Raw genomic sequence first — 54,317 nt, 5'->3', positions numbered from 1 at the left:
GGCCGGTGGCGAAGAGGATCTCGTCGGCCTCGATCCGCTCGCCGTCCGCCAGCACGGCGGTGACGGGGCCGCTCGCGCCGTCGCGTTCGACCGCCGCGACCGACACGCCCGTACGGACGGTGGCGCCCGCCTCGGTGAGCGCCTCGGTGACCAGCTCGCCCGCGAACGGCTCCAGCCTGGGGAGCGGGCCGTCGCCCCGGATCAGCACGGTGACCTCGGAGCCGAGCGCCCGCCACGCGGTCGCCATCTCCATCCCCACCACACCGCCGCCGACCACGACGAGCCGCGCGGGGACGGTCGGGGAGCTGGTGGCCTCCCGGCTGGTCCAGGCGCCGGCCCCGTCGATTCCCGGCAGCCCGGGCAGGACGGCCCGGCTGCCGGTGCACACGGCGACGGCGTGCCGCGCCGTCAGCACCCGCTCGGCGCCGTCGGAGTCCGTCACCGTCACCCGCCTGGGGCCGTCCAGCCGGCCGTGGCCGCGGTGCAGGACGGCGCCGGTCCCCTCCAGCCAGCCGACCTGGCCGTCGTCCTTCCAGTGCGCGGTGAAGTAGTCGCGGTGCGCGAGCACGGCCGCGGCGTCCAGCGGGCCCCGGGCCGACTCGCTCAGCCCCGGCACCCTGCGCGCCTCGGCGCGCGCGAGGGCCGGGCGCAGCAGCGCCTTACTGGGGATGCACGCCCAGTACGAGCACTCACCGCCGACGAGTTCGCTCTCCACCACCGCCACGCTCAGCCCGGCCGCCCTGGCCCGGTCGGCGACGTTCTCCCCGACCGGTCCCGCGCCCAGGACCACCACGTCGTACTCCACAGCTTCTGTCATGGGGACAGTCTCGCCGGGGGCGGCTCGCATGGCCACACGATCTTCGGGCAGGGGCCTGGACGGGTACAGGAATACGGCGACGGCCCGGACCGTTGTCGCAGGCGGCTTCACCGGAGAGCAGGAAGAGGTACCAGGACATGGCCACTGTGGAACTCACCAAGGAGAACTTCGACCGGACGGTGTCGGAGAACGACTTCATCCTGATCGATTTCTGGGCTTCCTGGTGCGGTCCGTGCCGCCAGTTCGCCCCGGTCTACGAGAAGGCGTCGGAGCGTCACGACGACCTCGTCTTCGCGAAGGTCGACACGGAGGCGCAGCAGGAGCTGGCCGCGGCCTTCGAGATACGGTCGATCCCGACCCTGATGATCGTCCGCGACAATGTCGCGGTGTTCGCCCAGCCGGGCGCGCTGCCGGAGACCGCTCTGGAGGACGTGATCGGCCAGGCGCGCGCCCTGGACATGGACGAGGTGCGCAAGTCGGTCGCGGAGGCCGAGGCGAAGGCCAAGGAGGCCGAGCAGGGCTGAGCCGGGACCGGGGCGGCGCCGCCGCCGGGACCGGGCACCCGCTCCGGAGAGGGCGGCGGGTGGGTCCCGGTGCTCGGCGGGCTCCTAGAAGGGGTGGCCCGCGGGCTCGCGCCGTACGGTCGTCCAGCGCAGTTCCGTGAACGCCTCCAGATTGGCCTCGCCGCCGAAGCGGGCGCCCGTGCCGGACGCGGCGATGCCGCCGAAGGGGGCGACCGCCTCGTCGTTGACGGTCTGGTCGTTGATGTGGGCGATGCCCGTGGGGATCCGGTCCGCCAGCTCCAGACCGAGCGCCGCGTCCCGGGTGACGATGCCCAGGGCGAGACCGTACGGGCCCGCCGACGCCAGCGCGGCGGCCTCCTCCAGGCTGCTGAACGGGCGTACGGGCGCGACCGGGCCGAAGACCTCCTCCGTGTAGGCGGGGGTGTGGTCGTCGACGTCGGCGAGGACCGTGGGGCGGTAGAAGAGGTCGCGGTGGGTACCGCCCGCGGCGACCTTGGCCCCGCGGGCCGCGCTCGCCTCCACCAGGGCGTCGATCTTGGCCAGTTGGGCCGTGTCGATGATCGGCCCGAGGTGGACCTGCTCACGGTACGGATCCCCCACGGCCAGCGATTCGGCTTTGGCGGCGAGCCGCTCGACGTACTCCTCGTACAGCGAGGCGTGGACGAGATGGCGTCCGGTGGTCATGCAGATCTGGCCCTGGTGGAAGAAGGACCCCCAGGTCGCCTGGGAGACGGCCGCCTCGATGTCGGCGTCGGCCAGGACGACGAGCGCGGAGTTGCCGCCGAGTTCGAGATGGGCGCGCTTCAGGGCACGGCCCGCCGCCGCACCGACCGCGCGCCCGGCGGCGGTCGAGCCGGTGAAGGAGATCACCGGCACCCGCGCGTCCGCGACCAGCGCCTGTCCGGTCTCCGCGCCACCGGGCAGGATGTGCAGCAGCCCTGCCGGGAGTCCGGCCTCCGCGAGGACGGCGGCGAGCGCGAGCCCGCCGCAGACGGCGGTGCGCGGGTCCGGCTTGAGCAGCACCGCGTTGCCGAGCGCCAGGGCCGGGGCGACCGACCGGATGGAGAGGATCAGCGGCGCGTTGAACGGCGCGATGACGCCGACGACCCCGGCCGGGACCCGCCGGGTGTAGGAGAGCCTGGGCTCCTCGCTCGGCAGCACCTGGCCGGTGGGGCGGGAGGCGAGCGCCGCGGCCTCGTAGCACTCCTGGGCGGCGACATGCAGTTCGAAGCCCGCCTTGCCGGGGATGGACCCGGACTCCCGTACGAGCCAGTCGCGCAGTTCGTCGGCGTGCGCGGCGAAGAGGTCGCCCGCGCGCCGCAGCACCCCGGCCCGTACCAGATGCGGGGTGGCCGACCAAGCCCGCTGCGCCGCCGCGGCGGCCTCCGACGCGGCGGCGACGTCCTCGGGAGCGGCGAGGGCGAGGGTGCCGAGGATGTCACCGGTGGCGGGCTCCACTACTGGGGACTCACCTCCCGACAGTCCGACGGGCTGCCAGGTCTTGGGATCGAGCAGGGACATGAAGGCTCTCCAGTCGCTCGGATGATCCGGTACGGTACAGCGATTCGACCACGGGTGCGACGGACCCGGGACAGCCGCCCGAGCGACCGGACCGGGCCGAACTCCGCCGCACGCACGGGGTGTTGAGCCACGCTCCGGCCGGGCCCGGGGTCAGCGTTCGAGGACGAGCGCCAGCCCCTGCCCCACCCCGATGCAGAGCGCGGCGAGCCCGGTGCCCGAACCGGCGGCGGCGAGCTGGTGGGCGACGGACCCGGCGAGCCGGGCACCGGAGGCGCCCAGCGGGTGGCCGATCGCGATGGCGCCGCCGCGCGGGTTGACGAGGGCCGGGTCCAGCTCGGGCCACTCGGCCAGGCAGCCCAGCGACTGCGCGGCGAACGCCTCGTTCAGCTCGAAGGTGGTGAGGTCGGCGAAGGTGCGCCCCGCCTTGTCCAGAGCGCGTCGCACGGCCTCGACCGGCCCCAGCCCGAAGAGCTGCGGCTCGACACCGGTGACCGCCGAGGCGCGGATCCGGGCGAGCGGCTCGCGGCCGGTCTCGCGCAGCCCCGCCTCGTCGACGAGGAGCAGGGCGGCGGCGCCGTCGTTGAGGGGCGAGGCGTTCCCGGCGGTCACGGTCCCGGTCCCGTCGGCACGGAACGACGGCTTCAGCTTGGCGAGCGCCTCCATGGACGTGGTGTCGCGGATGCATTCGTCCCGCGCGAGCTCCACCCCGTCGTACGGGACGACCTCGCCGTCGTAGAGTCCGGCCGCCCAGGCCGCGGCGGCCTTGCGGTGACTGGCGAGCGCGAAGGCGTCCTGCCGCTCCCGGCCGAGGGCGTGCTTGTCCGCGATCAGTTCGGCACCCTCACCGAGCGGAACACTCCATTCCGCCGGCATCCTCGGGTTGGTCATCCGCCAGCCCAGGGTGGTCGAGTGGAGCTGCTGGTGACCGGCCGGGAAGGCGCGCTCCGGCTTCTGGAGGACCCAGGGGGCCCGGGACATGGACTCGACGCCGCCCGCCACGACGACGGAGGCGTCGCCGAGGGCGACCGCGCGGGCGGCCTGGATGACCGCTTCGAGACCGGATCCGCAGAGCCGGTTCACCGTCACCCCCGGGACGGAGACGGGGAGTCCGGCGAGCAGCACCGCCATCCGCGCCACGTCGCGGTTGTCCTCGCCCGCGCCGTTCGCGTCACCGAGGACCACGTCGTCGATCCGCGCCGGGTCGAGGTCCGGGGTTCGGTCCACCAGCGACCTCACCACATGGGCGGCGAGGTCGTCGGGGCGTACGGAGGAGAGGGCGCCCCCGAACCTGCCGATCGGGGTGCGGACGGCGTCGACGATGTAGACGTCGCGAATGCTCATCGGATCTCCGGCTTCTCTCCCCCGGCACACATCCGCCACCTCCGACGGATGTTCGCCTGGTGAACTTTGGTTCATAACGGCTCGCCGTCAGAGTCTCTGCCCGGTGCCGACCGCTGTCAACGGGCCTCGGGGGCCGGTTCTTCAGGCCGGAGTCTGGCCCTGGGGTACGGCGACCACCCGCACCGTCATCCCGTAGTCGAGTTCCTCCCCGTCGATGAGCAGCGCCTCCACCGTGCGGGTCTCGGGGTCGATGTCCGCCTCCATGCCGTTGCCCGCGTACCGCGGATAACCCGAGGCCCCGGTGTCACCCGTCGCCTCGACCACGGCCGAGCGCAGGGCGTTCTCCGCCCAGGGCGGCCCTTCGTGCTCCTCGGTGAACCCCGCGACCAGCAGAAGCTCGAACCGCTGCGGAACAGTAGCCATACCGTCGACGCTAGCCACCCGGCCCGACCGCCGCACGTCGCGCGGGTACGGCCGCGGGTGCCCGTCAGCTCGACTCGCGGTGGACGACCCGCGCGCCCATCAGGCCGTGGCGCTCCGGTTCGGCCCCCGGGTCACGGACGGCCCGGTCGACGAGCTGGGCCAGCCGGGGCCCGGTCGCCATGTCGATACGGACGGTGGAGAGCCGGGGCCGCAGCAGCCGTCCGAGCAGGGCGTCGTCGGCGCCGATCACCGCGGTCTCCTCCGGCACCCGGATCCCCTCGTCCTGGAGCGCGCGCATCAGGAGCATCGCGTACTCGTCGTTGTACGCGAAGACCGCGTCGAGGCCGAGCCCGCGCCAGCGGGCGGCGAGACCGGCGGCGGACTCCTCCGTGCGGGCCAGGGGCAACGGCGTGACGCGGGCGGCGGCGTCCGCGCCCGGATCCCGCGCGGCGGCGTCCGCGCCCGCGAGGCGGAGGGCGGCGTACGGCTCCAGGCCCGGTTCCGCGGGCATCACCACCCCGATCGCGCGGCGCCCGCGCGCGACGAGATGGGAGACCGCGCGGCCACCGATCGTCCGCTGGTCCATGACGAGCGCGTGCGCGCCCGCGATCCGCTCCGCACCGAGGGTGATCACGCTCCTGGCCCCGGACCGCTTGAGGAGTTCCACCGCCTCCGGGGTGAGCGGCGTCTCGCCGAGCGAGACCACGGCGACCGGCCGCAGTTCGGCCCAGGCGCGGGCCGCGCCGACGGGGTCCGGGCCGAGGCTGCCGTACTGCACCACCGTGTAGCCCAGCCGGCGCAGGGAGCGCTGGAACTCGTCGAAGACCCGGCTGTGGAGCGGGCCCGCGGGGGCGTGCCCGGTGGGCAGCAGCACCATCCGGGTGTGTCCGGCGCGCAGGCTGCGGGCGGCGGCGTGCGGGACGTAACCGAGCGCTTCGGCGGCCTCCAGCACCCGGAGGCGGGTGGGCTCGCTGATCCGTACGTCGGTGACCCCGTTGAGCACGTACGAGACGGTGGCACGGGACACCCCCGCCAGCCGCGCCACGTCGAAGCTGGTCGGGAGGGAGCCGGCCGGAACGGCGGCTCGGGCGGCGGAGTGCTCGGTCGGCTGACTCATCGCACCGGGCATCCTGCCAGAACGGCCCCCGGCGGGGCACCCGGTGGACCGATCCGGCCTCTCCCCACGGACCCGCCCGACGGCCGCGACGGAGCAGGCCCTACCGTCGTACAAATGATCTCCTCTTCACCCGCGTCCTCCGCCTTCCCCGACTCCCCCGGCCGCGGCGGCCCCGCCGCCACGACCGAGGCCGACCCGCGCGCCGTCGGCCCCGTCCGCACCTCCTACGCGCCCGAGCGCGACGGCGACCCCGACCCGGGGGAGATCGTCTGGACCTGGGTGCCGTTCGAGGAGAACGACGGGCGTGGCAAGGACCGGCCGGTGCTGGTGGTGGCGCGCGAGGCGGCGGGCACCCTGCTCGCCGTACAGCTCTCCAGCAAGCGCCGCGACCAGGACCGCGAGTGGGTGCCGATCGGGGTCGGGCCGTGGGACCGCGAGGGGCGCGAGTCGTGGGTGGACGTGGACCGGGTGCTCCGGGTCCACGACGAGGGGATGCGGCGGGAGGCGTGTGCCCTGGACCGGGGGCGGTTCAACCTCGTCGTGAACCGGCTGAAGGAGCTGTACGGCTGGAAGTGAGGGGCGTACGGCCCGGAGGTGAGGGCCGTGGGACGACCCGAGAGGTGACGTCGCTGCGGACGGCGGCGGCACCGTCACCCCGGCCGTACGCCGCGGCCCCTACGGGGCGGTGGCCGCCAGCACCCGCCGGAACGCCCCCAGCGTCGGCCCTTCCGCCGTACGGTCCAGCACCGCGAAGACCGTCTCGTCGAAGGCGCCGGCGAACCGGCCCCCGCCCGTGAGCAGCGCCCGGAAGGCGCCCGCGACCACCGCCGGGTCATTCTGGAAGACCCCGCATCCCCAGGCCCCCAGCACCAGCCGCCGGTAGCCGCACTCCACGGCCGTCTCCAGGACCCGCTCCGCGCGGGAGGCGACGGCGGCCGGGATGCGGTGGGCGTCCTCGGGGGCGCGCCGCGCTATCACCCCGGCGTTCGGCGCGGGCGAGGTGAGGAAACCCACCCGGTACGGCGTGTCGAGCAGCCCACCCCGGTCGTCGCGGAAGACCGGCACCCCCGGTGAGTGGATCACCCGGTCGGTGTAGAACGGGTCCCGGTCGGCGCGGTGGTAGGCGTAGAACTCCGGCGCCGCCCGCAGCGTGGCGTAGAGCGCGGAGGCCCGGCAGAGCGCCTCCTCCTGCGCCTGCGCGCCGTTCAGATAGCCGCCGCCCGGGTTCCGCGCGGACGCGAAGTTCAGCACCGCCACCGGCTCCCCGGGCTCCGCGGCCGTCAGCCGGCGCGCGGCCTCCAGGCTGCTCTCGCCGGTGACCTCGACGACCGGTCCGCCGCGCTCCGTACGGCCGGAAACCGCCGCCCCGGAGGAGGGGCCCGTGGGGCCTACGGGGCCGGGGCCGTACATCCGGGTGCCCGCGAGGGCCGCGTCCAGCTCCGCGCGCAGGACCACCTCACGGCCGTCCGGAGCACGGTAGACCCCCGTTCGGACGATCTCCTCTGTTTCCTTCGCGATACCCCGCAGCCGTGCGCTCATGGGCAAATCCTGCGTGAACGATCTCGGACGGGGCAACCGCATTTCTGACGAAAAAGTGAGCGCGCGGGCACTCTTGTGCGAAGCGGCGAGAGTGGCTTTAGGTTGGACGAAGTGCTCGCCCCGGCCCCGGGGCCGAGTGAGGTCAAGCGGTCTTCGACAGGAGGATCCGCACATGCCACCCGACAGTTTCATCGACGAGGGACCACCGCTCGGCGAGAACGACGCCGAGGATCTGCTGCGCGGCATCTGCTTCAAGACGGGCCCGCCCCGCACCGTGGGCGTCGAACTGGAATGGCTCGTCCACGATCTGCGTCATCCCGAGACCCCCGTCCCGGCCCACCGCCTCCAGGAGGCGTTCGAAGGGCTGCGGGACCTGCACCTCCGATCGGCACTCACCTTCGAACCCGGCGGCCAGGTGGAGCTCAGCTCCGCGCCCGCCGCGTCCCTGACGGAGTGCGTCGCCTCCACCGCCGCCGACCTGGACGCCGTGCGTCCGGTACTGCGCTCGGCGGGACTCGTCCTCGCGGGTCTGGGGCAGGACCCCTGGAACTCACCGCAGCGGATGCTGCGGGAGCCCCGCTACGACGCCATGGAGACCTATCTCGACCGGATCGGCCCGGCCGGCCGCGCCATGATGCGGTCGACCGCGTCGATCCAGGTCTGTCTGGACGCGGGACACGAGGAGCCCGGGCCGCTCGGCCACGGCCGTCGCTGGCAGCTCGCCCACCTGCTGGGCGCGGTGCTCGTCGCCGCCTTCGCGAACTCCCCGATGCGGGAGGGCGTGGCGACCGGGTGGCGCTCCACCCGGCAGGCCATGTGGGCCCGGCTCGACCCGCTCCGTACCACCGCGCCGTCCGCCGCGCTCCCCCCGCGCGACGCCTGGGCCGCGTTCGCGCTGGACGCGCCGGTGATGTGCGTCCGGGCGGCGGAGGGGCCCTGGGCCGTGCCCGAGGGGCTGACCTTCCGCGAGTGGATCCGCTCCGGGCTGCCGCGTCCGCCGGTCCGCGCCGACCTCGACTACCACCTCACGACACTCTTCCCGCCGGTCAGACCGCGCGGCCATCTCGAACTGCGGATGATCGACGCGCAGCCCGGCGAGGACGGCTGGCAGGTGCCGCTCGCCGTCACCACCGCGCTGTTCGACGACCCCGAGGCGGCGGAGACCGTGTACCGCACCGTCAAACCGCTCGCCGAGACCGCGGGCCCGCTGCCCGCCCCGGCCAATCCGCTCTGGGTCAACGCCGCGCGGTACGGCCTGGCCGACCCCGAGCTGCACGCGGCGGCGATCGCCTGCTTCGCCGCCGCCCGGGAAGCGCTGCCGCGCGTCGGCGCGACACCCGCCGTACAGGAGGCGGTCGCCGCGTTCACCGACCGCTACGTCCTGCCGGGGCGGTGTCCGGCCGACGATCTGCGCGCCCCCGTGACACGGAAGGACCCCCGCACATGACCGACCTCGCCGGCCTGTCCACCGAGGAGCAGCTCAGACAGCGCGCCGTCGACTCCCTGACGGCGGCCCGGGCCCGCACCGCCCTGCTGACCTCCTGCGTCGACGACCACGACCTGACCGCACAGCACTCGCCGCTGATGTCCCCGCTGGTCTGGGACCTCGCGCACATCGGCAACCAGGAGGAGCAGTGGCTCCTGCGGACCGTCGGGGGCCGCGAGGCCCTGCGCCCCGAGATCGACTCCGTCTACGACGCGTTCGAACATCCCCGGGCCGCCCGGCCCACCCTGCCGCTGCTGCCGCCCACCGAGGCGCGGGCGTACGCCGCCGACGTACGGGGCCGGGTCCTGGACATCATCGAACGCACCCCGCTGCGCGGCGGACCGCTGCTCGACGCCGGGTTCGCGTTCGGGATGATCGCGCAGCACGAGCAGCAGCACGACGAGACGATGCTCATCACCCACCAGCTGCGGAAGGGGCCGGCCGCGCTGACCGCGCCCCCGCCCCCGGCCGGGGACACCACGGGGCTGCCCGCCGAGGTCCTGGTGCCCGGCGGCCCCTTCACCATGGGCACGTCCACCGAGCCGTGGGCGCTGGACAACGAGCGGCCCGCCCACCAGCGGCTCGTCCCGGCGTTCTGGATCGACACGGTGCCGGTGACCAACGGCGACTACCAGCGGTTCATCGAGGACGGCGGCTACACCGAGGAGCGCTGGTGGGCGCCGGAGGGCTGGGCGCAGATCCGGGAACACTCCATCGGCGCCCCGCTGTTCTGGCGGCGCGAGGGCGGGCAGTGGCTGCGCCGCCGGTTCTCGGTGGTGGAGCCGGTCCCGGCGGACGAGCCGGTCCTCCATGTGAGCTGGTACGAGGCCGACGCGTACGCCCGCTGGGCGGGCCGGCGGCTGCCGAGCGAGGAGGAGTGGGAGAAGGCCGCGCGCCACGACCCCGTCTCGGGACGGTCGCTGCGCCATCCCTGGGGTGACGGCGAGCCCACCGAGGCCCACGCCAACCTCGGCCAACGCCATCTCCGGCCGGCCCCGGCGGGCAGCTATCCGGCGGGTGCCTCGCCGCTGGGGGTACGGCAGTTGATCGGGGACGTGTGGGAGTGGACGTCGAGCGACTTCCTGCCGTACCCGGGCTTCGCCGCCTTCCCGTACCGCGAGTACTCGGAGGTGTTCTTCGGCGGCGCGCACAAGGTGCTGCGGGGCGGTTCGTTCGCGGTGGCCCCGGTGGCCTGCCGCGGCACGTTCCGCAACTGGGACCTGCCGGTGCGCCGGCAGATCTTCTCGGGGTTCCGTACGGCGCGCTCCGCCCCGGCCGAGTACGCGGCGCGCACCGGCCGCGCCACCGGGGGCTCCTGATGTGCCGGCACATCGCGGCCCTCGGACCGCCGATGACGCTCGGGTCGGTGCTCGTCGCGCCGCCGCACGCGCTGCTGCGGCAGTCGTGGGCGCCGCGCAGACAGCGCAACGGCACGGTCAACGCCGACGGTTTCGGCGTCGGCTGGTACGCGGAGGGCGACCCGGTGCCCGCGCGTTACCGTCGCGCCGCGCCCATCTGGGGCGACCCCGGCTTCGCCGATCTGGCCCGGGTGATCCGTACCGGCGCGCTGCTGGCCGCCGTACGGGACGCGACGCTGCCCGGCGCCGACGGGGAGGCCGCCGCGGCGCCGTTCGCCGCCGGGCCCTGGCTGTTCAGCCACAACGGCTCGGTGGGCGGCTGGCCGGGATCGGTCGCGGACCTGGCCGCGGCGCTGCCCGCGGAGGAGCTGCTGTCGCTGGTGGCGCGCAGTGACTCGGCGCTGGTGTGGGCGCTGGTGCTGCACCGGCTGCGGGCGGGCGACGACCCCGGCCGGGCGCTGGCCGAGACGGTCGCCGACGTGGCACGGGCGGCGCCCGCGTCCCGGCTCAACCTGCTGCTCACCGACGGGGTGCGGATCGCGGGGACGGCCTGGGGCGACACGCTCTGGTACCGCCCCGGGACGCAGGACGCGCCGGTGCTGGTGGCGTCGGAGCCGTACGACGACGATCCGCGCTGGCGCGAGGTCCCCGACCGCACGCTGCTCGTGGCGAGCCGCGGCGATGTTCTGCTGTCCCCTCTCAAGGAGCTACCCGCGTGAGCCCGTTCCTGCTGACCCGCACGCTGCCCGAGCACGCCACGGACGCCGCGCTGCGCGCCGATGTGCTCCACGGGCTGACCCGTACGCCCAAGACGCTGCCGCCCAAGTGGTTCTACGACGCCCGCGGCAGCGAACTGTTCGAGGAGATCACCACCCTGCCCGAGTACTATCCGACGCGCGCCGAGCGGGAGATCCTGCGCGCCCGCGCGCCGGAGATCGCGGCGGCGACGGGCGCGCGCACCCTGATCGAGCTGGGGTCGGGGTCGTCCGAGAAGACCCGTCTGCTGCTGGACTCGCTGCCGGAGCTGGCCAGTTACGTGCCGGTCGACGTCAGTGAGAGCGCGTTGCGCGGGGCCGCCGAGTCGCTGGTCGCCGACCGTCCCGGGCTCGAAGTGCACGCGATCGTCGCGGACTTCACCGGCGGACTGGTGCTGCCGGGCACCCCGGGGCCCCGGCTGGTCGTGTTCCTCGGCGGCACGATCGGCAATCTGCTGCCCGCCGAGCGCGCGGCGTTCCTCGCCTCGGTGCGCGGGCTGCTGGCCCCCGGCGACGCGCTGCTCCTCGGCACGGACCTGGTGAAGGACGAGTCGGTCCTGGTACGGGCGTACGACGACGCGGCCGGTGTGACGGCCGCGTTCAACAAGAACGTGCTGACCGTCATCAACCGCGAGCTGGGCGCCGACTTCGCCCCGGACGCCTTCGACCATGTGGCGCTCTGGGACGCGGAGAACGAATGGATCGAGATGCGGCTGCGGGCGCGCTCCGCGCTCACCGTGAAGATCCCGGAGCTGGATCTGGTGGTGCACTTCGCCCCCGGCGAGGAGGTGAGGACCGAGGTGTCGGCCAAGTTCCGTCAGGACCGGGTGCGGTCCGAACTGGCTGCGGCGCGAATGGAGTTGACGCACTGGTGGACCGATGAGGCGGGCCGGTTCGCGCTGACGCACGCGACGGCTGTCTGAGTGGGCCGAGGGGGCTGACGCGGACCGGCATCGACCCCCGGGTACGGCTCGGCGCCGGGCATCGCGGCGCCGGAACCGGCGTCGCCGCCGTGCCCGGGGGTGCCGCCGTGCCCGGAGGCGCCGTGCGCGATGGCGTGGCGCGCCGTACGGGCCAGCGCGCGGCGGTCGGTGCGGGGGCCGGCCGGGATCGGCGGCAGGAGGGTGAGTTCCGCCGTGAGACCGCCGGCCGCCACGACCCGCCAAAGGGACGCGGGCAGGGTGTCGTCCCCGACGAAGGCGGGCGCGCCCGAGGACGTCCCGTCCGGTGACCGGTAGGTGATCCGTACGGGCCGGACCTCGGCGCCCGCGTCCACGGCGGCCTGGAAGACGGCGGAGGTGAACCGGCCCTGTTCCCGGCCGCACCAGGTGCACGCCTCGGGGAAGGCGATCACCCGTGAGCCGGCCCGGAGGGCGGCGGAGAGGGTGCGTACGGCGTCGGGCAGCGCGCGCAGCCGCTCGCGTTCCACGAAGAGGGTGCCGCCCCGGGCGGCCAGCGCGCCCAGCACGGGCCAGCGCCGGATCTCGCTCTTGGCCAGCATCCGTCCGGGGAAGACGACGGCGAGGAGCGGGATGTCCAGCCAGGAGATGTGGTTGGCGACGACCAGCACACCGGCGCCGCGCGGGGCGAGCGCGTCGGCCGGGCCGGATCCCGGCGCGCCGCGCACCGTGACGCGCAGGCCGAAGGCGCGCAGTACGGCGCGGGACCAGCTCCGGGTGAGCCGGTCGCGTACCCCCGGGGGCAGCGGGGCGAGGAGCGGGGCGAGGATCGCGCCGCACAGGACGAGCGGGATCCCCCGCAGCAGCCGGACCGCCCCGGCCGCCGTGCTCACCGCCGGGCCGGCGTGGCGCGAGCAGTCGCGGGGGGTGCAGGGCGCGGTGGGCAGCCAGGCACTCATGCGACGGGGGCCGGCGCGAGAGAGAGGAAGTGCCGCAGGTAGCGCGGGTTGGTGCGGCGCATAGACAGCAGGACGTACAGGTCGGCGACGCCGAACTCCGGGTCGTGCGCGGGCGCTCCGCACACCCAGGCGCCGAGCCGCAGATAGCCGCGCAGCAGCGGCGGCAGTTCGGCGGGGGCGGCGGCCGCGGCGGCGGTCTCCGGGGTCCAGAGCCGGTGCGGGGTGACCCAGTACTCCTCGGGCGCGAGGTGCTTGTCCTTGACGCGGTTCCAGGTGGAGGCGGCGAGCGCGCCGCCGTCCGCGAGCGGCACCGAGCAGCAGCCCGCCAGCCAGTTGTGTCCGGTGGTGGCCATGTAGCGGGCGAGCCCGGCCCAGATCAGGGCGATGACGCCGCCGGTGCGGTGCAGGGGGTGGACGCAGGAGCGCCCCACCTCGACCAGGTCGTGGCGGATCGGGGCGAGCCGGGCGAGGTCGAACTCGCTGTCGGAGTAGATCCGCCCGGCGGCCCGTGCCCGCTCGGGCGGCAGCAGCCGGTACGTGCCGACGACCTCGCCGGTGGTCTCCTCCCGTACCAGCAGGTGGTCGCAGTACGCGTCGAACGCGTCGGTGTCGAGACCGGGCTCGGGCCCGTCGAGGCGGGCGCCCATCTCCCCGGCGAAGACGAGGTGCCGCAGCCGCTGGGCGGCCCGTACGTCCTCCTGGGTGCGGGCGAGCTGGACGAGGTAGCGCGGCTCCGGGCCGGCGGCGGGGCCCGGGGCGGCGAGCGGCGCGGGGGCCGGGGCGCGGAGCGGGGCGCCGGGGAGCACGGGGACGGTGGCGGGAGCGGGGGCGGACATGGCGGACTCCTGTGCCGTAGGGGAGGCAGGCCGCCGGGTCCGTCGCGGGCGCGTGGACCCGGCACCTCGTTTCTTCCGTGACCGGCTGGATTTGACATGACCACACGGCGGAGCGCGGATGTGAGGCGGTTGAATGCCGGGGTCCGCGCCGGGCGGGCGCCGGCCCGGACCCGGCACAGGCCCGACGCGGACCCGGCGCGGACCCGTCCGGGAGGTTTCTACAGGGCGCGTCCGGCGGGGCCGCCGTTCACCGGCTCGTCGCCGCGCGGGAGGACCGGCGTCCCCGCCCAGGTCAGCGCCTTCCACTCGGCCGCCGCCGGCCCGGTGGCGCCCTCCAGGACCACGACGCCGGTGTTGTCCAGGGCGTGGGCGGCGGCGAAGGCCACGTCCACGTTCTCCGCCCGGGCGGCGGTCCACATCCGGATCGCCGCGCCGTGGCTGACCATCGCCACCGTACCGGCGCCCGTGGCGGCCGCCTCGGCCACCACCGCGTCGAACCGGGCCAGCGCCTCGGCCCCGCTCTCGCCGCCGGGCATCCGCAGCTCCGTGTCACCCGCGGACCAGGCGAACGCGGTGGTCAGATACCGCCTGACCGACTCGTCGTCGCCCCGCAACTCCAGTTCCCCGGCCGACAGCTCCCTGATCCCGTCCCTGACCCGGGGCTCCAGACCGCGCGCGGCGGCCAGCGGCGCCGCCGTGAGCCGCGTCCGGATCAGGGTCGAGACGTACAGCGCGCCGATGTCCTCGTCCGCCAGCGCGGCGGGGAGCGCGGCGGCCTGCAGCTCCCCCGTCGCGGTGAGCCCGGGACCGGGCGCCGCGGTGTCCAGGAGCCCGGCGAGATTGGACGGTGTCTGGCCGTGGCGGATCAGCAGCAGGCGCATGAGGTGAGTCATCCTCCGAATGGACGTACGGATACCCGCACCACTCTCCCAGAGAGCCGCGGACGCGGTCGTGGCCTCGCGGGCGGCGGCGGGGTGGGGCACGCTGGAGTGACGCCGCGGGCCCCGCGACGCGTGAAGGCGTGAGTGAAACCTGCAGAGGGGAACGGCCCCATGTCGCACCACACCTACCGGGTCACCGAGATCGTCGGCACCTCGCACGAGGGCATCGACGACGCCATCCGCAACGGCGTCGGCCGCGCGGCCGAGACCCTGCGCGGACTGGACTGGTTCGAGGTGACGCAAGTACGCGGCCACATCGTCGACGGGGACATCGAGCACTACCAGGTCGGCCTGAAGGTCGGTTTCCGCCTCGACGACGGGGAGTGAACGCCCGGCGGACACGGCCGGGACGTACGGCCGGCGGACACGGCCGGGACGTACGGCCGACGGGCACGGGCCGGGGCGTACGGCCGACGCTCAGGTGGTGAACCCCGCGTGCACGTGGTCGTGGTGGGTCGCGTCGGTGAAGAACTGCCCCGCGGCGCCGCCGGAGAGCCGGACCGGGCCGCCCACGTTGTACGACCCGGCCGCCGCGGCGTCCCGCATGAACCTCTCCACGAGCCGGCGCGAGGTGGCCGGGTCCACGACCGCGTGGCCGTCGATCTGCCAGACGTCGAAGGCCCGGCCGCGCGGATGGTCGCTGGGCCGGTCGGTGCCGAAGACGTATCGCGGGTGGCCGGAGCGGATCACGCTCACATACATCCGGTACGTGCCCGCCAGCCGGAGCAGCGCCCGCAGCACGCTCTCGTGGACGTGCCCGCCGCGGACATCGGCCGCCGCCGCGGGTGGCAGCGTGATCCGGCGCTCCGCCAGCACCCCGCGCGCGGCGTCGGGGAGCGACGGCGCCGCCGCGCCGGGCCTGGCCGGGTGGAGCGCGGTGACCTCCCAGCGGGGCCGGGCCCGGCGCAGCCTCACGTCAACGGTCGTGCCGCTCGTGCCGGTCGCGTGTCCCGGGGTCCACTGCCGGCAGACCACCAGCACGCTGGCCGAGTCGGCGAGGATCCCGCCGTACTGCGCGTCGACCACCTGGAGCACGGCCTCGTCGGCGGCCGGCAGCAGCGGCCCCGCCTCGTCCACCAGCGACGGCGCCGCGCCCAGCGCGGCCACCCGCCGCTTCGCCGCCGCGGCGCCGCCCTGCCCGGCGGGCCAGGCGCCGATCGCCTCCACGACCTGGACGGCGCGCAGCTTGACGGCGGGGTCCACGTCGGCGCGGTCGGGCCGCCACGGGGTGGCCGTCGGCAGCGGTACGGGCGAGGACGCCGGACCGGCTCCGGTCCGCGCGGACCCTGAGCACCCGGCGGCCCCGGCCAGCAGCCCACCGGTACCGAGCAGCAGCGCCCGCCTGCCGAGTCCCATGCCCGCACCTCGTTCCCGGTCCCGTCCCGCTCTTCAGGGTGCGGGCGCGGGGGCTGGGCCGCACGCCGCCGCGGTCCGACCGGCGGAGGCGCCCCTCCCCAGGCAGGGCCGGGCCCGCGTCACGGGTCAGCGGGCGGCTTTGCGGGTCGCCCGCAGCCACTCCCTGTTCATGGCCGCGATGGACGGCAGCGGGATCCCCTTCGGGCAGGCGGTGGCGCACTCCCCCGCGAGGGTGCAGCCGCCGAAGCCCTCGTCGTCCATCGTGGCGACCATGTCGAGGACGCGGGTCTCACGTTCGGGCGCGCCCTGCGGCAGGACGTTGAGGTGGTTGACCTTGGCGGAGGTGAAGAGCATCGCGGAGCCGTTGGGGCAGGCCGCGACGCAGGCGCCGCAGCCGATGCACTCGGCGTGCTCGAAGGCGGAGTCGGCGTCGGGTTTGGGCACCGGGGTGGCGTGGGCCTCGGGGGCGGCGCCGGTGGGGGCGGTGATGTAGCCGCCCGCCCCGATGATCCGGTCGAAGGCGGAGCGGTCCACGACCAGGTCCTTGACGACGGGGAAGGCGCCCGCCCGCCAGGGCTCGACGTCGATGGTGTCGCCGTCGGCGAAGTGGCGCATGTGGAGCTGGCAGGTGGTGGTGCGTTCGGGTCCGTGGGCGTCGCCGTTGATGACGACACCGCAGGCGCCGCAGATGCCCTCGCGGCAGTCGTGGTCGAAGGCCACCGGCTCGTCGCCCCGGAGGATCAGCTCCTCGTTGAGCGTGTCGAGCATCTCCAGGAAGGACATGTCCTCGGAGATGCCGTCGATGCCGTAGGTGACCATGGCGCCGGGGGTGTCGGCGTCCGGCTGGCGCCAGACGCGCAGGGTGAGCCTCATGCGTAGCTCCGCTGGGTGGGGTGGACGTACTCGAAGACGAGGTCTTCCTTGTGCAGGACGGGCGCGCTGCCGGTGCCCCTGAACTCCCAGGCGGCGGCGTACGAGAACTCCTCGTCCCGGCGGGCCGCCTCGCCGCCCTCGGTCTGCGACTCCTCGCGGAAGTGGCCGCCGCAGGACTCGGTGCGGTGCAGGGCGTCGAGGCACATCAGCTCGGCGAGTTCCAGGTAGTCGACGACGCGGTTGGCCTTCTCCAGCGCCTGGTTGAGCTGTTCGCCGGTGCCGGGCACCTTGATCCGGCGCCAGAACTCCTCACGGATCTGCGGGATCCGGTCGAGCGCCTTGCGCAGCCCGCTCTCGGTGCGGGCCATCCCGCAGTGTTCCCACAGGAGTTCGCCGATCTCCTTGTGGAAGGAGTCGGGCGTACGGTCGCCGTCGACAGCGAGCAGCAGGCGCAGCCGGTCCTCGGTGTCGGCGACGGCCTCGGCGACCTCGGGGTGGGAGCCGTCGAGCGCCTCGTGGCGCGGGTGGCGGGCGAGGTAGTCGTTGATGGTGGACGGCAGGACGAAGTAGCCGTCCGCGAGCCCCTGCATCAGGGCGGAGGCGCCGAGCCGGTTGGCGCCGTGGTCGGAGAAGTTGGCCTCGCCGATCGCGAAGAGTCCCGGCACGGTGGTCTGGAGGTCGTAGTCGACCCAGAGCCCGCCCATCGTGTAGTGGATCGCCGGGTAGATCCGCATCGGGACCTCGTACGGGTTCTCGGCGGTGATCCGCTCGTACATCTCGAAGAGGTTGCCGTACTTCTCCTCGACGGCCTTGCGGCCGAGCCGGGCGACGGCGTCGGCGAAGTCGAGGTAGACGCCCTGGCCGCCGGGGCCGACGCCGCGCCCCTCGTCGCAGACGTTCTTCGCGGCGCGCGAGGCGATGTCGCGGGGGACGAGATTGCCGAAGGACGGGTAGATCCGCTCCAGGTAGTAGTCGCGTTCGTCCTCGGGGATCTCGGCGGGCGGGCGGGTGTCGCCGCGCGCCACGGGCACCCAGATCCGGCCGTCGTTGCGCAGCGACTCGCTCATCAGGGTCAGTTTCGACTGGTGGTCGCCGGAGCGCGGGATGCAGGTGGGGTGGATCTGGGTGAAGCAGGGGTTGGCGAAGTGGGCGCCGCGCCGGTGGGCCCGCCACACCGCGGTGGCGTTGCTGTTCTTGGCGTTGGTGGACAGGTAGAAGACATTGCCGTAGCCGCCGGAGGCGAGGACCACCGCGTCGGCGAAGTACGGGGTGATCGCGCCGGTGATCAGATCGCGGGCGACGATGCCGCGGGCCCGTCCGTCGATGACGAGCAGGTCGAGCATCTCGGTGCGGGCGTGCATCTCGACGGCTCCGGCGGCGATCTGCCGGGAGAGCGCCTGGTAGGCGCCGAGGAGGAGTTGCTGGCCCGTCTGGCCGCGGGCGTAGAACGTACGGGAGACCTGGACGCCGCCGAAGGAGCGGGTGTCGAGGAGCCCGCCGTACTCCCGGGCGAACGGCACGCCCTGGGCGACACACTGGTCGATGATCTCGACGGAGACCTCGGCGAGCCGGTGCACGTTGGACTCGCGGGCGCGGAAGTCGCCGCCCTTGACGGTGTCGTAGAAGAGCCGCTGGACGGAGTCGCCGTCGTTGCGGTAGTTCTTCGCGGCGTTGATGCCGCCCTGGGCGGCGATGGAGTGGGCGCGGCGCGGGGAGTCCTGGTAGCAGAACTGGACGACGTGGTAGCCCTGTTCGGCGAGGGTGGCGCCCGCGGCGCCGCCCGCGAGGCCGGTGCCGACGACGATCACGGTGTGTTTGCGGCGGTTGGCGGGGTTGACGAGTTTCGCCTCGAAGCGGCGCCGGTTCCACCGTTCGGCGACGGGTCCGTCCGGCGCCTTGGTGTCGGTGAGCGGTTCACCGGTGGTGTATTCGGCGTAGCGGGTGGGTTCGTTCATGTCAGCTCACCACTCCGGTCATGACGGCGACGGGTACGGCGACGAAGCCGGCGGTCAGCACCAGCGCGAGGGTGTTGGCGGCGGTCTTCAGGACGCGGTCGCGGGTGGCGCTGCCCACGCCGAGGGTCTGCGCGGCACTCCAGAAGCCGTGCCGGACATGGAGTCCGAGCGCGAGCACGGCGAGGATGTAGATCGTGTTGCCGTACCAGGTGGAGAAGGTGTCCAGGACGTTCTGGTAGGGGCGGCCCGGCTGGAATCCACCGGGGTGCACGGTGCCGGTCGTCAGGTCGAGGATGTGCCAGACGATGAACAGGGCGAGGATGATCCCGCCCCAGCGCATGGTGCGGGTCGCGTAGCTCGCGCGCGGCCGCCGGTGGACGTAGCGGTTCGGGCGCGCCGCGATGTCGCGGCGGCTGAGCTGGTAGGCGCACACCCCGTGCAGCACGACGGCGACGACGAGGACGATCCGTACGAGCCACAGGGCCCATTCGTAGTGCAGCAGCGGCTCGCCCATGGTGCGCAGCCAGTGGGCGTATCCGTTGAACTCGGACGCCCCGAAGAAGATCTTGAGGTTGCCGAGCATGTGCGCGACGAGATAGCCGAGCATGATCAGGCCGCTCACGGCCATGACCGTCTTCTTCCCCACCGTCGATCGCCAGAGAGTACGGGTCAGGGACGGCCGTTTGCCCGTCCCGTCCGCCCTCTCCGTCCTGTCCGTCCGCGTTGCCAGAGCCATGTTCATGACGCTAGGCCGCCGCGCCCGAGAGGTCCAAGACATGGTCCGGCTGATCTCCATAGCCTGTGGCTATCGTGGTCGTATCCTGGGGAGATGCAGTTCCAGCAGCTGGTGTATTTCGTGGCCGTCGCCGAGACCCGGCACTTCACCCGCGCCGCCGAGCGGGTGCATGTCTCGCAGCCGTCGCTCTCGCAGCAGATCAGGGCGCTGGAGAAGGAGCTCGGCGCGGAGCTGCTGAGCCGCGCCCGGGGCAATGTCGCCCTCACCGACGCGGGCGAGGCGCTGCTGCCGCTGGCCCGGCGGATCCTCGCCGACGCCGAGACCGCGCGGGTCGAGGTCCAGGAGCTGGCGCAGCTGCGGCGCGGCCGGGTCAGGCTGGGCGCGCCGCCGAGTCTGTGCACGGGGCTGCTTCCCGAGGTGCTGCGCGCCTTCCACGACCTTCACCCGGGCATCGAGCTGCTGATCGAGGAGAGCGGTTCGCACGATCTGGTACGGGAGCTGGCGCGCGGGGCGCTCGACCTGGCGCTGGTGGTGATGCCGCTCCCGGCCGCGTCCCCCGCGCTGACCACGGTCGAGCTGCTCCAGGAGGACCTGGTGGTGGTCTCCTCGCCGAGCCTCCCGGCCCCCGGCCGCCCGGTGCGGATCGCCGATCTGGAGGGCCGGCCGCTGGTGATGTTCCGGCACGGCTACGACCTGCGCGAGCTGACCGTGGCCGCCTGCCGGGCCGCCGGGTTCGAGCCGTCGTTCACCGTGGAGGGCGGCGAGATGGACGCCGTGCTCGGTTTCGTACGGGCCGGGCTCGGCCTGGCGGTGGTGCCGAGCATGGTGGCGGCGCGGGCGCGCGACCTGCGGGTCACGGCCCTGGCCAGGCCGGGGCTGCGCCGTACGATCGCGCTCGCCCACCGCAGCGATGTCGCCCCGCCGCGCGCCGCCCGCGAGCTCCAGAAAGTGCTGCTGGCCACCCAGGGCGCGACCGTCGCGACGGCGGGGCGGGCGACGACAGGGCGGGCGGCGTCGGGACCCTGAGGCCGCCGCCGCGGGCGCCCGCCCCACTGGAAGACCGCTCCGGTCAGACGGCGTCCGCCAGCGACAGCGTGTGCAGCTGCTCGGGCGGCCCCGGCCTGGCGTAGTACCAGCCCTGTGCCGTGTCGCAGCCCAGCCGGCGCAACTGCTCCGCCTGCGCCCCCGTCTCCACGCCTTCCACCGTCACGGCCAGCTCCAGGCTGTGCGCCAGGGAGACGATCCCCTCGACGATCTTCAGATCGACCGGATCGGCGGGATGCTGCTGCATTCCCTGGGTGAAGGAACGATCCAGCTTGAGCACGCTCACCGGCAGCCTGCGCAGATTCGCCAGGTTCGAGTAGCCGGTGCCGAAGTCGTCGAGCGCGATGTCCACGCCCATCTCGGCGAGCTGGCGCAGCGGCTTGAGCAGATCCTCGTCGGCGCCGATCAGCGCGGACTCCGTGACCTCCAGGCAGAGCGATCCCGGCGGGAACCCGATCCGTTCCAGCACCTCTACCGTGTCGGCGACGAGTCCGGGGTGGTGGAGCTGGGCCGGGGAGAGGTTCACATTGATCCGCAGCGGTCCGCCGAGCGCGCCCTCCGGCAGCTCCTGCTGCCAGAACCGGGCCTGCCGTACGGACTGTTCCAGCACCCAGCGGCCGAGGGGCACGATCAGCCCGGTGTGCTCGGCGAGCGGGATGAACCGGTCGGGGCCGAGCACGCCGTGCTGCGGGTGGGACCAGCGCACCAGCGCCTCCGCGCCGTGCACGGTGCCGTCGTCGAGATCGACCAGCGGCTGGTACTCGATGAAGAACTCGCCGCGCTCCAGGGCCGCCGGCAGCGCCGTGGTCAGCCCGTGCCGGGTGATGGCGCGGGCGTCGGCCTCCGGATCGGCCACCTCGTAGCGGTTGCCGCCCGCCGCCTTGGCCCGGTACATCGTGATGTCCGCGCTGCGCAGCACCTCGGCGGCGCTCCGCCCGGCGGACGGCCCCTCCACGATGCCGATGGAGCCGCGCACGGTGAACTCCCGGCCCTCCAGCCGGATCGGTGTGGTCAGCACGTTGAGGATCCGGGAGGCGAGGTCGGTCACCTTGCCCTCGGTGCCGGGCCCGGTGGTCAGCGCCACGAACTCGTCGCCGCCGATCCTGGCCACCATCTCGCCCTGCGCGGTGGCGCACGACTGGAGCCGGTCCGCGACCTCGACCAGCAGCCGGTCGCCGGAGGAGTGGCCGAGGCTGTCGTTGATCGCCTTGAAGCCGTCGAGATCGAGGTAGCAGAGGCCGAAGCGCGCGTCGTCGCCCGCGGCGAGCGTCTTCTCCAGCCGCTCGAAGAACAGTGTCCGGTTGGGCAGTCCGGTCAGCGCGTCGTGGGTGGCCTCGTACCGCAGCCGCAGATGGAGCAGCCGCCGCTCGGTGGTGTCCTCCATCAGCGCGAGCTGGTACTGCGGGGCGCCTTCGGCGTCCCGGAGCAGCGAGAGCGTCAGATTGGTCCACAGCACGGTGCCGTCGTTGCGGTAGAACGCCTTCTCGACCCGGAAGTGTTCGCGTTCACCGCGCACCAGTTCGCCGTACATCCGCCACACATGGGGCGAGTCCTCGGGGTGGACCCATTCGCTGATATTCCGGCTGCGGACATGGTGTTCGAGCCCGCCGAACATCTGGGTGAGGGTGTCGTTGACCTCCAGTACGTTGCCGTCGAGGTCGCCGATGCCGATGCCGATGGCCGCGCCCTCGAACACCGCGTGGAAGCGGGTCTGCGTGGCGTGGAGGGCGTCCTCCGCGTCGCTGCGCGCCGCGAGCGCGGAGCGCGCGATGGCCTCCTGCTCGGCGAGGGTGCGCTCGCGCAGCGCCTGGGCGTACGCGGCGGCCAGCGTGTGCTGGAGGCGGGCGCACCGGGCGCGGCTGTCCTCCGCGGGGAGTTTGTCCGTACCGCAGTAGAGGATCAGGTACGAGTCGATGACGCCGAGCGTGCGGTTCAGCGCCTCGGGGTCGGTGCAGTGCGCGGCGACCAGGCCGGCGCCGACCGTTCCGCCGGGCGTGGTGTCGAAGGAGCGCGCGTGCAGGGCGTCGCGCAGCAGGCGGGCCAGCGGCAGCAGGCACTCCTCGAACTCGGCGCGGGTGAGCGGTGTGGCCGTCGCAGGGAAGACCGCGCGGCTCCAGATCGTCGCGAACCGTCTGAGCCGGTCCTCCAGGCCGTCCGGGTCCGCCGGGCCCGCGGCCTCCTCCGGCACGCTCACGCCGTACGTCCCACTCCGGCGAAGCCCGAATAGGCGTACGGATCCTCCTGGTCGGCGGGGCCGGCGGGGCGCCAGTCGGGCATGGAGACCACGCCGGGCTCGACCAGTTCGAAGCCGTCGAAGAACCGGGCTATCTGCTCGCGGGAGCGCATCACCAGCGGATTACGGATGTCCGAGTAGACGGCGACGGAGGCGTCCGTGTCCTCCGGGGAGACCGGGACGCCGTCGTACGAGGCGTGGGTGATGGTGAGAAGGCTGCCGGGGGCGAGCGCGTCCCGCAGCTCGGCCACCGCCCGGTAGGGCTGGTCCTTGTCCTCGACGAAGTGGAGGACGAAGTTGAGCAGCACCGCCACGGGCCGCTCCAGGTCGAGCAGTGCCGCCGCCTCCTGGCTGCGCAGGATCTTGCCGGGCTCACGGAGGTCGGCGTTCACGACGGCGGCGTTGGCGTTGCCTTCGAGGACGGCCCTGCTGTGGGCCACGGCGACCGGGTCGTGATCGACATAGAGGACTTTGGCGTCCGGGTCGAGCGCGGCGGCGATCTCGTGCACATTACCGACGGCCGGAATACCCGATCCGATGTCGAGGAACTGGCTGATGCCCTGCGCCGAGGCGAATTCCACCGTGCGGCGCATGAACGCGCGGTTCGCTTTCATGATCTTGGGAAGTCCCGGCATGAACTCCATCGCCCGGCGAGCGGCCTCCCGGTCCACCTCGAAATTGTGCGAACCGCCCAGATAGTAGTCATACATACGGGAAACGCTCGGCACCGAAAGGTCGATGCCCTGCGGGGCCCAGGCGGGACGCTCCATCGATGTCTCCAACAAGTCGCCACGGAGTGCGGCCTGATAGCGGCCGGTTGTTCGAGCCGAGGCTACTGATCGACCGCCAAGAGAGCGAGCCCAAACGGAAATTAGCGATCCGTTCTTGGTCACATACAGTCGGCATGTGCATGTGGTCCGCCGCCACACCGAGGAGTGTGGCGGCGGACCATGGGGCCGGAGGCGCGGCGTGGGGACTACTCGGACGCTCCGACCAGCTCGTTGTCGGGAGAGACGGCGAACCAGGTGCCGCCGACGCCCTGACCATTGGTGTCACCGGGCTTCTTGTCGCCGGCGAAGGTGTAGATGGGCGAGCAGTTGAGGGTCTGCTGCTTGATTCCGTCGGGCCGGTCGAAGGTGACGAAGCCCTTCGTGGTGACGCCGTCGACGTCGTTCTTGGCGACGGGGGCGACCACCGGCCACTTGTCGAGGCAGGCGTCGACGCAGGCGGTCTTCATGGGCCACGCGGTGTCCTTGGTGAACCGGTAGACCGTCATGCCGTTCTTGTCCACCACGATGTCGCCGAGCTTCGGGTCCTTGCGGACCGAGAGGCCGGCGAGGTCGCCCGAGGGCTCCTCGGCGGAACCGGAACCGCCCTCGGCGGCCGCCGGGGACGCCTTCTTGCCGTCGGGGGCGGACGCGAACCAGGTGCCGCCCACGTTCTGGCCGTTGGCGTCGCCGGGGCTGGTGTCCTTGACGTACCGGTACATCGGCCAGCCGTCGACGGTGAGCTGCTTGGTCCCGTCGGTCCGGGTGATCTCGCCGAGCAGGGAGGCGTCGGTCCCGGCGGCGGCCTTGGCGTCGCCCGCGGCCACGACGGGCCAGGTCTTGGCGCAGTCGCCCTCGCAGTTGGACTTCGGCGGCTCCGGCGTGTCCTTGTCGAAGCGGTAGAGGGTGAAGCCCTCACTGTCGGTGAGGACCTTGCCCAGCTTCTTGCTGTCCCACACGGCGAGCTGCCCCGCGGGCTTGGCGGCGGCCGCCGTACCGGCGCCGGCCCCGGCAGCCCCCGGCGCACCGGCGCCGGGTGCCGCCTCGTATCCGCTCCCGCTGCCGGCGGCGCCGGCCGGGTTCGCGGCGCCGACGGACTGTCCGTTGGTGTTGGTTCCCTGTTCCTGACCGCACGCCGTCGTCAGGGCCAGTACGGCCGCCGCGGTGGCCGCGAGCGAGGCGTTCCGCCAGGTTTTCATGTCAGCTCCCGTTATCCATTGGCCAGTTGAGGCGCTCAAGTGCGCTGCTCATGGTCCTAAGTACGGAGCGGAGGCACCCTCTTGTTCAACGCGGCCGGAAAAAACTTTCGAGGCGTGTTGTCGTCGTCGCCAAATACCCCCTATCCGGGGGAATCCGACCAACTTCCGGCGTGCCGGGGCCCGATGAGGAACAAGCTCCTGCCCGTGCATGGATCGCTCGTCGGACGGCTGCTCGCGGCCGCCGCTCTCATCTCGCTGTCGGCCGCCGCCCCGGCGCCCGCCGCGGCGGACAGTTGCGCCTACGCCTCGGCCGGTCAGGGCGGCACGGGGTGGGCGGTGGCCGTCGCGGGCGGCGGCGACTGCCGGCCGAAGCCGCCCCCGCCACCGCCACCCGAGCCACCGCCGAAACCACCGCCGCCGCCCACTCCCCCACCACCTCCGCCTCCGCCTCCGCCTCCGCCACCACCCTCCCCGCCTCCTCGGCCGACGCCGCCGCCACCGCCCGTGGTGGTCACGCCGAAGCCGCCGCCACCGCCCGTCGTCCGGCCGACGCCCCGGCCGCCCCGGCCCGCACCGGCCCCGCCGCCCGCCGCGGCGCCCCGGCCCCGGCCGGTGGCCGTCGCACCGGCGCCGGTGGTGGTCGCACCGGAACCGCCCCCGCCCGCCCCGTCACCGTCACCGAGTCCAAGTCCGAAGCCGGCCCCGACCGCCGTGGCCCTGCCCGCCTACCACCCGGCGACTCGTCCCCAGCCGCCCGGCGGCAGCTCGCCCGTCGTCCGGATGCTCCTGATCACGGCCCCCGCCGTGCTCGCCGCGGCCGTGCTGCGCCCCCGCTCCCGCCCCCGTTCCCGCTGATCCACGGAGGTCCCATGTCGGACTGGCTCGTCCTGGGCATCGCGATGGCCGCCGCCTGCGCGGTCGTCCTCACCATCGTCATCTTCAACAACCGGGACGTCGACGAGGACGACGACCCCAGCGAGACCCCCGGCGTCATGGACTACATGACGATGATGATCGGCGTGGTCTACGCCATCGTCCTCGGGCTCGCGATCGCCGGGGTCTGGGAGGCCAGGGGCGCCGCCCAGGAGTCCGTGCGCCAGGAGGCCCAGGCGCTCCACGAGATCCGGCAGCGCGTACAGGTCTACCCCACGGCGGTACGGGAGCAGATCCGCGGCGACGTCGACGCGTACGTCTCGTACGTCGTGCGCACCGAGTGGCCGCACCTGGCCGAGCACGAGACGCTCAGCGCGAAGGGCACCCAGCTCTTCGACCGGCTGCGCACCGACGTCACCCGGTACGCGCCCCGGACCGACCTGGAGGGCCAGGCGTACCAGCCGCTGGTCGACCAGGTGGCCGCCGCCGACGACGCCCGGGGCGCCCGCGGGCAGAACGCGGGGGACACGATGCCGGGGGTGGTCTGGTTCGGCCTCATCATCGGCGCCGTGGTCACCGTAGGGATGATCTTCGTGCTGGGGATCCGCCGCTCGTTCCGCGAACTGCTGCTGGCAGGGGTCTTCAGCGTGCTGATCGCCTTCCTCCTCTTCCTCATCTGGGACTTCGACGCCCCGTACGGACGCGGTATCGGGGCGACCACGGCCCCCTTCCTCGATCTCTTCCCGGGCACCGGCGGCTGACCGGCGGCGGGCGGGGCACGGCCGTCGTCCGCCCGGGGGACGGCCGTGCCCCGTTCGCCCGTCAGCGATCGCGGCCGTGATAGGGCACGCCTAGCGTTTCCGGCATCGAGGCGCATGTACGGCTTGGGTGGAAAGAGGTTCCACTGCTGCTCCTCGGGGACCCGGAGGCTCATCATGCGCGCGATACGTGCCACCACCACCGCTCTGCTGGGAGTGGCCGCACTCGCCCCGACGGCGCCCACCGCGGCGGCGGCCGTGCACGGCGGGTCCACGCCGTTCGGCTTCACGGTCACCCCCTCCACCGTCGCCCCCGGCGGCAGGGTGACCCTCGGCGTGACCAACTGCGCGTCCTCCGCCACCGTGTCCTCCGCGGTCTTCGACACCGTGACCGTCCCCTCGGGCCGTACGGCCGCCGCCACCGTGGACTGGGACGCGAAGCGGGGCTCGGTGTACCAGGTCTCGTTCACCTGCAACGGCACGACCGGCCGTACCAACCTCACCATCGCGAGAGCGGCGAGCACCCCGACCAGCGCACCGACCCGCGCGCCGACCCGTACGCCAACCCGTACGCCGGCCCGTACGCCGACCCGCGCACCGACGGTGGCCACCACCAGCGTCGCGCCCGCCGGGGTACGCGGCGGTCTGGGCGGCAGTGTCGGCGGGGTCGGCTCGGGTGAACTCGCCACGGGCACGGCACTCGTGGTGGCCGCGACGGCCGGGAGCGCCTGGACCATACGCCGCCGGACGGAGGGCCGCGCCCACTGACGGTGTTCCCCGCCGTCGTCCCCTTCGAGCGCCGTCCGCCCCTCGAACGCCCGTCGCCCCGAGCCGCTCTCCGGCTCGGGGCGACGGGCATTCGGGCTCTTCCCGGCCCGACGGGGCGGCCCTGGCCGTGGCGGCCCGCCGGGAGGGCCCGGTCAGACGCCCGCGGCGAGCGCCCGGCGACGGCGGGCGAGGAACACCGACCCGCCGACGGCGCCCACGGCGACCAGCCCACCGCCCAGCGCCATCTCCGTGGAACTGGGACCGACGGAACCCCCGAGCCCGCCGAGCGCCCCGCGCCCCTCCACCACCCGGAACTGGTGGGTGACGGTGCGCGGGTCGTCACTGCACCGGACGGCCAGGTTGTAGTGGCCGGGCGTGGTGAAGTCATGGATCCGGGCGCGGGCCGAGGAGTGCCCCGAGGAGTTGACGGACAGTTCGACCCGGGAAAAGGCGTTGGACGTGACCGTGCCTCCATGGCCGCAGCCCTCCACACGGATGTGGAGCGTGCCGCCCCGGTGCACCTCGAACGGGTCGACGGAGACTTCGCGGGGGCCATTGGTGGCGCCGGCCAGCGGGGCGGAGAGCGCCACGGCCGCGCAGGCGGTCGCGGTCACCGCGAGAGCGCGTGAAGCACGCATCGTTGAACCTCCAGCGGAAGACGCCCCAAAGCGGCGCTCCGGGAAATTCGACGAGAACGCCTTCCATGACGAACCCTCACCGGGCAACCGGAAACGCGCATTTCGACCGCGCGTGCACAGGTACCGCGACACGCCGTCAGAAGGGCCGCTCCGCAGGGCCGAGCCGCAGGTCACGGACCGTCAGAAATTTTGTCGGCCGCATTACTCGGTTGGGGCGGTGCGCTGACCCGCCCGGGGTATTCCCGGCTCGGGCCTCACCCGTTCGCCCGCCCCTGATCGCCGGTCGGCCGCTCCGCCCTTACCGTGCCTCCAGGTCGCCCACGAAGGGAGAATTATGGGCCAGGACCATCACGCCCCGGAGTCGAGGAAGCGCTCGCCGTGGGGCGTACTGGCTCTCGTCATGCTCACGGGGATCGCCCTGATGCGCAACGGGGTGGACGCACCGCTGGGGCCGCCGCAGCCGGCGTCCGCGGCGGCGCCGGTCAGCAGGCCCGACCCGGCCGCGCTCGCCATTTCCGCCGTGCCGGACATCAAGCCCCTGCCGTACGCCCCGATGTCCCGGATCCGCATCGAGGCGATCAAGGTGGACGCCCCGGTGATGGACGTGGGGCTCGACCCGGACGGCTGGATCGCCGCCCCGCCGCCGCAGGACCCCAATCTGGCCGGCTGGTACCAGAACGGGGTGTCACCGGGGCAGCGCGGCACCGCCGTGGTGGTCGGCCATGTCGACAACCAGGCGGGTCCCACCGTCTTCTACGGGCTCGGCGCGCTGGCGAAGGGCCGGCATGTGGAGGTCGACCGGTACGACGGCACGACCGCGGTGTTCGAGGTGTACGGGGTCGAGGTCTTCGCCAAGAACGACTTCCCGGGTTCGCGGGTCTACGGAGACACCGGCCACCCCGAGCTGCGGGTGATCACCTGCGGCGGCGGCTACTCCAGGGCCGGGGGGTACGACGGCAACGTCGTCGTCTTCGCCCGGATGGTCGGCACGCGCTGACGGTACGGGGGGCCGGCCCCGGGCCAGCCCCGCCCCGGGACCGGCCCCCGTACCCCTCCCGGCCCCCGTACCCCTCCCGTCCACCGCTCCGCTCTGCTCCCGACTCAGCGGTGCGGCACCGCGATGCGGTAGCCCCCGTCCAGCAGCCTGGGCAGATAGCGGCGCAGCGCCGCCACGCTCTGCGAGCGGTCGCCGCCCGCGTCGTGCGAGAGGATGACGACCCCCGGGCCCGCGCCGTCCAGCACCCTGCGGACGATCGTGCCGGTGCCCGGCGTGGTCCAGTCGAGGGTGTCGACGGTCCAGGCCAGCGGTTCCATGCCCATTTCCGCGCCGAGTTCGAAGGAGTGCCGGTTCCAGGCGCCGTACGGGGCGCGGTACCAGAGCGGCGTGGCCCCGACGGTCTCCTCGACCACCTCGCTGGTGCGCTCCAGCTCCCCGCGGATCCCGGAGCGGGTGAGCTTGGTCATCTGCGGATGCGACCAGGAGTGGTTGCCGATGACATGGCCGTCGTCGGCGATCTCCCGCAGCAGATCGCGGTGGACGTCGGCCATCTCGCCGCAGACGAAGAACATCGCGCGGACGTCGTGGTCGCGCAGGGTGCGCAGGATGCCCGGGGTGTACGCGGGATCGGGCCCGTCGTCGAAGGTGAGCACCATGGTGCGGCCCAGATCGGGCAGTTCCAGGAAGGGCCTGTGGCGGACCGGGGGCAGGGGTCTGCCGACCCCGGTCCGCCCGCCCTCGGTCAGGGGCTGGAGCCGGTACGTGGAGGGCCGCAGACCGACCGCGGCCGGTGGCCCCGCGGCACCCGGCCCGGCGGCGCCCAGTCCCGAGGCGCCCGGTGCCGGCAGGTCCGGGCCGGCCGGAGGCGGCGGCCCGGCGGGGCGGCCGGGTGTGCCGGCCTCTCCGGTGCTGAGCATCCGGGCCGTGACGGCGACGCCGAGACAGGCGGCGATCCGGAGCATCCCACGGCGCCCCAGAATCATCTGATCCTTTTTCATGACCAATGGTTCATACGGCGGATCGGCCACGCCGTTCACCAACACTGGATATCCCGGGGAAAGCACCCGATGGGATGAGGGAGGGAGCGGAACTCACCCCCCGCGCACCAGCGGGAACGGCAGTGTCTCACGGATGGTCAGCCCGGTGAGAAACATGACGATCCGGTCCACACCCAGCCCCAGACCGCCGGTGGGCGGCATCGCGTACTCCAGCGCCGCCAGGAAGTCCTCGTCGAGCTCCATCGCCTCGGGGTCGCCGCCCGCGGCGCGCAGGGACTGCGCGGTGAGCCGCCGCCGCTGCTCCTGCGGGTCGGTCAGCTCGGAGTAGGCGGTGCCCAGTTCGGTGCCGTACGCGACGAGGTCCCACCGCTCGGCGAGACGCGGGTCGGCCCGGTGGCCCCGGGCGAGCGGCGAGACGTCGGCCGGGAAGTCCTTGTAGAAGACGGGCTCCCCGGTCCTCTCCTCCACCAGCCGCTCGTACATCTCCAGCACGACCTCGGCCCGCGTGTCGTCCGGGGTGTGCGGCACGCCCGAGCGGTCGCACAGCCTCCGCAGCGCCGCCTCGCCGGTGCCGGCGCCGATCTCCTCGCCGAGCGCTTCGGACAGGGCCCCGTAGACCGTCCTGACCGGCCAGCGCCCCGACAGGTCCACCTCGGCGGTCCGGCCGTCGGGGCCCTTCCTGCGGGCGACCGGCGCGCCGTAGGCGGCGGTCGCCGCGCCCTGGATCAGCTCACGGGCCAGATCGAGCATCACGTCGTAGTCGGCGTACGCCTGGTACGCCTCCACCATGGTGAACTCGGGATTGTGCTTGGCGGAGACGCCCTCGTTGCGGAAGGTGCGGCCCAGCTCGAAGACCTTCTCCAGGCCGCCGACGCAGAGTCGCTTGAGATAGAGCTCGGGCGCGATCCGCAGGGTGAGGTCGAGGTCGTAGGCGTTGCTGTGGGTGGTGAACGGCCGGGCGTTGGCGCCGCCGTGCACCCGCTGGAGCACCGGCGTCTCGACCTCCAGATACCCGCGGTCCAGCAGCCCTTGGCGCAGCGCCCGGACGACGGTGGAGCGGACGCGTACGACCGTACGGGCACCGGGCGTGACCATCAGGTCCAGCGCGCGCAGCCGGACCCGGGCCTCGGGGTCGGTGAGGCCGTGCCGTTTGTCGGGCAGCGGGCGCAGGCAGACGCCGGTGAGCCGCCAGTCGGTGACGAAGACGGAGAGCTCACCGAGGTCACTGGCGCCGATCTCGCCGGTGGCGGTGAGCTGGTCCCCCAGGTCGATGTCGGCGGTGAAGCGGCGCAGGGACGCCGCGCCGGCCGTGTCGCGGGCCAGGACGAGCTGGAGGTCGCCGGACCAGTCGCGCAGGACGGCGAAGACGACGCCGCCGAAGTCGCGCAGCGCCATCACCCGGCCGGCGACGGTGACCCGTTCGCCGGTACGGGAGCCGGCCGGCGGCGCGGGGTGCGCGGCCCTGATCCCCGCCAGGGTGGCGGTGGGGGGCACCACGCCGACGGGGTAGGGATCCGTGCCCGCCGCGCGCAGCCGTTCCGCCTTGCGGTGGCGGATCCGTATCTGCTCGGGCGGCCGGCGCTCCCGCGCGGCGGTCACGGTCCCTGGCCCCGGCAGCCGCAGCGCGTCGATGGCGGGCAGCCCCGCGGTGGTGGCCGGTCCCGCGACGCGGGTACGGGCGCGCCACCGGCCCCGGGTGGCCCGCAGACCGGGGACGGTGACGAAGCCCTCGGCGATGCCGGAGGCGAGGGCGATCCGGGCGAGGGAACCGGCGTCGCCGTAGCAGAGGAAGCGGGGGAACCACCGTGGCCGGTACTTGACGTTGGAGCGGTACAGGGCTTCGAGCTGCCACCAGCGGGAGAAGAAGAGCAGCAGCCTGCGCCAGAACCGCAGCACGGGGCCCGCGCCGATCCGGGCGCCCTCCTCGAAGGCGGCGCGGAAGACGGCGAAGTTGAGGGAGATCCGGCGGACGCCGAGCGAGCGGGCCTGGTCGCACAGCTCGGCGACCATGAACTCCATGACGCCGTTCGGGGCGGCGCGGTCGCGTCGCATCAGGTCGAGGGAGACGCCGTCGGGGCCCCAGGGGACGAAGGAAAGCAGGGCGATCAGGGTCCCCTCGGCGTCCCGTGCCTCGACGAGCAGGCACTCCCCGTCCCCGGGGTCGCCGAGCCGGTCCAGCGCCATGGAGAAGCCGCGTTCGGTCTCGGTGTCGCGCCAGGCGTCGGCGCGGTCGATGATCTGGTCCATCTCCGGCCCCGTGAGCGCCGAGTGCCGGCGGATCCGGACGGTGGCGCCGGTCCTGCGGACCCGGCCGACGGCCTGCCGGATGACCCGCATCTCGGGCCCGGCGAGGTCGAACCGGCCGGTCAGGAGGATCGCCTCGTCGCCGAGCTGGATGGCACCGAGCCCGGCCCGGGCGTAGGCGGTGGCGCCGTCCTCGGAGGCCCCCATGACCGCCGGGGCCCAGGCGTAGCGCCGGGCGAGGTCGAGCCAGGCCTCGATGGCGGGGGCCCAGGCCGCGCGGTCGCCCACCGGGTCGCCGCTGGCGAGGGCGACACCGGTCTCGACGCGGTAGGTGACGGCGGCCCGGCCGTTCGGCGAGAAGACGACGGCCTTGTCGCGGCGGGTGGCGAAGTAGCCCAGCGAGTCCTGGGCTCCGTACGCCCCGAGCAGGGCGCGGATCCGGGGTTCCTCGTCGCCGTGCAGGGCGGACTCGATGCGCTGCGAGCGGAAGAGGGTCGCGGCCGCGGTGAGCAGGGCGACCGCGCCGAACAGGCCGAGGACGAAGGAGACCGGGTGGGGTGGACGGCCGTCGAAGACGCCGTCGGAGACCAGCCCGCCGAGCACCCGGTTGGCGGCCCACAGCAGGTGCTGGCTGCCCGCGAGGGTGCCGGGGAAGGCCGTGACCAGTCCCCAGCCGGCCAGTACCCCGGCGGCCAGCCCGACGACCAGCACGAGCAGTGCCCTGAGGACGGAGCCGTGGCGGGTCTCCGCGTAGAAGTGGCGGCGCGCCAGGAGCAGCACGCAGATCGCGACGGCGCAGAGCAGGAGGTTGGGCAGCCACTCCCATTCGGCGGCGGTCACCAGCAGCAGGTCGCCGAGGACGAGCAGCCCCAGATAGACGATCACCAGCCACCAGGCGACCTTCTTCCTGGCGCCGACGGCCGCGGCCAGGAGCAGCAGGAAGACCGCGTAGGCGAGGTTGTCGCTGAGAGGGACGACCACGGTGTCGAGGAAGCGGGTGACGGGGGCGAGCAGCCGGCGCAGCGGGACGATGAGCGCGATGGCCGCGCAGTACACGCCGAGGCCGACGAAGAACGCCGCGAGGGCGCCCGGCACCCGGCGCAGAAGGCGGCCGGGGGCGGCTCCGGTCCGCCGCGCCCGCTCCGTCCCGCGTCGCGGCCCGCGGTCCGGCCCCCGCTCCGGTGGCCGCACCCGTCTCCGCCTGCCGACCCTCATGATCAGCACTCTAGGCAGACCGGCGTCGGGGTGCCCGTCGGGAGCGGATACCCTGCGTGCCGTGACTCAGCAGCCAACCAAATTCGAACGCGGCACCGACGGTCCGAAGGTGATCGTCGTCGGTGTGGACGGTTCCCAGTCCTCGTTCCGCGCCGCCGCGTACGCCGGCGGTCTCGCCCGGCGGCAGAACGCGCTGCTGGCGATCGTCTACGTACAGCCCGTGCTGACGGCGGGCGCCGCCCTCGGCGCCCCGGTCGCCGGGACGACCGGGGAGATCGCCGAGGAGCTGGTGGCGGAGATCCGCGAGTCGGTGGAGCGGGTCAAGGACAGCTGGGACGTCCGCTGGGAGTTCCACACCTTCCACGGGGACCCGTACAACGGCCTGGTCACCGCGGCCGACGAGCTGACGGCGGACGCGGTGGTGGTCGGCGCGTCGGAGTCGGCGGGGCACCGGTTCGTCGGTTCGGTGGCGGTACGGCTGGTCAAGGCGGGGCGCTGGCCGGTGACGGTCGTTCCGTAACGGCCCGCCCGCGGACATCCTGGCCGTCCGTACGCCGTCATCCGTACGCCGTACGCCGCCGTACGCCGCCGCCGTCCGGTCGGCGTCCGTCAGCCGTCGCCCTCGGTGAGCCCGTCGGCGGCGGCGCCGCGGCTCAGCACCGCCTCGGTGATGGACGACCTGGCCTCCCGGTAGTCGTCGCGGTCGGGGTCGTCGCGCAGGGCGCGCGGCAGGCTGACGACACGCCCGGAGGTGAGGTCCATGAGCTGCGGGACGAACTCGGCCTTCTCGACCCGCCAGCGCTGTCCCGGCGCGGCGGGCGGCGCGAAGGTGAATCTGCCGATCGAGCCCTGGTTGCCGCGTCCGTCCTGGTCGCCGTCGTCGTTGGCCATGGTGCCGGCGATCTGGTCGCCCATCCCGTAGATGATCCAGGTCCCGTTGACCTTCTCGTACGCCTGCGGGACATGCGCGTGGGTGCCGAGGATCAGGTCGATGTCGGGGCGGCCCCCGGTGCGGGACGCGGTGAGCTTCCGGCCCAGACCGAGCTGGTCGTCGTCGGGCTCGGTCTGCCACTCGGTGCCCCAGTGCACGCTGACCACGACGATGTCGGCGCCCGCCGCGCGGGCGGCGCGCGCGTCGGCGACGATCCGGCGCTCGTCGATGAGGTTGACGGCCCAGGGCTGCCCTTCGGGGAACGGCTGGTCGTTGGTGCCGAAGGTGTACGCGAGTTGGGCGACCCGGGCGCCGCCGCTCGCGGTCAGCAGGGCCGGCCGGCGGGCCTCGGCTGCGGAGCGGGCCGAGCCCGTGTGCTTCAGCCCGGCCCTGTCGAAGGCGTCGAGGGTGCGGCGTACGCCGTCGGCGCCGTCGTCCAGGGTGTGGTTCGAGGCGGTGGAGCAGGAGTCGTAGCCGGTCGCGCGCAGGCCCGCGGCGATCTGGGGCGGGGAGACGAAGGCCGGGTAACCGGAGAACGGTCCGTCCTCCTCGCCGTACACCGTCTCCATGTGGCAGATCGCCAGACCGGCCCCGGAGACGACCGGTTTCACCCCGGCGAGCATGGGCCGGAAGTCGTATCCGTCGCCGTCGTCCGAGGCCTCTTGGCCCCAGGCGATCACGGAGTCGTGCGGCAGGACGTCGCCCGAGGCGACGAGCGTGAAGCCGCGCTGCGCGCCGGAGCCCGCGGCCCCTGAGGCGGACGCGGCGCCGTGCCCCGGCGGCCCGTGGGGGACGGCCGGCCGGCCGGGGGCGCTGCAGGCCGCCATGGTGCCGAGGAGCAGCGCGGCGGCGGCCACGGCTCCCTGTCGCATGCGCTGGGTCATCGGGAAGGCTCCGGTTTCGGTGTCACGGTCCGCATCGCGGTCGCTGGAGCGATACGGACAGAAGGGGGAATACCGTCCCGATGAATCCATATAGTCACATAAACGTATGTCAATGAACCAAGCCGACAGCACGCCTGAAAGGGCCCGAACGCCACCGGGCGACCGTTCACCGCACCACTCGCCGCAGTGAGCGACCGCTCGTCGCAGATCTCGGTGCGCTCCCTGTCCCTCGGCGCCGCCATGCGTTCGGATACGGCAGGCGGCAGCGAATCACCGCAGGACAGCGACCCCGACGGGAAGGGCGTTCACGATGACCACCGCCACGGCCACGGAGACGACCGACGAACGGGCGCTGGCGGAGCTTCAGCGCGACCACGGCCCCGCCCTGCTCAACTTCCTGCTGGGACTGACCTACGGCGACCGGCAGCGCGCCGAGGATCTGCTCCAGGAGACCCTGGTACGGGCGTGGCTCCACCCCGAGGCGTTCGAGGGGCCCTTCGAGTCGATGCGGCCGTGGCTCTTCACCGTCGCCCGCAGGCTCGCGATCGACGCGCGCAGATCACGCCTCGCGCGCCCCCCGGAGGTCAGCGACGGGGTCCTGGCCGCCACCGCCGACCCCGAGGACCGCACCGAGAGCACGGTCGCGGCGCTGGACGTGCGCCAGGCGGTGCAGACGCTGAGCCGTGAGCACCGCGCGGTGCTCGCCCAGATCTACTTCCGCGGACTGAGCGTGAACGAGGCGGCGCGTGCGCTCGGCATCCCGCCCGGCACGGTCAAGTCCCGTTCGTACTACGCCCTGCGGGCACTCTCCCGCGAGCTGCCCGGCTACCGCAGGTCCTCCTCGTCCAGCAGCGCGAGCAGCGACGGCACGTCGGCCACCTCCAGGTAGGCGGCGCCACACGCGTCACACCGCGCGAGGTGGCCCGCGACCCGGCGGTCCTCCGCCGGGCCGAGCGCCTCCAGCACATAGGCGCCCAGAAGCGACCGCACATGCGGACCGGAATCGTCCGCTCCATCGCCGGGCGCGTCACTCTCGGCCCCACCCGTCACAATCCGCCTCCGTCCGCCGCCGGATCCTGCCCTTCTGGCCACGCGGGGCGGTCTCCGCCGGTTCAATGCTCCCTTAAGCACGCTTCGGGGGAAGAAAGGAAGGCGGAAAAGCAATGCGTCCGGAATGTACCGAAGGGGCAGGCAGCGGTGGCCTTCTGGTGCCCATGGCTTGGATGTACGCCGAGTACATCGCCGACGAGCTGCTGCGCACCGGTGATCTGATGCCACCCACGACGCTGGAGTACCGGGCGGGCCGGGACGCGCTCGCCCTGACCATCTTTCTCTCGGACAGTTCGGTGGGCGGCCCGCGTGTCGTGGCCAGGATGGAGGAATGGCGCTCACTGACGGCGTACGGGACCTCCTGGCGGGAGTGGGTGTGCGGGCGCCTCGACCTGCTGGAGGCGGCCGACTTCGAGTCGGCCTCCGAGGTCCGCGACCCGGATCTGGCGCTGGCCGGTGAGGCCTGGCGCTGGCTGGAGGAGACGGAACTGCTGGCGCCGGACCTCGACGCGGTGGGCCCGCCGCGCGGGACCGGGACGGCGTGGCGCGGGGGCGGGTCCGCGGCGGAACCGGCGGCCGGGTGCGGGGAGTTCGCCGACGGATACCCCGGCGGGTTCGCCGACGGGGCCGCCCACGGGTTCGCGGGGGAGGAGGAGGGTCCGCAGGTGTGGACGCCCGCCTGGCAGCTCGGGCTGCCGCTCGGCCATCTCGCGATCCATCTCTTCTGATCCGGCCGTCTCCTCCGATCCGGCGGGCCGGTGCCGGGCGCGCCCGGCGGGACCGGCGCCCGGTCAGGTGCCGTGCACCCCCGCGCGGTACTTGGGCACCCGTACCGTGATCTTCGTGCCCGCTCCGACGCCGGTCTCGATGACCAGGCCGTACTCGTCGCCGTAGACCTGGCGCAGCCGTTCGTCCACATTGAGCAGCCCGATGCCGGTGGAGGCGTCGCCCTCGCCGCGCAGGATCCGGCGCAGCCGGTCCGGCTCCATCCCGACACCGTCGTCCTCGATCACCACCTCCGCCTCGGCGCCCGCGTCGAGCGCGCTGATGGTGATACGGCTCGTGGTGACGGCTCCTTCGAGACCGTGCTTGACGGCGTTCTCGACGAGGGGCTGGAGACAGAGGAACGGCAGCGCCACCGGCAGCACTTCGGGGGCGATCTGCAGCGTGACCGAGAGCCGTTCGCCGAACCGGGCCCGGACGAGCGCCAGATACTGGTCGATCGAGTGGAGTTCGTCGGCGAGGGTGGTGAACTCGCCGCGCCTGCGGAACGAGTAGCGGGTGAAGTCCGCGAACTCCAGGAGGAGTTCACGGGCCCGCTCCGGGTCGGTGCGGACGAAGGAGGCGATGGCGGCCAGCGAGTTGAAGATGAAGTGCGGGGAGATCTGCGCCCGCAGCGCCTTGATCTCCGCCTCGATCAGCCGGGTGCGGGAGCGGTCCAGCTCGGCGAGTTCGAGCTGCACGGAGACCCAGCGGGCCACCTCCCCGGCCGCCCGGGCGAGCACCGCGGACTCGCGCGGCGCGTAGGCGATCAGGGTGCCGAGCACACGGTTGTCCACGGTCAGCGGGGCGGCCACGCCCCAGCGCAGCGGGCAGTCGAGATCGTCGCAGCCGTCCGCGAAGGCCGTGCCGCGCCCGCTGGCGAGCAGCCCCTCGACCCGTTCCATCGCCCGCCCCGCGTGGTGTCCGCCGAGCCCGTCCCAGGCGAGGACGCCCTCCCGGTCGGTGAGGCAGAGCGCGTCGGTGCCGAGCAGGGAGCGCAGCCGGTGGGCGGCCTTGCCCGCACTCTCCTCGGTGAGTCCGGCCCGGAGCGGGGGCGCGGCGAGCGAGGCGGTGTGCAGGGTCTCGAAGGTGGCGTGCTCGACGGGGGTGCCGACGTCGCTGATCCGCTCGGGGCGCGCGGTACGGCGCCCGAGGACGAAGCCGCCCGCGAGGAGCAGCGGGCCGAGCACGATCAGCACGGCGAGCGCGGCTCCGCTCATGGCGCGCCCCCTTCGACTCCGTTCGCGAGGCGCCGTCGGCAGGTTCCGTTCACCGGGTGCCTCCCGTACTGTCCCGGCCGCCCGGCATCAGGGCCTCCGGGAGGTGGAAGCGGGTCATGGCGGCGTTGGTGCCGGGCGGTATCCGGCTCCGGGTGGCCAGCGAGACCAGGATCATCGCGAGGAAGCCGACCGGTACGGACCACACGGCGGGCCAGGCCAGCAGCGCGTGCGGCCAGCCGGACCGTACCGTACCGCTCACCGTGATCACCGTCGCCGCGAACGAGAGACCGCCGCCGAGCAGCAGCCCGGCGATCGCGCCGGGCGGGGTGAGCCGCCGCCACCAGATCCCGAGCACGAGCAGCGGGCAGAACGACGACGCGGAGACCGCGAAGGCCATCCCGACGGAGTCCGCCACGGGGATCCCGCTGACCAGCAGCGAGCCGCCGAGGGGGACGGCCATGGCGAGCGGGGTCGCCAGCCGGAAGTCCCGGACCCCGCGCGAGGGCAGGACGTCCTGGGTGAGCACCCCCGCGACGGCCGTCGTCAGTCCGGAGGCGGTCGAGAGGAACGCGGCGAACGCCCCGCCCGCGACCAGCGCGCCCAGCAGATCGCCGCCGAGCCCGCCGATCGCGCGCTCCGGCAGCAGCAGGACGGCGGCGTCGGCGTCCGCGCCGCCCGGCAGTCCCGGCACGTACAGCCGGCCCAGCGCGCCGTACACGGGCGGCAGCAGGTAGAACGCGCCGATCAGCGCGAGAACCACCACCGTGGTGCGGCGGGCGGCCCGCCCGTTGGGGCTGGTGTAGAAGCGGACGACGACATGGGGCAGCCCCATCGTGCCGAGGAAGGTCGCCACGATCAGTCCGTAGGTGGCGTAGAGCGGGTGGTCGGCGCGTCCGGCGAGGTCGCCCGTCAGATCGAGGTCCACGGGCGGCCGGCCGTCGCCCTGCCAGGCCAGCAGCAGGAAGATCGCGGGGACGAGGAGCGCGGTGAGCTTGAGCCAGTACTGGAACGCCTGCACGAAGGTGATGCTGCGCATCCCGCCCGCCGCGACGGCCACCACCACGACGAGGGAGACGAGCACCCCGCCGAACCAGCCGGGCGCACCGGTGAGGATCTTCAACGTCAGCCCAGCGCCCTGGAGTTGGGGCACGAGATAGAGCCAGCCCGCGCCGACCACGAAGACGCTCACCAGCCGCCGCACCGCCCGTGACTCCAGCCGCCCCTCCGCGAAGTCCGGCAGGGTGTACGCGCCCGAGCGGCGCAGCGGGGCGGCGACGAAGACGAGCAGCACGAGGTAGCCGGCGGTGTACCCGACCGGGTACCAGAGCATGTCGGGGCCGTGCAGCAGCACCAGCCCGGCGACCCCGAGGAAGGAGGCGGCGGAGAGGTATTCGCCGCTGATCGCCGCGGCGTTGAGGGCGGGACCGACCGAGCGGGAGGCGACGTAGAAGTCGGAGGTGGTACGGGAGATCCGCAGCCCGAAGCCGCCGACGAGGACGGTGGCGAGGACGACGACGGCGATCGCCACGGCGGGATGGCTCTGGCTCACGGGGCGGGCCGGCCCTTCACCAGCCGGGCGAAGTCGCGTTCGTTGCGCTCGGCGCGCCGCACGTACCACCAGGCGAGGAGGGTGATCAGCGGATACGCGGCGAAGCCCAGCACGACCCAGACGGCGGTGGCGTCGCGCAGCGTGGCGAAGGCGAGGGGCAGGGTGCCCGCCACGAGGGCCAGCACCGCGAACGCGGTGAGCCCGGCCCGTAGTTGACTGCGCATCAGGGAGCGGACGTACGCGTCGCCGAGCGCGGTCTGCTCGGCTATCTCCGCCTGGGCGCGGTAGCGCGGCAGGGGCCGTACGCGCCGGGGCTCACCGGTGACGGTCTCACGGCGCGGCGCCGCGGGCTCCCCCGCCATGGTGTCTCCTCCCCGCCGTACGCTCCGTACCGCCGTGCCTTCGTAGCGCCGTACGCCCCGTACCGCCGTACGCTCCGTGCCTTCGTACCCTCCGTGCCGGGCCTCCGGTCCTGCGGCGGCTCGCGCCCGGAGTGTACGCAGCCCGGCGATCCGAGGGGAAGGCCCTGGTCAGCGACCGGTCTGCCGCATCAGCAGATCCCTCAGCGCGCGGGCGTGGCGGCGGCTGACGGCCAGCTCGGCGTCGCCGACGCGGACGCTCATCGCGCCCGCGTCCAGCCGCATCTCGTCGATCCTGGCCAGCGCGACGAGATGGCGGCGGTGGATCCGTACGAACCCCCGCGCCCGCCAGCGCTCCTCCAGCGTGGTCAGCGGGATCCGTACGAGGTGGCTGCCGGTGCCGGTGTGCAGCCGGGCGTAGTCGCCCTGCGCCTCGGCGTAGGCGATGTCGTCGACGGCGACGAAGCGGATCACCCCGCCCAGTTCGACCGCGATCTGGTCGGCCGCGGGGGCGGCGGTCGGCGTACGCTCCCCCACCAGCCCGTCGACCCGTCGCACGGCCTCCGCCAGCCGCTCCCTGCGGACGGGCTTGAGGACGTAGTCGACGGCCTTCAGGTCGAACGCCTGGACCGCGAAGCCCTCGTGGGCGGTGACGAAGACGATCAGCGGGGGCTCGGCGAACCCCGCGAGGAGCCGGGCGACGTCGAGTCCGCTCAGCCCGGCCATGTGGATGTCGAGGAAGACGACATCGACGGCGGCGGGGTCGTCGGGCCCGGCTTCGAGGGCCGCGCCGATCCTGCGCAGCGCCTCGGTCGCGCTGGTGGCGCCCTCGGCCCGCCGGATCCGCGGATCGGCCCTGAGCAGGTAGAGAAGCTCCTCCAGGGCCGGTTCTTCGTCGTCCACAGCCAGTACACGCAGCATGACGCCGGAGTGTAGGGGTTAGGTCAGGCTTTCCTTGAATGATTCGGCGCTCCGCTGCGTAACAGACAGCATGCGGACCTTGGACCTCCATCGCGATGTCGGCGCCTATGCATTGGGCGTGCTCGACGCCGCGGACGCCTTTCGCTTCGAGGATCACCTCATGGAGTGCCCGCAGTGCACCCTGTCGCTGGGTGACTTCGGCGGGGTGAAGACACAGCTCGACCTCTACGCCCGGCAGACCCCGGCCGGGATGGCGCCGGTCGTCGTCGCGGGACCGGAGATGCTGGCGCGGCTGCTCGGGCGTACGGCGGAGGGCCGGCGCCGCAGCCGCAGGCGGCGGCTCGCGCTGGTGGCCGTGGCGGCGGCGCTGGTGATGGGGGGTCCGCTCACCGTCCTCGGGGCGACCCGGTCGACGAACGCGGGGCCCGCGGCGACGACGCAGTGGACGGCGTCGGACCACACGACGGGGATGGCAGCGGTGGTGACGACGGCGGCCACCGACTGGGGTACGAACATCGGTCTCGAACTGGTGCGGCCCGCCGCCTCCGGGGTCTGCGCGCTCGTCGCCGTGGGCCTGGACGGTTCCAGCGAGACGGTGACGAGCTGGGGGTCCCGCGCGGAGGACGGCGGGCGGCTGATCACCCGCGGCGGCGCGTCGATGCGTCCCGACGAGATCCACCACTTCGAGATCCGGTCCGGGGACGGCCGCGTCCTGGCGCGGATCGGCGGCGGCTGATGCGGATGGGCGGAGGCTGACGGGGATCGGCGGCGGCTGACGGCGCCGGGCTATTTGAGCAGCCGGGACATCCTCCGGTCGGCGAGCGGCCGGCCGCCCGTCTGGCAGGTGGGGCAGTACTGGAGCGAGGAGTCGCTGAAGGAGACCTCCCTGATGGTGTCCCCGCAGACGGGGCACGCCTCGCCGGTACGGCCGTGCACCCGCAGGCCGGTCTTCTTCTCCGCCTTGAGCCCGCCGGCGGCGACCCCGCGCGAGCGCTCGACGGCGTCGCCGAGGGTGGCGCGCAGCGCCTCGTACAGCCCGGTGATCTCGTCCTCGGAGAGGTTCTTCACCGGTTTGAACGGGGACATCCGCGCGGCGTGCAGGATCTCGTCGCTGTAGGCGTTGCCGATGCCGGCGATGAGCCGCTGGTCGCGCAGGGCGCCCTTGATCTGGCGGCGTTCCCCGGCGAGCAGCCGGGCGAACGCGGCACGGTCGAAGGCGGCGTCGAGCGGGTCGGGGCCGAGCCGGGCGATGCCGGGGACGTCGGCGGGGTCCCGGACGAGGTGGACGGCGAGCCGCTTCGCGGTGCCCGCCTCGGTCAGGTCGAAGCCGTCCCCCTCGGCGAGCACGGTGCGCCAGGCGAGCGGCCCCTTGCCGGGGCGGGGCGGGGCGCCGGAGAACGAGTCCTTCCAGCGCAGCCAGCCCGCGCGGGCCAGGTGGACGGCGAGATGCAGCTCGCCGGCGTCACGCGCCCCACTCGTGCCGCCCGCGCCTGCGCCCGTGTCCACGCCCGCGCCCGCGCCTCCGGTGACGATGTCGAGATACTTTCCGTGGCGGGCGACGGCGGTGACCGTGGTGCCTTCGAGCGCCGAGAGCGGCGGATCATAGGTCTTGAGGACGTTGACCGTCAGCGGCAGGACACGGACGATCTCCTTGCCGACCAGGCGGCTGTCGAGAAACGCACGCAGCGCTTCGACCTCGGGCAGTTCCGGCATGTTTCCAGCGTGCCGCAGGGCCGCGGGGAACGCCCGACGGGCCGCTCCCCGTTGTACGGGTGATCCGCGGCACACCGGTGGGCCGCGAGGCGTCCGGGGCCGTCCCGGCTCCGAATCACCGGGGAAGGGGCCGTCCGCGGCGGAGGGTCCCCGCCCGCAGGAAGGAAGGCCCCACGTGCCCGTACGAGACCGGCGAGCCGCCGTCCGGCCCGCCCTCGTCCTCGACCGGACCGCCGCGCGCCCCCGCGCCGTCGTCCTGGTGCTGCACGGCGGACGCTCGGAGAGCGAGCGCCCGCCCGCCCGGCTCAATCTGCCGGGGGCACGGATGCGGCCGTTCACCCGCGCGGTGCTCCGCGCCACCGAGGGGCACGACGTGGTGGTGGGCCGGGTCCGCTACCGCCACCGGGGGTGGAACGGAACGCGCGCCGACGCGGCCCGGGACGCCCGGCGGGCGCTGGACGAGCTGGAGCAGCTGGTCGGGCCGGTGCCCGTGGTGCTCGTGGGGCACTCGATGGGCGGGCGCGCCGCGCTGGCCGCCGCCGGGCACGAGCAGGTCGTCGGCGTGGTGGGGCTCGCCCCGTGGTGCCCGCCGGGCGAGCCGGTGGGGCATCTGACGGGCCGCCGGATCGTGCTGCTGCACGGCGACCGCGACCGGACGACGGACCCCCGGGAGAGCGTGGCGCTGGCCGCCCGCGCCAGGGACGCGGGCGCCGAGGCGTGTGCCGTGCTCCTCTCCGGCGGCGATCACCCGATGCTGCGGCGGGCGGGCACGTGGCACGCGCTGGGCACCGGTTCGGTCAGCGGGCTGCTCGGCCTCGGCCGGTTCCCCGCCGAGGTGGCGGATGCCTTCCTGCGGGCGGCCGCCGGGGAGGAGACGGACCCGGTCCAGCGCGTGTAGGCCGCTCAGAGGCGGTAGACCCGCCGCGCGGTGCCCCCGAAGACGGCGTCGCGCTCGCCCGCGCCGAGCCCGTCGGTGACCGTGCGCGCCGCGTCGAGGACCTCTTCGTACGACGCGGCCAGCCGGCTGACCGGCCAGTCGGAGCCGAACATCAGCCGCTCGGGCCCGAAGGCGTCGAGCGCGATGCCGGCGTACGGACGCAGGTCCTCGGGCGTCCAGGAGTCCCACTCCGCCTCCGTGACCATCCCGGAGAGCTTGCAGACGGTGTTGGGCAGGGCGGCCAGCGCCCGGAAGTGCTCCTCCCAGGGGGCGGTGCGGCCCTCGGCGACGGGCGGCTTCCCGAGATGGTCCAGGACGAAGGTGAGGCCCGGGAGGAGCCGGGCGGCCTCCGTCGCGGCGGGCAGCTGGTGCGGGCGCACCAGCAGGTCGTACGCGAGCCCCGCGGCCTCGACGGCCGCCAGTCCGCGCAGCACCTCGGGGCGGAGCAGCCACGCCGGGTCGGCCTCGCCCTCCACCGGGTGGCGGACGGCGGCGAGTTTCCCGCCGCCGGGTCCGGCCCGCAGCGCGGCGAGGGCGTCGGCGGCGCCGGGCGCGGTGAGGTCGGTCCAGCCGACGACGCCCGCGACGAGTTGGCTGCCCTCGGCGAGGGCCAGGAACTCGGGGGTCTCTGCGGCGACGGCGACGGTCTGGACGAGGACGGTGGCGCCCACCCCGGCGGCGGCCGCCTCGGCTGCCAGCTCGTCCAGGGTGAAGTTCCGGCGGATGGGGTCCATCCGGCTGCCGGTCATCCACTCCTGGGGGCGTACGGACAGGTCCCAGACGTGGTGGTGGGCGTCGACGACGGTGGCGGGCGGCATCGGGGTCACAGCTCCCAGACCACGGGCAGTCCGGCGTCGGCGCCGCCCTCGGAGTAGTCGTGCACGACGTCGAGCAGTTCGGCCATCCGGGCCTGCCAGGCGATGTTGACCGGGAGCCGGTCCAGGGCGGCGAGCAGGGCCGCGTAGTCCGCGCACTCCAGCAGGTGGAAGAGGTCGGTGCCGCTGCGCCAGATCGTCCAGGAGGTGGCGCCCGCGGCGCGGATGGCGGCGGTGAGTTCGGCGGGCACCTCGCGGTGGGCCTCCTCGTACGCCTCGATCCGGTCGGCGCGGACCTTGGTGTGCAGGGCGACTCTCATGCGGGGGCTCCGTTCTCGGTCAGCAGTCCCTCGGCGCGCAGTTCGGCCCAGAGGTCGTCGGGGAGGGTCAGGCCGGCGAGTCCGGCCGCGTCCCGTACCTCCGCGGCCGACCGGGTGCCGACGAGGACACTGGCGACGGCGGGATGGCGCAGGGGGTAGTGGAGGGCGGCGGCGCGCAGCGGGACGCCGTACCGCCGGGTGACGGTGTCCATGCGCAGCGCCCGTTCGACCAGGGCCGGCGGGGCGGCGGCGTAGTCGTAGGTCGCGCCGGGCCGCGGGTCTGCGAGCAGCCCGGAGTTGAAGACCCCGCCGACCACGACGCTCCGGCCGCGTGCCGCGGCCTCGGGGAGCAGTTCGGTGAGCGCCGACTGGTCGAGCAGGGTGAAGCGGCCCGCACAGAGCACCACATCGGTGTCGGTGTCGCGCAGGAAACGGGTGAGCATCGCGGTCTGGTTCATGCCGGCGCCGATGGCGCCGACGGTGCCCTCGGCGCGCAGCCGCTCCAGCGCGGGGTAGGCCTGGGTGAAGGCTTCCTCGGCGTGGTCGTCGGGGTCGTGGAGGTAGACGATGTCGATCCGGTCCAGCCCGAGCCGGGTCAGGCTGTCCTCGATCGAGCGGCGTACGCCGTCGGCGCTGAAGTCCCACACCCTGCGGTGCGTGGCCGGTACGGCGAAGCCGTGGTCGAGGTCGTCGGGCTCGGTGGCGGCGTCGCCGGGGACGGGTTCGAGGATCCGGCCGACCTTGGTGGAGAGCGTGTACGCGCTCCGCGGCCGCTCGCGCAGCGCCTCGCCGAGCCGCCGTTCGGAGAGGCCGAGGCCGTAGTGGGGAGCGGTGTCGAAGTACCGGATGCCCGCGTCCCAGGCGGCGTCGACGGCTTCCCGCGCCTGCCCGGCGCCGACCGGGGTGTAGAGATTGCCGATCCCGGCGGCCCCGAAGGACAGTCCGGTCACCCGGACCGTACCGCTGGTCCCGAGCGTGGTGTGCCGCATACCGCTGCCGCCTCCCGTGTGCCGACCGACGTGCGTGTGGCGGCGTCCGTGTGCCGGCATCCGTCCGTCGACGTCGGTCCGTCGTCGATCACCCCCGAATATTCATCGGATGACTGAGGACGTCAACACCTCTGAGACAGCCTAGGGAGATTTTTCCGGCCCGACCTATCCGATCTATCCGGCGGGGCAGATCCATCCGGCAAGGCAAGTCCATCCGGCGCGACAGGTCCATCCGGCATGACAGGCCCAGCTCAGCGCGCGGGCCGGTCCGGGACGACGAATTCGCACCATACGCACTTGCCGCTGCCGCGTGACTCCACACCCCAGTCGTCCGTCAGTTCGTCCACGAGCAGCAGCCCGCGCCCCGAGACCCCGGACTCCCCGGGGTCGCGGCGGTGCGGCAGCGCGCTGGACCCGTCCTCGACCTCCACCCGCAGCCGACGGCCCGCCCCCGCCCCGGGCCGCCCGGGCACCGGCCGGCCGCTGTCCGGCGGCTCCGCCCCCGGCCGCCCCGGTCCCCGCCCCTCCGCGCGCGGCACCACCCGGACGACCACGGCGGCGCCGCCGCCGGTGTGCAGCAGGGCGTTGGTGATCAGCTCGTCGGCGGCCAGTTCGATCGCGTCGGAGCGCTCCCCCGCCCCCCACGCGGTGACCGCGGCCCGGATCATGTGGCGCGCGGTGGCCAGCCCCTCGGCGTCGCCCTGCGCGACCTGCTGGTAGAGCCTGCCGCCGGAGCGCGGGGCGCGGGTGCCGCCGCGGCGCAGCAGCAGGACCGCCACGTCGTCCTCGCCGCCGCGCGCGTCCACGACCTCGCAGAGCCGGTCGGCGAGGTGCTGGAGATCGCGCGGCCCGTCCCGTACCAGCGTGGCCAGCGCCCGCATCCCGTCGTCGAGATCGGTGCCCGGCTGCTCCACGAGGCCGTCGGTGTAGAGCAGCAGGGTCTGTCCTGGGTCCAGTTCGACGGTCTCGACCGGGTAGTCGAGCCCGCCGAAGGCGGCGGAGAGCCCGAGCGGCATCCCACCGGGCAGCGGCAGTCTGCGGCAGGTTCCGTCGGTGTCCCTGAGCAGCGGATCGACATGGCCGGCCCGGACCAGCTGGATGACCCCGGTGGTCAGGTCGGCCTCGGCGTAGGTGCAGGTCGCGAAGCGTTCGGTGTCCAGTTCGTAGAGGAAGATCGAGGCACGGGCCATCACCGTGGCCGGCTCGTGCCCCTCGGCCGCGTACGCCCGCAGCACGATCCTGAGCTGCCCCATCACGGCGGCGGCGTGGGTGTCATGGCCCTGGACGTCCCCGATGACGGTCCCGACCCGGCCGCCGGGCAGCGGGATCACGTCGTACCAGTCGCCGCCGATGTCCCGGCCGAGCCGCGCGGAGCGGTAGCGCACGGCGATCTCCGCCCCCGGCACGGCGGGGATCCGGCGCGGCAGCATCGCCTGCTGGAGCCCCTCCGCGAGGTCGTGCTCCTGCTCGAAGAGCACCGCGCGCTGAAGGCTCTGGGCGATGCTGCTGCCGAGCGCGACGAGGAGGTTGCGGTCCTCGGCGCTGAAGCCGCTTTTGTCGCGGTAGAGCAGCCCGAGCGCCCCGATGGGCCGCGCCTGGGCGATCAGCGGCAGATAGGCGGCCGCGTTGATCCCGAGGCCGTTGATGTACGGCCAGAGCATGGGATAGCTGTCCGCGAACTCCTGGGCCGATTCGATGAAGCGGGGCACCAGGGTGCGCACCACCTCGCTCATCGGGTACGCCTCGTCGGTACGGGTGACCCGGGTGCCCGGTACGTACGAGCCCTCGGGGCCCTCGGCGACGAGATGGATACGGCCCGCGTCCACCAGCCCCATGACCAGGCTGCCGGCGCCGAGGTGCGCGAGACCGTGGGACTGCTTGAGGACGTCGATGACGTCCTGCACGGTCCTGGCGTGGGCGAGCGCGGCGGTGGTGCCCTCGACCACGTCGGCGCCCACCCGGCGCAGGACGCCCAGTTCGTGGCGCGCGGCCGAGTCGGCCAGCTCCTGCGCCGCGTCGCGGACGAGACCGATCACCCGGCGGGGCCGGCCTGCGGCGTCGCGGCGGATGACGCCCTGGGTGTGGGTCCAGCGCAGGCTTCCGTCCCGGCGACGGACCCGGAAGTATGCACCGAACGCCTCGCTGCCGTCCCGCAGCGCCCTGCTCACCAGTTCGTCCAGCCGGATGGACTCGGCGTGTGGAACCCGGGGCTCCAGCCGCTCGGGGCGGCCGTCGTACTCACCGGCGCAGAGGTCGAAGACGTCGAGGGCCGGGGCGTCGAGGTGGAGCCGCCCGGCGTCGAGGTCCCAGTCGAAGGTGCCCATCCGGTTGAGGGACAGGCTGGTGTCGGCGTGGGCGGGCCAGTCGTCGGGGAGCGACAGGGGACCCGCTGCCCGTTCAACCATGTGGACACCCTGTCATCATTTGTCGGATTCTTCGAGTGATCCCGGGAACCCGGGACGGTACGGCGGACCCCGTCGGCCCGATCGACCGGATCGGCCCGGTCAGCCCTGGAAGGCCTCAATGCCGGCCTGCCCGATCGGCTCCGCCGGGGCCCGGTCAGCCCTGGAAGGTGCCGGTGCCGGCCGGCCCGTCGGGCAGGACCGGGCCGTCGGACGGGGCCGGGCCGTCGGACGGGGCCGGCTCGTCCGGCAGGACCGGTCCGTCCGGCTCCGGCGGGAACAGGTCGTCCACGGGCGGGGCGAGGTCGTCGCCGGGCAGCCCGCCCGGCCCGCCGCCGGGGGCGTCCTCCGGCAGGGGCATCACCTCGTCGGCGGGGAGCGGCGACTGCTCCGGTACGGCCGGCCGCCCCTCGCGAGCCGGGGCGCCCGACGGCGCGACGGGGCCCGGGGGCGCGGACCGCGCGCCCCCAGGGGCGGCGTCCGGAACGACCACCCCCGGGGCCTTCACCGCCTCCGGATCGGTGATGTCCGCGTCCGGGGCGTACGGCGGCGGCGTCCCGGGGGCCTTGTCCTCGCCGCCGTCGGTGCCGATCCGCCGCTCGGCCCAGGCGTGGTCGAGCAGGTCCACGATGACCAGGGCGTCGAGCGGACGCGGGGCGCGGGTGATGACGACGACCCGGTCGGCGGTGTAGCCCCGCCAGGGCTCTCCCCGGTAGCTCACGGAGCCCTGGGCGGCGACCGGCGCGCCCAGTGGGCTGCCCCCGGCGCAGCGCACCCTGGGCATGCCGTACTCGTCGACCATGACGGCGGTGCCCGCCTGGAGCACGGACTGGAAGTCGGTGGCCGCTCCGTCGCGGTAGCCGTGGGCCGTGACCCGGACGTCGGCCCGCACCACGACGGGGGTCAGCCCGCGCAGGAAGTCGGGGACGGAGCGCCGGCCGAGCGCGGCGCCCTGGGCGAAGGCGCGGGCCTTCGCCGGGTCCCCGGCGAGCAGGGCGACCTGCCGCTCCACGTCGCAACTGGCCGACGGGGAACCGCCGTAGAGGCCGGGGGTGGAGCCGGGCAGGGCGCGCGGCGTCCGGGCGCCGGTGGCCGCCCCCCGCGCGTCCCCGTCACGGGGGCCCCGCGGGGCCCCCGGGCTCCCGGCGCTCCCGGGCTTGCGCTCCGCCGGCGCCACCGGAACGGGCGCGGCCGCGGTCGAAGAGGTGAAGGGGTCGGGTCCCGGGGCCGCGACGGGCTGGAAGTGCAGATCCTCGGCGCTCGGCGCGCTCTCACCGGCGCCACGGACAGCGCCGGCGCCTTGATCACCGCCGCCTTGGCCACTGCCGCCTTGGCCACCGCCCCAGCCGCAGCCCGCAGTGATCAGAACGCCCACGGACAGCACCGCGAGCGCGGCACCCCGTCGGCCGATGGGTGAGCGCACCAGAATCTCCCGCCTCTTCCTCCGCGAATATCCCCCTATGTCTTGCCCGAACTTCGTGCACCCCGCAAGCCGGACGGGCTCGACGCACCCGAGACTTGAACGCGTTCAATAAAGGACCTACGCTCATCGCGGGAATTTGAACACGTTCAAGTCCGGGGGTGGCGGGGATGTCCGTGCTGGTCAGCCTGATCGTGACGGTGGGCATGACGGCGATCGTGCCGCTGGGGCTGCGGCTGCTGGAGACGCCCGAGCGGCCCGGCACCACCGCTCTGCGCGCGCTACGCCGCCTGTGGCCCCTACCGGGCCTGCTGGGCGCCGTCTCCCTCTGGCTGCCGCGCGGCGCCCCGGCCGCCGCGCTCGCCGCCTGCTACGCCCTCGCCACCTTCAGCCTGGCGCTGATCGCCCTGGGGTATGTCGTGCGGATCAGGCCGGGCCCAGCCCGATCCGCACGACAGCCCTTGGTCCGCGTCGTACGGAACCGGCCGCTCGTGCCCGTACCCTCCGAGGTCGCGGCGCTCACCGCGCTGGTGACCCCGTCGATCGCGGGGGTCGCCCTGGTCGCCGAGCGGTGGGGACACCATCTCTTCGGCTTCGGGCCGGCGATCCTGCGGCTGACGGTCGCGCACTTCCACTTCGCCGGGTTCGCCGCGGCGCTGACGGCCGGTCTGGTCTGCCGCGCGGTGCCCGGGCCCGCGGGCCGGTTCGCGGCACTGAGCGTGCCCCTCGGCACCCTGACCGTCCTGACCGGCTACTTCACCGGCGAGGCGACCGAGCTGGCCGGGGCGGTGATCCTGACCGCGGGCATGTGGACGGTCGCGGTGCTGACCTGGCGTGACATCAGGCCCGGCGCACGGGACCGGTTCACGCGCGCCCTGCTCGCCGTCTCGTCCGGCGTGCTGGCGGCGACCATGGTCCTCGCCCTGAGCTGGGCGCTCGGCGAGGCCACCGGGCTCCCGCACCCCACCCTCACCTGGATGGCGGCCACGCACGGCCTCGGCAACGCCCTCGGTTTCGCACTCTGCTCGATCCTGTCCTGGCGACGACTCAAGGAGACCGGCGTATGAACGGTGGCACCTTCACCTACCGCGAGGTGGGCGCGACCCGGCATGGACCGCTGCCGGACGGCTACCACCACCTCCACCACCGGACCAGGATCGGCCGGGGCCGCCCGGCGTTCGAGGCGGCGGGCGCGGCCGTCACCACCTGGGCCCTGCACCGGCGGACGGGCGCCCGCGTCACGGCCACCACGGCCCGGGCGGAGCGGGGCACCGGCGTCCGCGTCTCGCTGGGCGTGGGACCGCTGCGGATCGGCGTCCCGTGCGAGGTGGTGTGGAGCCTGTACGAGAAGGACCGCGCCGGCTTCGCGTACGGCACCCTGACCGGGCATCCGGAGTGCGGCGAGGAGTCCTTCGTGGTCGAGCTGGGCGAGGACGGCTCCGTCTGGTTCACCGTCATGGCCTTCAGCCGTGCGGCCCGTTGGTACACCCGGCTCGCGGGCCCCCTGGTGCCGGCGCTCCAGCGCGCGTACGCCCGGCGGCTGGGCCGGAGCCTGGCCCGGATCGCGGCCGGCGGGTAGCCGTCGCCGCGCGGGCCGTCCGGCGCGCCGTCCCGTACCCCGGATCACGCGGGGTACGGGACCGTTCCGCGGACCGGTCAGTCGACCCCGGGCAGGATGTGCGGCTCGGCGAGGTCGTCCTCGTAGCCCGCGAGCCGGATCGGGGCCGATCTGGCCCACACCTCCAGGTTGCCGATCTTCTCGGGCCTGCGGCTCCGCTCGGCGGACTCCGCCGGACGTTGTGGTTCGTGCTGCTTCAGATCTGGTGTCACCGCGCACTCCTCTGTGTCGGGTAACTCTGGGACAGGGCTGCTCCGTCGCGGTGGCGTCGTGTTGTCGGACGGGACCGCGGCCGTGGTAGGGGGCCTGTCCCAGCACGGCCATGGGGATGGTGTGTCCCCTGCTCGGCCGTCCGTGCGCACCAGGGTAACCAGATGAGCGCCGGCCCGCTCTATAGGGATGGCTTTCGGGTGAAGTTCCGGCCAACCGGCCCCGTTCCGGTCGGCCGGACCCCCGGTGGCGGGATAGCGGAACCCCGGCGGTGGAGTGCCGGCGGCCGGTGACGGGGTGTCGGGCGCCCCGCGGCTCACCGCAGGGCGCCCCGGGCCCGCCGCAGGGCGCCCCGGGCCCGGGGTGTCACCAGTTGGCGGGCGCGTAGTCCTTGAGGAAGCAGCCGTACAGATCCTCGCCGCTCTCGCCCCGTACGATCGGGTCGTACACCCGGGCGGCGCCGTCGATCAGGTCGAGCGGGGCGTGGAAGCCCTCGTCGGCGAGGCGCATCTTGTCCGGATGCGGGCGCTCGTCGGTGATCCAGCCGGTGTCGACGGCCGTCATCAGGATCTGGTCGGACTCGAACATCTCCTGCGCGCTGGTGCGGGTGAGCATGTTCAGCGCGGCCTTGGCCATGTTCGTGTGCGGGTGTCCCGCGCCCTTGTAGCCACGGCTGAACACCCCTTCCATCGCGGAGACGTTGACGACGTACGCACGGGCCGCGGCGGCCCGCGCCATCGCCGGCCGCAGCCTGCTGATGAGGATGAACGGCGCGGTGGAGTTGCACAGCTGCACTTCGAGCAGCTCGACCGCGTCGACCTCGGAGACCGTCTGCACCCAGCTGTTCGTGTCGTGCAGGTCGGGTACGAGCCCGCCCGCGTCGATCGCCGTACCGGCCTCGATCCTGGCGAGCGTGGCCGAGCCGCCGACCAGCGCGAGCCCGGTGACGTCGGACGCGCTCAGGGCCTCGGCGCCGCCGGCGGAGAGCACGGCCTGGGAACCGCTGCCGAACGCGCCGATGACCTGCGAGGCGGGCAGCTCGCCCGCGGGCAGGGGCGCGGACTCGGCGGCGAGCAGTTCGCTGTACGCCTGCGGGGAGCGGCGTACCGTCTGCGCGGCGTTGTTGATCAGGATGTCCAGCGGGCCCTCGGCGGCGACGGAGTCGGCGAGGGCGACCACCTGCGCCGGGTCCCGCAGGTCGATACCGACGATCTTGAGCCGGTGGATCCAGTCGTCGCTGTCCGGCATGGCCTTGAAGCGGCGGACCGCGTCGGCGGGGAACCGGGTGGTGATGGTGGTGTGGGCGCCGTCGCGCAGCAGCCGCAGCGCGATGTACATGCCGATCTTGGCCCGGCCGCCGGTGAGCAGCGCGCGGCGGCCGGTCAGGTCCGTACGGGCGTCGCGGCGGGCCCGGTTCTCCGCCGCGCACGCCGGGCAGAGCTGGTGGTAGAACGCGTCGACCTCGGTGTAGCGGGCCTTGCAGATGTAGCAGGAGCGGGGGCGCTGGAGGATGCCCGCGATCTCGCCGGCGGCCGAGGAGGACGGCAGCAGGCCCTGGGTCTCGTCGTCGATGCGCTCGGCGGAGCCGGTGGCGGTGGCCTCGGTGACGGCCTTGTCGTGGGCGGTCTTGGCGGCCCTGCGCTCCTGGCGGCGGCGCTGCTTCACCGTCCGGTAGATCCCGGCGGTGGCGCGCCTGACCACGATGGCGTCGGGGTGGTCGACGTCCAGCCGGTCGAGTTCGTCCAGCACGCTCAGGCAGACGGCCATCCGCTCGGGGTCGATGCCGGGACCGGACTCGGGCCCGCCGGAACCTGACTCCACGATGCCGGGAGCGGACTCCGGACCGCCGGGAGCGGACTCCACGATGCCGGGAGCGGACTCCGGGCTGCCGTCCCGGGGCTCCGGGATGCCGGTCGCGGCCCGGCCTGCCGGGGTCGCCGGGCTCTCGCCGCGGGCCGGACTGTCCTCTGTCACCGTCATTGTCGCTGCCATTCGTCGAACACTGCTCACTGATCACTGGGTCCGCTGGCCGCCGAGATCGTCACCGCAGGTCAGGAGAGTACCGACGGCGCGGGTGCCAACAAAATCCCATCATTTTATCCGGTCCCGACCGCCACCCCGACCGGTGCGCGCACGCCGAGGAACCGCGTGGCCCTGCGCACCTCGAATCCGAGCGACTCGTAGAGCCGTACGGCGCCGGTGTTGTCGGCTGCGGCGTGCAGGAAGGGCGTCTCGCCACGGGCCCGAATCCCGTCGGCGACGGCCAGGACGAGCCGGGCCGCCAGTCCCCGGCCGCGGAATTCCGGGTCGGTGCAGACGGCGCTGATCTCGGTCCAGCCGGGCGGGTGCATCCGCTCCCCCGCCATCGCGACGAGCGCGCCGCCCCGGCGGATGCCCAGATAGGTGCCGAGCTCGACGGTACGGGCCAGGAAGGGCCCGGGCCTGGTGCGCTCGACCAGGTCGAGGATCTCCGGCACGTCGGCGGGGCCGAGGGGCACGATCGCGTCCCCGCCGGTGTCCCGCCCGCCGGGGAGTCCGGTGGCGACCATCTGGACGCCGTCGGCGTGGAAGGTGATCTCCCAGTCGACGGGCGGCGGCCCCGCGAACCCGGCGATCGCGAGGGAGCCGCCGGGCCCGGCGAACACGGCGGCGTCGGCCCAGTCGCTCTCGCCCGGGTCGTCGGGCAGCGCCAGCCACGGCGCCATGTCGGCCGGGTAGCGCAGCAGCCTGCCGTACCGCTCGGCGAGGTGCGCGTGCGGTCCGGTGAGCGCCGAGCGCGTGGGGTTGTCGAGCGGATGCGGCGGCGCGGTGGCACCTGGCGCGGGGGCGTCTGGCATGGACGCGGCTCCTCCATCTGAACCAGTGGGTCGGTCGCCCCCTGGGGCAACACCACCGTGTAATGCGGACAGGTGGCAGGCTATTCCGGCGCCCCGGCCCCCCGGCCACCCGGGGTTCGCCCCACGGCTCCGCACGCCCGGGCGTGCGGAGGCCGCGCGGACCGCACGTCGCACCGCCGGATGATCTCCGCGGGATCCGGCCGCCGCTCG

Annotated in this window: 52 protein-coding genes (1 of these 52 only partly in view); 18 read left to right on the top strand and 34 right to left on the bottom strand. The window is 73.9% G+C overall.

Annotated features, from left to right (window positions below; genetic code table 11):
* Positions 1–817, bottom strand: the 5' portion of a protein-coding gene (locus tag ACFXKG_RS02230; RefSeq protein ID WP_384830871.1) for a dihydrolipoyl dehydrogenase family protein. It extends 617 nt beyond the left edge of the window; only the first 817 of its 1,434 coding nucleotides appear in the window; the start codon lies at positions 815–817; the stop codon falls past the left edge of the window.
* Positions 818–954: 137 nt separating this feature from the next.
* Here ACFXKG_RS02230 and trxA point away from each other — a divergent pair, with 137 nt between their 5' ends.
* A complete protein-coding gene (trxA, locus tag ACFXKG_RS02225; RefSeq protein WP_384830868.1) occupies positions 955–1,341 on the top strand; it encodes a thioredoxin in 387 nt (128 codons plus the stop codon).
* A gap of 84 nt (positions 1,342–1,425) precedes the next feature.
* Here the strand turns inward: trxA and ACFXKG_RS02220 are convergent, their stop codons facing one another.
* From ACFXKG_RS02220 to ACFXKG_RS02205, 4 genes are all read right to left on the bottom strand, one after another.
* The gene (locus tag ACFXKG_RS02220) at positions 1,426–2,862 is read right to left on the bottom strand and encodes an aldehyde dehydrogenase family protein (protein WP_384830866.1); all 1,437 of its coding nucleotides are present in this window, start codon (positions 2,860–2,862) and stop codon (positions 1,426–1,428) included.
* A 150-nt stretch (positions 2,863–3,012) separates the two neighbouring features.
* The gene (locus ACFXKG_RS02215; RefSeq protein WP_384830863.1) at positions 3,013–4,203 is read right to left on the bottom strand and encodes a thiolase family protein; all 1,191 of its coding nucleotides are present in this window, start codon (positions 4,201–4,203) and stop codon (positions 3,013–3,015) included.
* Between the two features lie 141 nt (positions 4,204–4,344).
* A complete protein-coding gene (locus tag ACFXKG_RS02210) occupies positions 4,345–4,626 on the bottom strand; it encodes a hypothetical protein (RefSeq protein ID WP_384830860.1) in 282 nt (93 codons plus the stop codon).
* Between the two features lie 64 nt (positions 4,627–4,690).
* Positions 4,691–5,743, bottom strand: coding sequence for a LacI family DNA-binding transcriptional regulator (locus ACFXKG_RS02205; protein ID WP_384830858.1), 1,053 nt, complete (start codon positions 5,741–5,743; stop codon positions 4,691–4,693).
* Between the two features lie 114 nt (positions 5,744–5,857).
* Between ACFXKG_RS02205 and ACFXKG_RS02200 the strand changes: the two genes are divergently transcribed.
* Positions 5,858–6,319, top strand: a complete 462-nt coding sequence (locus tag ACFXKG_RS02200; RefSeq protein ID WP_384830856.1) for a type II toxin-antitoxin system PemK/MazF family toxin — start codon at positions 5,858–5,860, stop codon at positions 6,317–6,319.
* Positions 6,320–6,418: 99 nt separating this feature from the next.
* Here ACFXKG_RS02200 and ACFXKG_RS02195 read toward each other — a convergent pair whose 3' ends face one another.
* Complete coding sequence (locus ACFXKG_RS02195) at positions 6,419–7,282, bottom strand: TIGR02452 family protein (protein WP_384830853.1); 864 nt, start codon at positions 7,280–7,282, stop codon at positions 6,419–6,421.
* 172 nt (positions 7,283–7,454) lie between these two features.
* Here ACFXKG_RS02195 and egtA point away from each other — a divergent pair, with 172 nt between their 5' ends.
* From egtA to egtD, 4 genes are read left to right on the top strand one after another with little or no spacing between them, the layout of a single operon-like run.
* Complete coding sequence (gene egtA / locus ACFXKG_RS02190) at positions 7,455–8,729, top strand: ergothioneine biosynthesis glutamate--cysteine ligase EgtA (RefSeq protein ID WP_384830850.1); 1,275 nt, start codon at positions 7,455–7,457, stop codon at positions 8,727–8,729.
* Positions 8,726–10,087 carry an ergothioneine biosynthesis protein EgtB gene (gene egtB / locus ACFXKG_RS02185; RefSeq protein ID WP_384830847.1) on the top strand — a complete coding sequence of 454 codons (1,362 nt, stop codon included), beginning with the start codon at positions 8,726–8,728 and terminating at the stop codon, positions 10,085–10,087. Before egtA ends, egtB begins: the two co-directional genes overlap by 4 nt.
* Positions 10,087–10,845, top strand: a complete 759-nt coding sequence (gene egtC / locus ACFXKG_RS02180; protein WP_384830844.1) for an ergothioneine biosynthesis protein EgtC — start codon at positions 10,087–10,089, stop codon at positions 10,843–10,845. Before egtB ends, egtC begins: the two co-directional genes overlap by 1 nt.
* Positions 10,842–11,804, top strand: coding sequence for an L-histidine N(alpha)-methyltransferase (gene egtD, locus ACFXKG_RS02175; protein WP_384830841.1), 963 nt, complete (start codon positions 10,842–10,844; stop codon positions 11,802–11,804). The genes egtC and egtD overlap by 4 nt, the downstream gene beginning before the upstream one ends.
* On the opposite strand, the gene ACFXKG_RS02170 is transcribed toward egtD, so the two are convergent.
* The 3 genes from ACFXKG_RS02170 to ACFXKG_RS02160 form a co-directional block, all read right to left on the bottom strand.
* Complete coding sequence (locus ACFXKG_RS02170) at positions 11,699–12,739, bottom strand: lysophospholipid acyltransferase family protein (protein WP_384830838.1); 1,041 nt, start codon at positions 12,737–12,739, stop codon at positions 11,699–11,701. The two genes, egtD and ACFXKG_RS02170, sit on opposite strands and share 106 nt — an antisense overlap.
* Positions 12,736–13,575 carry a GNAT family N-acetyltransferase gene (locus ACFXKG_RS02165; RefSeq protein WP_384830836.1) on the bottom strand — a complete coding sequence of 280 codons (840 nt, stop codon included), beginning with the start codon at positions 13,573–13,575 and terminating at the stop codon, positions 12,736–12,738. Before ACFXKG_RS02165 ends, ACFXKG_RS02170 begins: the two co-directional genes overlap by 4 nt.
* Positions 13,576–13,793: 218 nt before the next feature.
* Entirely contained in the window at positions 13,794–14,456 is a 663-nt protein-coding gene (locus ACFXKG_RS02160) for a histidine phosphatase family protein (protein ID WP_384831748.1), read from the bottom strand.
* 171 nt (positions 14,457–14,627) lie between these two features.
* On the opposite strand from ACFXKG_RS02160, the gene ACFXKG_RS02155 reads away from it, so the two are divergent.
* Positions 14,628–14,843 carry a dodecin gene (locus ACFXKG_RS02155; protein WP_384830833.1) on the top strand — a complete coding sequence of 72 codons (216 nt, stop codon included), beginning with the start codon at positions 14,628–14,630 and terminating at the stop codon, positions 14,841–14,843.
* A 90-nt stretch (positions 14,844–14,933) separates the two neighbouring features.
* On the opposite strand, the gene ACFXKG_RS02150 is transcribed toward ACFXKG_RS02155, so the two are convergent.
* The 4 genes from ACFXKG_RS02150 to ACFXKG_RS02135 form a co-directional block, all read right to left on the bottom strand.
* On the bottom strand, positions 14,934–15,872 hold the full coding sequence (locus tag ACFXKG_RS02150) for a hypothetical protein (RefSeq protein WP_384830830.1): 939 nt from the start codon (positions 15,870–15,872) through the stop codon (positions 14,934–14,936).
* Positions 15,873–15,998: 126 nt separating this feature from the next.
* Positions 15,999–16,745: a succinate dehydrogenase/fumarate reductase iron-sulfur subunit gene (locus ACFXKG_RS02145; RefSeq protein ID WP_384830827.1), complete on the bottom strand. Its 747-nt coding sequence runs from the start codon at positions 16,743–16,745 to the stop codon at positions 15,999–16,001.
* On the bottom strand, positions 16,742–18,700 hold the full coding sequence (locus ACFXKG_RS02140; RefSeq protein ID WP_384830824.1) for a fumarate reductase/succinate dehydrogenase flavoprotein subunit: 1,959 nt from the start codon (positions 18,698–18,700) through the stop codon (positions 16,742–16,744). The genes ACFXKG_RS02145 and ACFXKG_RS02140 overlap by 4 nt, the downstream gene beginning before the upstream one ends.
* 1 nt (position 18,701) lies before the next feature.
* On the bottom strand, positions 18,702–19,436 hold the full coding sequence (locus ACFXKG_RS02135; protein WP_384830821.1) for a succinate dehydrogenase: 735 nt from the start codon (positions 19,434–19,436) through the stop codon (positions 18,702–18,704).
* Between the two features lie 93 nt (positions 19,437–19,529).
* Between ACFXKG_RS02135 and ACFXKG_RS02130 the strand changes: the two genes are divergently transcribed.
* A complete protein-coding gene (locus ACFXKG_RS02130; RefSeq protein WP_384830817.1) occupies positions 19,530–20,462 on the top strand; it encodes a LysR family transcriptional regulator in 933 nt (310 codons plus the stop codon).
* Between the two features lie 43 nt (positions 20,463–20,505).
* Here the strand turns inward: ACFXKG_RS02130 and ACFXKG_RS02125 are convergent, their stop codons facing one another.
* The 3 genes from ACFXKG_RS02125 to ACFXKG_RS02115 form a co-directional block, all read right to left on the bottom strand.
* Positions 20,506–22,674 (bottom strand): putative bifunctional diguanylate cyclase/phosphodiesterase, encoded by a 2,169-nt coding sequence (locus tag ACFXKG_RS02125; RefSeq protein ID WP_384830814.1) that lies wholly within the window; start codon positions 22,672–22,674, stop codon positions 20,506–20,508.
* Positions 22,671–23,483, bottom strand: a complete 813-nt coding sequence (locus ACFXKG_RS02120) for an SAM-dependent methyltransferase (RefSeq protein WP_384830811.1) — start codon at positions 23,481–23,483, stop codon at positions 22,671–22,673. The genes ACFXKG_RS02125 and ACFXKG_RS02120 overlap by 4 nt, the downstream gene beginning before the upstream one ends.
* Positions 23,484–23,689: 206 nt before the next feature.
* Entirely contained in the window at positions 23,690–24,679 is a 990-nt protein-coding gene (locus ACFXKG_RS02115; RefSeq protein WP_384830808.1) for an SCO0930 family lipoprotein, read from the bottom strand.
* A gap of 869 nt (positions 24,680–25,548) precedes the next feature.
* Between ACFXKG_RS02115 and ACFXKG_RS02110 the strand changes: the two genes are divergently transcribed.
* Entirely contained in the window at positions 25,549–26,313 is a 765-nt protein-coding gene (locus ACFXKG_RS02110) for a hypothetical protein (RefSeq protein WP_384831745.1), read from the top strand.
* A gap of 174 nt (positions 26,314–26,487) precedes the next feature.
* The gene (locus ACFXKG_RS02105; RefSeq protein WP_384830806.1) at positions 26,488–27,078 is read left to right on the top strand and encodes a hypothetical protein; all 591 of its coding nucleotides are present in this window, start codon (positions 26,488–26,490) and stop codon (positions 27,076–27,078) included.
* A gap of 152 nt (positions 27,079–27,230) precedes the next feature.
* Here the strand turns inward: ACFXKG_RS02105 and ACFXKG_RS02100 are convergent, their stop codons facing one another.
* Positions 27,231–27,716 (bottom strand): hypothetical protein, encoded by a 486-nt coding sequence (locus ACFXKG_RS02100; protein WP_382893032.1) that lies wholly within the window; start codon positions 27,714–27,716, stop codon positions 27,231–27,233.
* Positions 27,717–28,050: 334 nt separating this feature from the next.
* Here ACFXKG_RS02100 and ACFXKG_RS02095 point away from each other — a divergent pair, with 334 nt between their 5' ends.
* Positions 28,051–28,713 (top strand): class F sortase, encoded by a 663-nt coding sequence (locus ACFXKG_RS02095; protein ID WP_384830803.1) that lies wholly within the window; start codon positions 28,051–28,053, stop codon positions 28,711–28,713.
* A gap of 104 nt (positions 28,714–28,817) precedes the next feature.
* Here the strand turns inward: ACFXKG_RS02095 and ACFXKG_RS02090 are convergent, their stop codons facing one another.
* Together ACFXKG_RS02090 and lysX are read right to left on the bottom strand one after the other, a co-directional pair.
* The gene (locus tag ACFXKG_RS02090) at positions 28,818–29,711 is read right to left on the bottom strand and encodes a polysaccharide deacetylase family protein (protein ID WP_384830800.1); all 894 of its coding nucleotides are present in this window, start codon (positions 29,709–29,711) and stop codon (positions 28,818–28,820) included.
* Positions 29,712–29,804: 93 nt separating this feature from the next.
* The gene (lysX, locus tag ACFXKG_RS02085) at positions 29,805–33,170 is read right to left on the bottom strand and encodes a bifunctional lysylphosphatidylglycerol synthetase/lysine--tRNA ligase LysX (protein WP_384830797.1); all 3,366 of its coding nucleotides are present in this window, start codon (positions 33,168–33,170) and stop codon (positions 29,805–29,807) included.
* A 61-nt stretch (positions 33,171–33,231) separates the two neighbouring features.
* Between lysX and ACFXKG_RS02080 the strand changes: the two genes are divergently transcribed.
* Positions 33,232–33,690: a universal stress protein gene (locus ACFXKG_RS02080; protein WP_384830794.1), complete on the top strand. Its 459-nt coding sequence runs from the start codon at positions 33,232–33,234 to the stop codon at positions 33,688–33,690.
* A gap of 89 nt (positions 33,691–33,779) precedes the next feature.
* On the opposite strand, the gene ACFXKG_RS02075 is transcribed toward ACFXKG_RS02080, so the two are convergent.
* A complete protein-coding gene (locus tag ACFXKG_RS02075; RefSeq protein WP_384830791.1) occupies positions 33,780–34,985 on the bottom strand; it encodes a CapA family protein in 1,206 nt (401 codons plus the stop codon).
* Between the two features lie 310 nt (positions 34,986–35,295).
* On the opposite strand from ACFXKG_RS02075, the gene ACFXKG_RS02070 reads away from it, so the two are divergent.
* Complete coding sequence (locus ACFXKG_RS02070) at positions 35,296–35,874, top strand: sigma-70 family RNA polymerase sigma factor (RefSeq protein ID WP_384830788.1); 579 nt, start codon at positions 35,296–35,298, stop codon at positions 35,872–35,874.
* Here the strand turns inward: ACFXKG_RS02070 and ACFXKG_RS02065 are convergent.
* The gene (locus ACFXKG_RS02065) at positions 35,811–35,975 is read right to left on the bottom strand and encodes a zf-HC2 domain-containing protein (RefSeq protein ID WP_382893018.1); all 165 of its coding nucleotides are present in this window, start codon (positions 35,973–35,975) and stop codon (positions 35,811–35,813) included. The two genes, ACFXKG_RS02070 and ACFXKG_RS02065, sit on opposite strands and share 64 nt — an antisense overlap.
* Before the next feature lie 173 nt (positions 35,976–36,148).
* On the opposite strand from ACFXKG_RS02065, the gene ACFXKG_RS02060 reads away from it, so the two are divergent.
* Complete coding sequence (locus ACFXKG_RS02060; protein WP_384830786.1) at positions 36,149–36,763, top strand: hypothetical protein; 615 nt, start codon at positions 36,149–36,151, stop codon at positions 36,761–36,763.
* 63 nt (positions 36,764–36,826) lie between these two features.
* On the opposite strand, the gene ACFXKG_RS02055 is transcribed toward ACFXKG_RS02060, so the two are convergent.
* The 4 genes from ACFXKG_RS02055 to ACFXKG_RS02040 form a co-directional block, all read right to left on the bottom strand.
* On the bottom strand, positions 36,827–38,017 hold the full coding sequence (locus ACFXKG_RS02055; RefSeq protein ID WP_384830783.1) for a sensor histidine kinase: 1,191 nt from the start codon (positions 38,015–38,017) through the stop codon (positions 36,827–36,829).
* A gap of 49 nt (positions 38,018–38,066) precedes the next feature.
* Positions 38,067–39,566 carry a cation acetate symporter gene (locus tag ACFXKG_RS02050; protein ID WP_384830780.1) on the bottom strand — a complete coding sequence of 500 codons (1,500 nt, stop codon included), beginning with the start codon at positions 39,564–39,566 and terminating at the stop codon, positions 38,067–38,069.
* Entirely contained in the window at positions 39,563–39,928 is a 366-nt protein-coding gene (locus ACFXKG_RS02045) for a hypothetical protein (RefSeq protein ID WP_384830777.1), read from the bottom strand. The genes ACFXKG_RS02050 and ACFXKG_RS02045 overlap by 4 nt, the downstream gene beginning before the upstream one ends.
* 168 nt (positions 39,929–40,096) lie before the next feature.
* Positions 40,097–40,846 carry a LytR/AlgR family response regulator transcription factor gene (locus ACFXKG_RS02040; RefSeq protein ID WP_384830774.1) on the bottom strand — a complete coding sequence of 250 codons (750 nt, stop codon included), beginning with the start codon at positions 40,844–40,846 and terminating at the stop codon, positions 40,097–40,099.
* A 70-nt stretch (positions 40,847–40,916) separates the two neighbouring features.
* On the opposite strand from ACFXKG_RS02040, the gene ACFXKG_RS02035 reads away from it, so the two are divergent.
* A complete protein-coding gene (locus ACFXKG_RS02035) occupies positions 40,917–41,582 on the top strand; it encodes a zf-HC2 domain-containing protein (protein ID WP_384830771.1) in 666 nt (221 codons plus the stop codon).
* A gap of 50 nt (positions 41,583–41,632) precedes the next feature.
* On the opposite strand, the gene ACFXKG_RS02030 is transcribed toward ACFXKG_RS02035, so the two are convergent.
* Positions 41,633–42,559 carry an Fpg/Nei family DNA glycosylase gene (locus ACFXKG_RS02030; protein ID WP_384830769.1) on the bottom strand — a complete coding sequence of 309 codons (927 nt, stop codon included), beginning with the start codon at positions 42,557–42,559 and terminating at the stop codon, positions 41,633–41,635.
* Between the two features lie 175 nt (positions 42,560–42,734).
* Between ACFXKG_RS02030 and ACFXKG_RS02025 the strand changes: the two genes are divergently transcribed.
* Positions 42,735–43,457, top strand: coding sequence for an alpha/beta fold hydrolase (locus ACFXKG_RS02025; RefSeq protein WP_384830766.1), 723 nt, complete (start codon positions 42,735–42,737; stop codon positions 43,455–43,457).
* A gap of 5 nt (positions 43,458–43,462) precedes the next feature.
* Here the strand turns inward: ACFXKG_RS02025 and ACFXKG_RS02020 are convergent, their stop codons facing one another.
* The 5 genes from ACFXKG_RS02020 to ACFXKG_RS02000 form a co-directional block, all read right to left on the bottom strand.
* On the bottom strand, positions 43,463–44,314 hold the full coding sequence (locus tag ACFXKG_RS02020) for an amidohydrolase family protein (RefSeq protein WP_384830763.1): 852 nt from the start codon (positions 44,312–44,314) through the stop codon (positions 43,463–43,465).
* Positions 44,315–44,319: 5 nt separating this feature from the next.
* Positions 44,320–44,631: an L-rhamnose mutarotase gene (locus ACFXKG_RS02015; protein WP_382893001.1), complete on the bottom strand. Its 312-nt coding sequence runs from the start codon at positions 44,629–44,631 to the stop codon at positions 44,320–44,322.
* The gene (locus ACFXKG_RS02010; RefSeq protein WP_384830759.1) at positions 44,628–45,620 is read right to left on the bottom strand and encodes an aldo/keto reductase; all 993 of its coding nucleotides are present in this window, start codon (positions 45,618–45,620) and stop codon (positions 44,628–44,630) included. The genes ACFXKG_RS02015 and ACFXKG_RS02010 overlap by 4 nt, the downstream gene beginning before the upstream one ends.
* A gap of 251 nt (positions 45,621–45,871) precedes the next feature.
* Entirely contained in the window at positions 45,872–48,025 is a 2,154-nt protein-coding gene (locus ACFXKG_RS02005) for a SpoIIE family protein phosphatase (protein WP_384830756.1), read from the bottom strand.
* Positions 48,026–48,179: 154 nt separating this feature from the next.
* Positions 48,180–49,445 carry a DUF6777 domain-containing protein gene (locus ACFXKG_RS02000; RefSeq protein WP_384830753.1) on the bottom strand — a complete coding sequence of 422 codons (1,266 nt, stop codon included), beginning with the start codon at positions 49,443–49,445 and terminating at the stop codon, positions 48,180–48,182.
* A gap of 167 nt (positions 49,446–49,612) precedes the next feature.
* Between ACFXKG_RS02000 and ACFXKG_RS01995 the strand changes: the two genes are divergently transcribed.
* On the top strand, positions 49,613–50,509 hold the full coding sequence (locus ACFXKG_RS01995) for a YndJ family protein (RefSeq protein ID WP_384830751.1): 897 nt from the start codon (positions 49,613–49,615) through the stop codon (positions 50,507–50,509).
* Positions 50,506–51,021, top strand: a complete 516-nt coding sequence (locus ACFXKG_RS01990) for a DUF1990 family protein (protein WP_384830748.1) — start codon at positions 50,506–50,508, stop codon at positions 51,019–51,021. Before ACFXKG_RS01995 ends, ACFXKG_RS01990 begins: the two co-directional genes overlap by 4 nt.
* A 77-nt stretch (positions 51,022–51,098) precedes the next feature.
* On the opposite strand, the gene ACFXKG_RS01985 is transcribed toward ACFXKG_RS01990, so the two are convergent.
* From ACFXKG_RS01985 to ACFXKG_RS01975, 3 genes are all read right to left on the bottom strand, one after another.
* Positions 51,099–51,272 carry a hypothetical protein gene (locus ACFXKG_RS01985; protein ID WP_382892990.1) on the bottom strand — a complete coding sequence of 58 codons (174 nt, stop codon included), beginning with the start codon at positions 51,270–51,272 and terminating at the stop codon, positions 51,099–51,101.
* A 364-nt stretch (positions 51,273–51,636) separates the two neighbouring features.
* Positions 51,637–53,037 (bottom strand): SDR family NAD(P)-dependent oxidoreductase, encoded by a 1,401-nt coding sequence (locus ACFXKG_RS01980; protein WP_384831742.1) that lies wholly within the window; start codon positions 53,035–53,037, stop codon positions 51,637–51,639.
* Positions 53,038–53,366: 329 nt separating this feature from the next.
* Complete coding sequence (locus tag ACFXKG_RS01975) at positions 53,367–54,107, bottom strand: GNAT family N-acetyltransferase (RefSeq protein ID WP_384830745.1); 741 nt, start codon at positions 54,105–54,107, stop codon at positions 53,367–53,369.
* Between the last annotated feature and the right edge of the window lie 210 nt (positions 54,108–54,317).

This window comes from Streptomyces sp. NPDC059255, assembly GCF_042752355.1.
Lineage (GTDB): Bacteria > Actinomycetota > Actinomycetes > Streptomycetales > Streptomycetaceae > Streptomyces.
The sequence above is the reverse complement of the archived record's forward strand: the minus strand, read 5'-3'. Positions and strand labels throughout refer to the sequence as shown.

What these genes read in the sequence shown, in the direction of transcription:
- trxA (WP_384830868.1), top strand. Translation starts at nt 955, where the DNA reads ATGGCCACTGTGGAACTCACCAAGGAGAACTTCGACCGGACGGTGTCG.
- ACFXKG_RS02220 (WP_384830866.1), bottom strand. Translation starts at nt 2,862, where the DNA reads ATGTCCCTGCTCGATCCCAAGACCTGGCAGCCCGTCGGACTGTCGGGA.
- ACFXKG_RS02215 (WP_384830863.1), bottom strand. Translation starts at nt 4,203, where the DNA reads ATGAGCATTCGCGACGTCTACATCGTCGACGCCGTCCGCACCCCGATC.
- ACFXKG_RS02210 (WP_384830860.1), bottom strand. Translation starts at nt 4,626, where the DNA reads ATGGCTACTGTTCCGCAGCGGTTCGAGCTTCTGCTGGTCGCGGGGTTC.
- ACFXKG_RS02205 (WP_384830858.1), bottom strand. Translation starts at nt 5,743, where the DNA reads ATGAGTCAGCCGACCGAGCACTCCGCCGCCCGAGCCGCCGTTCCGGCC.
- ACFXKG_RS02200 (WP_384830856.1), top strand. Translation starts at nt 5,858, where the DNA reads ATGATCTCCTCTTCACCCGCGTCCTCCGCCTTCCCCGACTCCCCCGGC.
- ACFXKG_RS02195 (WP_384830853.1), bottom strand. Translation starts at nt 7,282, where the DNA reads ATGAGCGCACGGCTGCGGGGTATCGCGAAGGAAACAGAGGAGATCGTC.
- egtA (WP_384830850.1), top strand. Translation starts at nt 7,455, where the DNA reads ATGCCACCCGACAGTTTCATCGACGAGGGACCACCGCTCGGCGAGAAC.
- egtB (WP_384830847.1), top strand. Translation starts at nt 8,726, where the DNA reads ATGACCGACCTCGCCGGCCTGTCCACCGAGGAGCAGCTCAGACAGCGC.
- egtC (WP_384830844.1), top strand. Translation starts at nt 10,087, where the DNA reads ATGTGCCGGCACATCGCGGCCCTCGGACCGCCGATGACGCTCGGGTCG.
- ACFXKG_RS02170 (WP_384830838.1), bottom strand. Translation starts at nt 12,739, where the DNA reads ATGAGTGCCTGGCTGCCCACCGCGCCCTGCACCCCCCGCGACTGCTCG.
- ACFXKG_RS02165 (WP_384830836.1), bottom strand. Translation starts at nt 13,575, where the DNA reads ATGTCCGCCCCCGCTCCCGCCACCGTCCCCGTGCTCCCCGGCGCCCCG.
- ACFXKG_RS02160 (WP_384831748.1), bottom strand. Translation starts at nt 14,456, where the DNA reads ATGCGCCTGCTGCTGATCCGCCACGGCCAGACACCGTCCAATCTCGCC.
- ACFXKG_RS02155 (WP_384830833.1), top strand. Translation starts at nt 14,628, where the DNA reads ATGTCGCACCACACCTACCGGGTCACCGAGATCGTCGGCACCTCGCAC.
- ACFXKG_RS02150 (WP_384830830.1), bottom strand. Translation starts at nt 15,872, where the DNA reads ATGGGACTCGGCAGGCGGGCGCTGCTGCTCGGTACCGGTGGGCTGCTG.
- ACFXKG_RS02145 (WP_384830827.1), bottom strand. Translation starts at nt 16,745, where the DNA reads ATGAGGCTCACCCTGCGCGTCTGGCGCCAGCCGGACGCCGACACCCCC.
- ACFXKG_RS02140 (WP_384830824.1), bottom strand. Translation starts at nt 18,700, where the DNA reads ATGAACGAACCCACCCGCTACGCCGAATACACCACCGGTGAACCGCTC.
- ACFXKG_RS02135 (WP_384830821.1), bottom strand. Translation starts at nt 19,436, where the DNA reads ATGGCTCTGGCAACGCGGACGGACAGGACGGAGAGGGCGGACGGGACG.
- ACFXKG_RS02130 (WP_384830817.1), top strand. Translation starts at nt 19,530, where the DNA reads ATGCAGTTCCAGCAGCTGGTGTATTTCGTGGCCGTCGCCGAGACCCGG.
- ACFXKG_RS02120 (WP_384830811.1), bottom strand. Translation starts at nt 23,483, where the DNA reads ATGGAGCGTCCCGCCTGGGCCCCGCAGGGCATCGACCTTTCGGTGCCG.
- ACFXKG_RS02115 (WP_384830808.1), bottom strand. Translation starts at nt 24,679, where the DNA reads ATGAAAACCTGGCGGAACGCCTCGCTCGCGGCCACCGCGGCGGCCGTA.
- ACFXKG_RS02110 (WP_384831745.1), top strand. Translation starts at nt 25,549, where the DNA reads ATGTCGGACTGGCTCGTCCTGGGCATCGCGATGGCCGCCGCCTGCGCG.
- ACFXKG_RS02105 (WP_384830806.1), top strand. Translation starts at nt 26,488, where the DNA reads ATGCGCGCGATACGTGCCACCACCACCGCTCTGCTGGGAGTGGCCGCA.
- ACFXKG_RS02100 (WP_382893032.1), bottom strand. Translation starts at nt 27,716, where the DNA reads ATGCGTGCTTCACGCGCTCTCGCGGTGACCGCGACCGCCTGCGCGGCC.
- ACFXKG_RS02095 (WP_384830803.1), top strand. Translation starts at nt 28,051, where the DNA reads ATGGGCCAGGACCATCACGCCCCGGAGTCGAGGAAGCGCTCGCCGTGG.
- ACFXKG_RS02090 (WP_384830800.1), bottom strand. Translation starts at nt 29,711, where the DNA reads ATGAAAAAGGATCAGATGATTCTGGGGCGCCGTGGGATGCTCCGGATC.
- lysX (WP_384830797.1), bottom strand. Translation starts at nt 33,170, where the DNA reads ATGAGGGTCGGCAGGCGGAGACGGGTGCGGCCACCGGAGCGGGGGCCG.
- ACFXKG_RS02075 (WP_384830791.1), bottom strand. Translation starts at nt 34,985, where the DNA reads ATGACCCAGCGCATGCGACAGGGAGCCGTGGCCGCCGCCGCGCTGCTC.
- ACFXKG_RS02070 (WP_384830788.1), top strand. Translation starts at nt 35,296, where the DNA reads ATGACCACCGCCACGGCCACGGAGACGACCGACGAACGGGCGCTGGCG.
- ACFXKG_RS02060 (WP_384830786.1), top strand. Translation starts at nt 36,149, where the DNA reads ATGCGTCCGGAATGTACCGAAGGGGCAGGCAGCGGTGGCCTTCTGGTG.
- ACFXKG_RS02055 (WP_384830783.1), bottom strand. Translation starts at nt 38,017, where the DNA reads ATGAGCGGAGCCGCGCTCGCCGTGCTGATCGTGCTCGGCCCGCTGCTC.
- ACFXKG_RS02045 (WP_384830777.1), bottom strand. Translation starts at nt 39,928, where the DNA reads ATGGCGGGGGAGCCCGCGGCGCCGCGCCGTGAGACCGTCACCGGTGAG.
- ACFXKG_RS02040 (WP_384830774.1), bottom strand. Translation starts at nt 40,846, where the DNA reads ATGCTGCGTGTACTGGCTGTGGACGACGAAGAACCGGCCCTGGAGGAG.
- ACFXKG_RS02035 (WP_384830771.1), top strand. Translation starts at nt 40,917, where the DNA reads ATGCGGACCTTGGACCTCCATCGCGATGTCGGCGCCTATGCATTGGGC.
- ACFXKG_RS02030 (WP_384830769.1), bottom strand. Translation starts at nt 42,559, where the DNA reads ATGCCGGAACTGCCCGAGGTCGAAGCGCTGCGTGCGTTTCTCGACAGC.
- ACFXKG_RS02020 (WP_384830763.1), bottom strand. Translation starts at nt 44,314, where the DNA reads ATGCCGCCCGCCACCGTCGTCGACGCCCACCACCACGTCTGGGACCTG.
- ACFXKG_RS02015 (WP_382893001.1), bottom strand. Translation starts at nt 44,631, where the DNA reads ATGAGAGTCGCCCTGCACACCAAGGTCCGCGCCGACCGGATCGAGGCG.
- ACFXKG_RS02010 (WP_384830759.1), bottom strand. Translation starts at nt 45,620, where the DNA reads ATGCGGCACACCACGCTCGGGACCAGCGGTACGGTCCGGGTGACCGGA.
- ACFXKG_RS02005 (WP_384830756.1), bottom strand. Translation starts at nt 48,025, where the DNA reads ATGGTTGAACGGGCAGCGGGTCCCCTGTCGCTCCCCGACGACTGGCCC.
- ACFXKG_RS01995 (WP_384830751.1), top strand. Translation starts at nt 49,613, where the DNA reads ATGTCCGTGCTGGTCAGCCTGATCGTGACGGTGGGCATGACGGCGATC.
- ACFXKG_RS01990 (WP_384830748.1), top strand. Translation starts at nt 50,506, where the DNA reads ATGAACGGTGGCACCTTCACCTACCGCGAGGTGGGCGCGACCCGGCAT.
- ACFXKG_RS01980 (WP_384831742.1), bottom strand. Translation starts at nt 53,037, where the DNA reads ATGGCCGTCTGCCTGAGCGTGCTGGACGAACTCGACCGGCTGGACGTC.
- ACFXKG_RS01975 (WP_384830745.1), bottom strand. Translation starts at nt 54,107, where the DNA reads ATGCCAGACGCCCCCGCGCCAGGTGCCACCGCGCCGCCGCATCCGCTC.